Source organism: Mucilaginibacter sp., assembly GCF_039921305.1.
GTDB lineage: Bacteria > Bacteroidota > Bacteroidia > Sphingobacteriales > Sphingobacteriaceae > Mucilaginibacter.
In genome coordinates, this window is record NZ_JBDSCA010000032.1 from 1 (window position 1) to 57671 (window position 57671).

The window sequence follows — 57671 nt, forward strand, 5'->3', positions numbered from 1 at the left end:
CGATGTATGGGTGCCCGTTCATTTGCTGCGACCAGGCGTATTTATGCATATTATCATAAAACACCTGCGCCGTCATTTTACCATGATTGGTATAGTTGGTTAGCAAATTTGCTAAGCCTTTTAAATCCTGAGTAGTGGCATATGGCCAAACTGCACCATCCCACTCGCATTTACCTACGCCATGTGTACGGAATTTAGGGTGGCGTCTTTCGGCTGTGGTTAAACCCCATGGGGCGTTAAAGCCCGCGGTATCGATTAACTGATCCCATTGTGTTGCGTGTTGCGCATCATCGGCAGGCAGGTTAAAGTACCAGGGAATAAAACCAATAGCTTCGCGGGCATCGGATAACGTGCCGTTGGTGAATTTTACTTTATAGAATGACGCGCTTTGATCCCATAGTGCATCTACAATCTTTTTTAAACCCGCAGCTTTAATAGCATAATGTTTTTCCAGTGTATCGTTACCGGTGAGTTTGGCCATAGCTACCAATGCTTTGGCGTTGCCGTACATGTAGCTGTTGATAGTTGGACGAACGTTTTTATCCTTGCGGGAACCGCTGATGGACTCTTCCATAGCATCCTTTACATCATATTGCCAAAACGAGCCATCGGGTAATTGCCTTTCGGTTTCCCAGAGGCGGTAATCAGCATCTAAGGCCGGGAGGATACGTTTGATAAAGGCTTTATCCTGGGTAACCAGGTAATCGCTGTAAACGGCATCGTCAACCCAACTGCTAAAGCCGTGGAAATGTGGTTTGGTTTGTTTGGGATCTTCGAACAGCCAGAAGGAAACATAATCCTGAATGTAGCGCTTATCGTGCAACCAACGGCCCTCGTTAACCTGATGACCTAAGGCCGAGCTGATGGTGTTATAACTACCCGCGAATTTAACCGGGGTAATAAACTCGGTGAAAACAAAACCTGTTGGCGTTTTTACCAGATGCTTACGAAAGCTCCACCAGCGGTAATAATACATTTGCTCGATAGTGGTATCAGGGCATTCAAACAATGGGATATTTTGTGCTAACCAATTGTATGACTCGGCATTAGGTATAAAGTTTTTAACGGCTTCGGTATCTAATGAGTTGAAATAGGTGACGTATTTTTTAAGTTTGTGGAAGCTTAAAGTATGCTTTGAATTTTGCCCATAGCACACAGTTATGCCTGTAATTAAACACAGAATTACGCATAACGATATGGTACGTAAACATTTATTCATACAGGTGGTTGGTGATGGATTACTCACGTTTATACTAAATCAAAACTACCGTTATCTACGTGGTGATTATTGTAATATTTTCTCTTGATATAATACGATTTTACCATGTAGACAGGTCAAAAATTAAGCGGAAAGTAATTTACAATACTTTCCGCTCATAATATCATACAATTTATTTACTTAATGGTATTACTGTTTTTAATGGTACAAGGCTATTGAGGTAAATTTCGATGTTGGTATAACCTCCTCCATTTTTCGGGAACAGGGCAGCATCGGCAGCGCTTTTAGGATTTAAGCCGTGCTTGGTTTCATATTCATCAGGCATGCCATCGTTGTCACTGTCTTTGTAAGGGGTTCCTTTATATTCGGGGTAACCACCTACCTGGCTAATATCGGTTATGATACCTTGTTTGTAAGAATCATCTGGCAAACGGTGTTTTACCCACTTGCTGCCATTAGCGTTATCGGTATTAGGCACGTAGCTTATCTTCCCGGTTCTTACCTCTTCTATAATGCGTTTATCAACAGCATCGCGTTTGGGCAGATTAGCACCAACATTCTCCAATACATAATCATGAGCTTGCTGCGCTGTCAACATGGTTATTTTAGCCATAGGGAAAGGTGTGTTTACACGGATGCTATCGGTATAACGGCCAGCATCAGGCATTTCCTGGATCTGGATACCACCATCCCAGTTGTTTTTGGTTACCCGCTCATTGCCTTCCACAATGTTACCATCGGCGTATACTCGGCCAAATAAACCACGGTTTGATTTATCCCTGCCAGATTCTGGTTTTAATATGCGGTGACCTATTGGTTTATCGGTTGGTGTTATTGGACCGGGTTTGTAATAGTTGTTGATAAAATTGAACAACGATTTGTTATCGCCACCATCGGCACTGCGGTTCCACCAGTTGAAGATCACGTTGTTGGCAAAGCCAAAATCGCCATCCATACCTACTGATGGATTACGGGCAATGTTGTTGGCCCATAAATTACGCATAAATGTGCTGTTGCGGCCACCAATAGTGCTGCCAAAAGCATGGTTATAGGTATCTAAAGCTTCGGCAAACATGGAGTTTTGGATGGTTACGTTTACGGTTGGCAATTTATCGTGAGCGCCGGTACGATCATACACGTGGCGGTAGATGGACATAACCTCGTCTAATCCCCAACTTCCCGAAAGGTGATCTAACATGATATTGCCAACAGGGTTACCACCCAAACCATCATCCCGGCGGGTAACATCTGTAGCGCCTCTGCGGAAACGCATAAAACGCATCACCACATCGTGGGTATCGATCAGTACCGATTCGCCGGCAACACAAACGCCATCGCCGGGGGCGCTTTGGCCCTCAATAGTGATGTATGGCGCGCGAATGTTGATAGGCAATTTTAACTTGATAATACCAGCTACATTGAATACGATGATACGTGCCCCACCTTGTTCGCAGGCATCGCGCAGTGTGCCCGGGCCAGAATCGGCCAGGCTGGTTACTACAATAACCCGGCCCCCACGGCCCCCAAAGGAATATGCACCACCACCTTCGGCACCGGGGAACACGGGAATTTTTGCCTGTGGCAGATCAGAAGCCTTAGCTGCCCAGGGGATGAAAGGCTTACCTTCTTTTTTAATGATCACCATCGCTTTTTCAAAAGCCGCATCGGAGCGTTTTTTGTCAAGATTCAAAATTGAATCGGTTGTGGCTTGCATGGCTGGCGGTACGCGCGGATACTGCGCCTGCGCTTTGTGAACCGCACCTACTGAGCTTACAAAAGCTATAGCAGCAATTAGTTTTTTATTCATTTTTTAAAGTTATGATCAGTTTAAGGCATAGCATTTAAGCCCGCTATTTTGCCTGTAGCTTTTGTTAAAATTATATAAGAATACGATTAGGTTAATAATCTGATTCAAATATGCATGCAAATTGAAGGGATTTTATATAGGATTTTTCCTATATAATATACGATTTTAGCTTAGGGGACTAAGTAGCAACTTTATTACAATTGGGGTGGGTTATCGTCGACTGGTCGGCGCCTCCAGTAATTGGCTAAGATGGAGCCTGAAATATTCATCCAGGGGCTAAATACGGCAGCGGCGAGGCCAACGGTGGCCAATTTACCCATTGTTCCGGCTAAGCCAGATGCCATGCCACCATTTTGCAAACCGACCTCGAAAGCGATGGTACGGGCGGAATTTTTATCGAGCTTAAATAAGCGGCTCAACCAGTAGCCGAAGAAGTACCCGGCACCGTTATGAATTACCGATGCGAAGAAGAGCAACAGGCCAACATGCAGTAAATTATCGCGGCCGGCGGCGGTGGTAACCGTTGTGAAATAAACGATGCCAAACATAGATAGATATGGAATGTACTGATCTATTTTACGATAATTGAGATATAACTGGTGATAAACCGCGCCAACTAAAAACGCGCCAACCAAAAAGTTAAAAACCTCGGCAGATTGCAAGGTCGGTGCGGATAGATTTGCGCTAAACGAATGCCATATACCAAACGGTAAAAAGAGCATCCATAAAACACAGATGGCAGCTATGATATAAGTATTGCGCTTGCCTTTTGGGGACGCGTGTTTGAGATAATCGTGCAGAAAGGCGGCGCCGATGGGTACGATCACTATTTTGATGATCTCCATCATCATAGAAACGAATTTCACTTCTATAAGCGTTCCGGCCAGTAGCCTCATCAACAAAGGTGTTAAAAACGGGGCGGCTAATGTTGCCATTGCGGTTACCGTTACCGATAGTACCAGGTTTGCCCGGGCTAAGTAAACCATTACATTAGAAGCCAAACCACTTGAACATGAACCTATTAAAATAATACCAGCGGCAATTTCAGGATCGAAATGAAAGATCCGCGTAAGCAGAAATCCCATTAATGGCATGATGGAAAAATGGCAGGCTAAACCAATAAGAACTCCTTTACCTGTGCTTGCCAAGCCGGAAAAATCACGAATGCTCATTTGAATCCCCATGCCGAACATGACCATTTGGACGATGATGAGGATGAGCCATTTGTTGCGCAGATCAACACTCCCCCATTTTAAAAACGCATGCGGGTAGATCATAGCGGCAACAACGGCTACGATGATCCAGGCGGTATATTGATAATTTTTAAGGCTATCGAGAGCACCTATGCCTATTGCAAAAGAAACAGCGAGGCTAACAGCGGCAGGTTGCCAAATTGTGGGATCGGTAATGATCAATCCTATCAATAAAGCAATTAACGCGATACCACTTATACCCAAACAAAGCCGCTGCAATAGTTTCATGATCGTTAATTGATGATTGAGGCCAGGTATTTGATAGCGTTTGGCGGACTGGCAACTATGGGCACAATTTTGTCCGCTTCGCTCAATGTATCTACAACCCTTGCCATAGAGGCCTGGGCTAATAAAATCACATCTACTTTTTTAGATAGATCGCGTAATACATTGGCAACCAATGCATCATGCGTTGCACTATCGCCGCTCATTAATGCTTCGAAAGCGCCATCGCATACCTGCGAGGTGAGTTCTATTTCTTTCCCGGCCAGGGCAGCACGGCGTTTAACCAGATCGCTTGTAGGCTCTAAGGTTGTTGATAGCGTTGCAATTACGCCTATACGTTTGCCTGTTTGTACGGCCAGATCGGCCATTGGCTGGTCTACTCTTAAAACTGGTACACCGGCTACCTCGGCAGCGGCCTCAACAGCAGCACCGATAGATGAGCAGGTAACCAAAATATAATCGGCACCGGAGTCTTCGGCAGAAGCTACATAATCGGCCACGCGTTTACTGATGGCCGGGGTTAGTTCGCCGCGCTCGCGGATGTTTCTGACCAAGCTATCATCAACAATATTAAATGTGGTTACACCCGGTAAATATTCTTTACAAAGTTGCTGAAACACAGGGATAAGCGTTGCCGATGTGTGGATGAGGCCTAATGTTTTTGATTTCATGTTATATAGTTGATTCGCCGTTAAGCACTAATTCAAAATAATTTTCGGGGCCAACTTGTCCGCCTTTAAAGTTGACTTCAATGTTATGCGCAGCCGAATCAGGCGCGTAGGCGCGGCACAAAGGCGCACCGGGAGTTACCGGGGCTATCATTTCAACAGCCTCTATCCCCATGGTTCGGGCTACGTAGCTTGAGGTATCGCCACCGGCAATTACCAATCGCTGTAAATGCAAGGCTTCGGCCACCCCTATGGCAATGTAGCCCAAAGTTGCTCCGTAAAGCTGGGCTGTTTTAATAGCGATATCCTTTTCTTTAATGCCCCGTTTTTTGAAAGCTTTATGCGTTTCGGGGATGCGGGGATCATCAATACCTACGCTGGTATGCATAATGACGTGCAGGCCCATGTTGATATAAGCTACAGCCAGATCAATATAGCCGTGAATGGTTTTATAAATACCTGATGTGGCGGCAATGGCAGCTGTATCAATAGATATGGGGGCGAAACCTTGTTTTACCGCGTATTCAATTTGACTTGCCGTTACCGGCGAACAACTGCCTGATACTACCAGCATTGTTTCGGCTTTACCAACGGGGGCCCACTTTACTTTAGATTGTACCATACCATGTGTTTTCCAGTATTTGCCTAAGGCCATTTCGATACCGGATGAACCGATGGAAAATAAAGGCTTGGGCTTGGTAGCGTATTTACTGATCAGCTTTGCTATGGGCAGCAAATGCGAATCGTACATGGCATCAAAAAAGACGATCTTTTTACCGGCTTCTACTTCTTGGTTTAATTTTTCGCGGGCTTCATCTTCGGGTAAGGCAACGGTTAAAATATCTACCAAGCCAATGGGTTGAGAAGTTTGCTTGGCCAGGTGCAGGCGCAGGTCGCTTTCATCGGCCGGGGTGGTTGGATGCTTGCTCATGGACGGGTGCCTGTCCAGCCGAAAAATATCGCCATTGCTGCCTATCCCCATACGGGCATACAAATTACCAAAGGCACAATACCTGCCTAAAGCCGGGGCTGCAACTAATACGGGTATAAATGGAGCATTGAATATTTTAGCGCCCATATCGGCGGCTTTACCTATGCTACCAATATGAGGGGAGGAATCAAACGTGGAGCAAACTTTATAATGCACGTGCGGTACACGCAGATCTTTCAGAGCCGAGAAAGCGGGCAGTAATTCCTTTTCCATTTCATCGGGCGTCATGGAGCGGGTTAGCCCGGCTATGCCTATGGCCTGTAAACCCTCGTAGCGGGAAAGCTGATCGGGCGTTGGGGCTTCGATGAACAACACGGTTTTAATACCGGCGCGGGTTAAAAACTCCATGGCATCGGTTGATCCGGTGAAATCATCGCCGTAATAAGCCAGTAAAAGGTTGTGCTTATTAGCCATTATTTGGTCCCGAATTTTTCTACTGATTTTGCAAATTCAGGATATTGTTTTGCGGCATCCTGTAAAGTTAAACCGTTAACGGCCCCCTCCCACGCTTGTTGCAAGGCCACTACCCCGCCGCCCGGACCATCGGGATGAGCCATGATGCCACCGCCTGCCATGTATAACAGATCGGTAGTTTGGGTGCGACGGTAGGTTTCAAATGCCTGCCCACCCCATTGGCCCGATGATACTACAGGGAGTACCGTTTGGCCTTTGAATAATGGTTTAAGACATGCTTCTATTGATTTGACCACGGAATCATCGGACTCCCAGAATTTATTTTGGATGCCGTTAACGTGGAGCTGATCAACCCCTGCCAATCGCCATAATTTTTGATAGGCGGGAAACTCTATCCCCAGCAATGGGTGACGGTTTAACATGCCCCAGCCGTTACGGTGGCCGTGGATTACCAGTTGGTCCTGATCGCAGATCTTTTTTGTGGCGGAAAGGCCAACGCTGTTGATGCTGACCATAGCGCAGGTGCCACCTGCTTTTACAATATAATCGTAACGGGATAGCATGCTGTCGACCTCGTCGCTGATGTTGAAGGCATACATTACTTTTTTGCCTGTTTTATCGGCATGAGCGTTGATAACGTTCATGATGGCATCAACCCTGTCTTCAAATTTGGAGTTGGCCGATGATGACAGCAATTCATCATCTTTAATAAAATCGATGCCCGCTTCGGCTAAGGTTTTAACCAATTGGGCCGTTTGCTGTGGCGACATGCCAATGCTGGGTTTGATGATAGTCCCGATGAGGGGGCGGTCGGTTACACCAACACTTTTACGGCTTCCGGCTATACCAAAACGGGGGCCGGTGAAATGTTCGCCGTAACTTGGTGGCAATTCAATATCCATTAGCTTTAGGCCAGTAAACTGGGTAATCTCGTACAAATTACCTTGCAGGGTGGAAACCATTACAGGCAGGTTGTAGCCAAAGTTTTCTATAGACCATGATACCTCGATATTGGCACGATGATACAAACCATCTTTGGATGTTGCTCCGGGGATGGCCGGCTCTGTTACAGACTCTAAGGATGTGATACGCTCAACCCTTGCTGCAAAGCGTTGTTTTAGCTCTTCGGTTTCGCCGGGAACGGCTACGAAGGTGCCCGATGATTGCTCCCCGGCTAAAACCTGCGCGGCTTTTTCTAAGGCGTAAGGTGTTTCTATATAGTATTTGGCAGTAATTCTTTCCATTTAGGCGATAGTCTTTTTGATCTTATATCCGCTGATGCCAAAATACAGAATTACTATGAAACAAATCAAGGGGATAATGTACCCTTTTTGAATATTATCGCCACTAAAATCAATTACTGTTGCCATGATGTAAGGGATTACCGCGCCACCTACTATGGACATGACCAGCCATGATGAACCGGGTTTGGTATCATCGCCAATACCATCGATACCCAATGCAAATATGGTTGGGAACATGATGGACATGAAGAAACCAATAGCGCCAAGACAATACACCACATACGCGCCTTTGCCTAAAATAGCTACGGCACAAAGCACAACCGATATGACGGCGTAGATTGCAAGCAATTTATTTGATGTTATAAAGCGTAAAAAGAAAGTACCTGCAAAACGGCCACCTGTGAATAACAATCCGTAAGCGATGAGGTAATCGGCAGCGGTTTTCTCATCAAATCCGGCTCCTTGTTTGGCCATCCTGATAAAGAAACTGGTTACACATACCTGCGCGCCAACATAAAAAAACTGGGCAACTACCGACCATGATAAGTGCCTGTGTTTTAGCGCACCAAAAAAGTTTCCACCTGCGGTTTCTTCCTTTGATATGTTTTTGATCTCGGGAAGGTTACTGAAATAGAATAATATAGCAACGGCAATTAAAATGCAGGCTAAAATGATGTAAGGTAACTTTACAGCCGATGCTTCGCCCATTAAATAGCTTAGGCGGTTGGTATCCGTCATGGCGGCCATTTGATCTTTTGTGTATTCTTTGCCCGAAAGGATAAATAGTTTACCGATAAGCGGGCCTGCTATTGCCGCTAAGCCATTGAACGATGCCGCCAGATTTAAACGGAACGTTGATTTAGCAGGATCGCCTAATACGGAGGCGTAAGGGTTAGCGGCGGTTTCTAAAGTTGCCAATCCACAACCGATGATGAATAGGCCACCTATAAACAGACCGTATTCTAATGTATTGGCAGCTGGTACAAATATCAGCGCGCCACAAGCGAACAGTACCAGGCCAATAATGATGCTGTTTTTGTAACCGAACCTTTTTAGCAGCATACCAGCGGGTATGGCCATTACAAAATAGGCGAAAAACACAGCCATATCAATATAGGTTGATTGGCGATTGTTTAGCTGACATGCCTTTTTGAGGTGCGGGATCAGTATGGAATCGAGATTGTGGGCTATCCCCCAAAGGAAGAACAGGCTACAGATCAGGATAAAGGGCAGCAACAATGATTTTCCTTTAAGTTGTGATTCGTCGATAGTGCCTTGTGCACCGGTGCTGATGTTGGCCATTTTATGAGTTTGCTTTTTTAACGAGTAATAAATGATCGCACACAACCACAACTTCGCCGTGCTGATTGATGATCTCGACGTGCTCGGTTACGGTGCCGTATTCGGGCTTTTTAGCTTCGGATTTTTCGGAAATGGTGATCTCGGAGTGGATGGTATCGCCAATGAAAACGGGTTTTACAAAGCGTAGTTTATCGTAGCCTTTTGAGAAAGCTTCGGGGTTGATCTCGGAAGCGGTTAGTCCGATACCGATGCTGAATATCATGGTTCCGTGGGCTATGCGTTGTTTAAAGGGTTGGGTCGCGCACCATTCGGCATCCATATGGTGTGGGAAGAAATCGCCTGTATGGCCCGCATGTACCACAAAATCGGTTTCGGTAATGGTGCGGCCAAAGGTTACGCGTTTATCGCCTATGGTGTAAGCTTCGAAGAAGGTGGATTTGAAGTACATGTTGGTTTGTTGGTTGATTAGTTGTTTAGTTGATTGGTGGTATGGTCATTATTTATGTCATTGCGAGGTACGAAGCAATCGCGAACTATACAGGGCGAATATGCATAATCGCTCTGCCTCCGTGCGATTGCTTCGTACCTCGCAATGACAAGTTTGATATTTTTTTACATCTTCCATCTTACCTGATACATTTTACATTTCACTCAAATCTCTCCGCTACCACAACTCCGCCGTTATCGCTTGAGTGATATGCGCTTTCTACTACGGCCATTGTTTTGATTAGGTCTTCTACGCTGGTTGGCAGTATGTTTGTTTCACCGTTTTTGTAGCGCATCAGGCTGCTCATGGTTCCTATGAATGCATCGGGAAACCAGGAGCCTTCCAGTTGGATCTCTTTCCACTCGGGAGCCTTGCCTTCTTCTATGATGCAGTATTCAAATTTATCGGGTACGCCGTGGGGGTAATCCATTAATAAACCCATGCGGGCTTTGATGGCTCCTTTGGTTCCCTCCCATTTGATGAAACTTTCCTGGTTGTGGGGGCCGAAGGAATGATCGTGATTGGTGTTGATCACGGCGTGCATGGTATCGCCGTAATCAAATATAATGGTTGAGCGGGATGATGATAATGTTTTAGCCGGGTGTTTTAAAGTTTTGGCCATTACGGTTTTAGGATCGCCCAGAAAAGAACGCATCAGGTCGATGTAATGGATGCTATGGTACTGGATCTCTAAACGTGGGTGCACCATTACGTGCGGGAATAATTCCCAGGGAGTTTGGAGCGTTACGCGGACCTCCATATCGTATAATTCGCCGATAAGGCCTTGTTCTATCATGTAGCGGGCCGCGCTTACATAAGGCGCAAAACGGAGCTGGCAATTAATGGCCGCAGCGAGGTTTTTACGTCGGCAAACTTCGAGTATTTGTTTACTTTGCCAAAAATAATCGCCCATGGGTTTTTGGATGAGTACGCCGGCACCATCGGGCAGTTGTTCGAGTGTTTCGACGAATTGCTCGGGCATGATGGTGATATCGTAAACGGTGTTGGTTGGCGAATTAGCAACGGCCTCCGCAACGGTATTGTATACGTTGGGGATGTTCCATTCGGCGGCGAGTTTTTCGGCTTTGGGGCGGGTGCGGTTGGTGATGCCCATTACGTTGAAGCCCGCTTTTTTGTAAGCTGGTAAATGCGCGTCGCCAACTATGCCACCCGCGCCTATGATGACTATGGGTACCGGATTTTGAGGCAAGATGGGTTTATAAGGTATCTGCATGATATACAGGTTTATCTAATTCGCTAATTTGTTGCTGGGCCTGGCTGAGCAATAGCTCAACAGGTTTATTGGTATTAATGGCTTGCAGCACAAGATGATCAATTATTTTGGCTATTTGCGACCAGTTGCTTTTTTGTGGCAATGAACGTGCGGACTGGTGCAGTTGCTCCAACTTGTGGTAATATGGTATAATGGCGTTGATACCACCATCAACCCAGGTTGAGATACGGCAACCTATGCCACCTTCGAGGGTGAGCAGTTTATCGTTGCGTGCGCTGGTAGCATGGCGGATAAAATCATAAGCAACCTGTTTGTGTTTACTGCCTGAACCTAAGGTATAGAGCCAATAAACGTTTAATGAGGCAGATTCGTTGCCCACGCTGTGTGGGATATTGGTGATATCCACCTTGTATTTTACCCGGGACTCGTCGATCACTTCGCACATGGATGCGAAGCCAAACCAGTTCACCATCATGGCGGCTTCGCCACGGGCGAAGGCCATGCCCGCCTGTACAGATTCGTACTGCATGGTTTGCGGGTGGGTGGCTTGCTTATCGCGAAGGATATCGCGGTAAAAAGTTAAACCTTCTAAAGCTGGCTGGGTGTTGATATTGATCAGGCCGTCAGTATCGGTAAGGTTGCCGCCGCGTGTCCAAAGTTGCAAGCAGAAATCAAATACGGTGTTGTGGCCATCGGGTAAACCGGCGAATACTGTTCCGTAAAGGTTGTCTTCGGGGCGGTGGAAGAATTGGGCTATGGTTTTGAAATCGTCCCATGTAGCGGGTGGCTGTAATGGTTTGCCATGTAACTCGTGGAAGCGTTTAATTTCTTTGCTATCGGTAAACAAGTCCTTGCGGTAGATGAGGCATTCGGGGCCATCGTGGAATGGTAAGCCAGCTATCGATTCACCAAATTGCTGCATGCCTAGTAGCGAACTGCTCCAACCTAAAGGATAGTTTTCGGGCGGATTTTTTGCGATGTAGGGTTGCAGGTTTTCGACAGAGTTACTTGTCCAGGCTTCGTATAGCCAGTCGGTTACTACGTGTGCTATGTCCCAATCACCATTTTTTAAGCCTTCTTTTTCTAAGATAGCAGCATGCAGATCGTCCAGATCCATGGGCACCATTTCGGCTTTCAGGGAGCATCCTGTTTCGGCACAAAAGCCGTCCCATAACTTTTGCAAAGCACTTTCAAAAGGGCCAAATTTACGGACGGCTATTCTAATCGTATCGCTGCTCATGCTTTGTTTATCAGTTGGTTTATAATGGTGGCATTATCCTCGCCTAATTTTGGTGAACCTTTCGGGGAGGTGAATAGTTCGCCATCTATCCGGATGGGGCTGCGGGTGGTTTGGTATTTAAAACCATCGCTCATGATTACGTTTTGCAACATATCAAGCGAAGTGAATCCCTCGTGCTGCATTAACTTATCCCAGGTTAACACATCGGCACACCAGATATCCGCTTTTTGCAAAATATCCAGCCAATGATCGGTTGTATTAGTTAGCAGGTGATTTGCAAGGATCGCTTTGATCTCATCGCGCTTGTGGAAGGCTTCGGATACATCAGTGTAAACCAACATGGCTTCGCAGCCTAATAAAGTACCCAATTGGGGGATTGAGCCCATAGCTAAGGCCATGTAGCCGTTGCCGGTTTTATAGATCCCGTAAGGTGCACCTAAATAGGCATGGGCGTTATTATTTTCGGAACGTTCGGGTAGTTTACCATCGTAGTAATAGGTGGTGATGGCTTCGAACTGGAAATCGATAGCCGATTCGAGCATGCTGACTTGTACTAATGCACCTTCGCCACTGATGGTTTTGCGGAGCAGGCAAGCTAATATGCCTTGTGCTAAATGGTTGCCAGCCAGCATATCGATAATGGATAAACCCATCGGTACCGGTCCGCCAGCGTTGCCACTTAGCCAGGTTAAGCCGGTTAAGGATTGTAATAACAAATCCTGACCGGGTTTATCTTTCCAGGGGCCCTCGTTGCCGTAGCCGGATATTTCACCGTAGATTACGGTGGGGTTTTGTTTTTTTACCGATTCGTAATCAAAACCTAAACGTTCCATTACACCAGGGCGAAAGTTGTGCATTACTACGTCGGCTTGCTTTACCAGTTCCCATATCTGGGCCTTGTCGGTTTCGTTTTTAATATCGGCTGCGAAGCTTTCTTTATTGCGATTGATGGCGTGAAACACAGATGATTCGCCATTTATGATGACGTTGGATGTGTAGAGGTGGCGGCAGATATCGCCGGTGCCGGGTTTTTCCATTTTGATAACGCGCGCGCCTAAGTCGGCCAGTTTTAACGCGGCTGATGGGCCCGACAGGAACTGGCTAAAGTCGATAACCAAATAATCTTCCAGTGGTTTCATATCAGGTTAAATTGAGCGTTAATTGAATCGGTTTGTGTGCCGGGGCGCGGGGCGGCGACATCTGAATATAATTTTTGACCATTGATACGGATGGGGCAACGGGTTGTGGTAAGGCTGCTGCCATCGGGCAATTTAACCTGTTGTTGCATGCCTGTTACTTTATAACCTTCGTGTTGCAGGGTTTGCTCGTAAGTTAAAACTTCGGAACTCCAGATGCCTGCCGATTCAAGTTTGGTTAGCCATTCGGCAGTTGTTTTTTGTTTGATCTGATCGCCTAACAAGGTCATGACCTCGTCGCGATGGGTGAACCAGGATTCCTTTTCGGGATATAAGGTTTGCAGATCAATACCGATAGCCTCTCCTATTTTAAACAGATCGCCCATGGCTAATGATAAATAACTATCGGCGGTTTGGTAAATCCCGTAAGGCGCGCTTAAATAGGCATGGCCGTTGCCCTTTACGCTGCTGCGTTGTGGTAATTGGCCGCCGTCGTTTAAATAAGTTGTGATTACTTCGAACTGTAAATCGAGCACGGACTCCATCAAACTAACTTCGACAAGTGAAGCGGTGTTGGTTTTTGAGCGTTTAATTAATGCGGCCAAGATTCCTTGTACAAAATGCGCACCGCAGATCATATCGGCTGTAGCCAGACCAAAGGGAACCGGGCCATCATTGCTGGTGCCGGATAAATAAGCTAATCCCGATAAGGATTGGATCAATAAATCCTGGCCGGGACGTAATGCCCATGGGCCCTTTGTGCCGTAGCCTGTTACTACACCGTAGACAATACGGGGGTTAATAGCCTTAATGGAATTGTAATCCAGACCTATTTTCTCCATTACGCCGGGGCGAAAGTTGTGGGTTATAACATCGGCTTGTTTGATCAATTTTTTAACACGTTCCAGATCTTCGGGATCTTTCAGATCGGCGGCGTAGGATTCTTTGTTGCGGTTGATGGTGTGGAACACCAAACTATCGCCGTTGACGAAGATGTTCCGGATAGCAATCTGACGGCCTGCCTCGCCTTTTACCGGGCGTTCAATTTTGATGACACGTGCGCCAAGATCGGCCAATCGCAGCCCTGCTGTGGGGGCCGCCATAAACTGGGCAAATTCCAGCACCAATAAGCCTTCGAGTGGTTTCGTCATGATGCCTGTACCTTTTGTTTTGATTGGAGATACAGTTCGTCCATCGCTTTCAGTACTTCGCGCTCATCGCCGCCATTCATTAAATAATCGCGCACGATATCGCCGGCATGATCCTGAAAGAACATGTGACCGAAGTAGCGCGGGCGCAGGTATGCCCGCTGTAAGGCAGGTAAAGTATTGCTGAAGTAGTTGTGTGTTAACTGATTGGTGGCGGCATCCGTCCAGGCGGTTAAATGGCCCGGTTGGCCGCCGTTATCGGTGTATAAACCTTGCTGGCATTGCGGTGAAGCTACATATTGGGCATATTGCATGGCTACATCAATGTGCTTGCAATTTGATGAAACGGCGATACCTGTACCACCGAGCGAGCTGCGGAGATTGGTTTTGCCATCCACAGTTACCATATCATGAAAATGCAGCAGCCTGCGGGCGTAGCCATTGCGCGAATAGTTTGAATAGCCGTAAGCGAATGGGCAATAGGCTATATCATCGCTCAAGGTCATGGTTTCATAAATTTGTATAGGGTTTTTATTGAAACATGATGGGTCGATATTTTTGGCTAATTCGCGATAGAGTTGTAAGGCTTTGATGCCTGTTGCTTCGCTGATCACTTGATCTTGTTGCTGACATGGGTCTTCGCCTAAGGAGCAGCAGAAGGTGTAGAATGTCATTAACGAATCTATGGGTATCGCCGGAAAGGCTACCAGGCCTTTTTTGGCGAGGGCCAGTAAATCGTGGTAAGTTTTGGGTAATGATAGGCTGTGTTTTTGGAGCAGATCGGGTCGGCTGGATGCTACGGGTGTGGCGGCATCAATGGCTAATGCCCATTGGTGCCCATCGTAAGCATAGCTTTCGTAGGAATGGCCTACGGTATTTGTTTGCTGATCCTGCAAAAAATCAGCAGATAAGTATTTGTCGAATGGTAGTATTGAACCTGTTTTGGCGGCGAAGCCTGCCCAGGGATGATCGATCACCAAAAGATCATACCGCTCTGCCAATTGCTGGATGGAAAGATCGGCAAATTGCTGTAGTGAGCGTTTCTCCCAGGTGATGTTTACCGAAGGATTTAATTCGGAAAAACGTTGCGCGGTTGCTACCATTGGGGTAAAGCCGCGGCTGTGATTCCAGGTTATTCCTTTGAGTATGATATGATCAGACATGTATGTTATGGTTTGGCCCGGTTAAGCTTTAAAGATAGAAAACCGGGATATGTTTATTACAGCCTATACGGCCGGTAATTGGTTATTTGCTGCTAACAAATTTACTTTAGATGGCATTAACCATGTTATAGAATTTGTGCAAGCCATTGTACTATGTTAGCATGAGTATAAGGAAATGGGGTATTTATTACTATAATATTGATGAATCGATATGGCTTTTCATCGGGATATATTTGGTTAAGAGTAGAAAAATGACGATATTGTAGGGAGGAAGACTCAGGAGCCAAGATGCAAGAATCAAGACTTTAAATACCCCAAATTTACCCTGTATTTTTTGAAAGACCCAAGAGCCAAGGTGCAAGAATCAAACCTTGAAATACACCCATAAATACCCATAATTTATTATTTAAGTTATTGATATTATGCGGGTTATTAACTATCATAAAATTATGAAATTGATAATCAGGATTTAAAAGTTTCGTAAAAACACCCATAAATCCCCATGTGTTTATGACATTCCCGTCAGGATGCGTTATCAAAATGATAATTTGAGGAAAGACTCAGGAATCAAGATGGAATCAGGACTTGAAAAATACCCACTTAACCCATGAGTGTTAAAATTGAATAAACCGAATGGCTTTTTTATTGTTATAAATTTATTAACCAATAATTAACAACCATGGCAAAGTATTCAGAAAAAGCTCAGGATAAGGTAGAAAAAACCATGCACGAGATGAAAGAGGGTACGCTAAAAAGCGGGAGTGGCAAGAAGGTGACTTCGAAAAAACAGGCGGTGGCTATAGGTTTATCTGAAGCCCGGAAAGAGGGCGCTAAAGTGCCTAAGAAAAAATAACAACTAAAGCTGGTGAATCTGTCGCCAGCTTTAGTTCGCTCCAATAAACAGTATATCTTCTGTTTTGATGAGGGTTATGACATCGATCTCCAAAATTTCGGCGATGTTGAAGAGTCTGCTTAGTGTTATATTGCTGTAGCCTAATTCTATCTTACTGTAGGCGTTTTGAGAAATTCCGAGTTTGGCAGCCAGATAATCCTGAGTGTAGTTTTTGAGCTCGCGTATTCTGCGAATGTTGGCTGCTATGGCTTTGGTTTTAGAGTCGCTTTGTGATTTCATACTATATAATGGCATATAAACGAAATTTGATTAACCCTGGTTTTTTTATCGGGAACGATTGCACAGTTTATTTAATTTATTTGTTGCCATTAATTAACAAACTTGTATAATTGACTAACAATTAACCAATTAATTACACCCGTAATTTTTGTATTTTAAATGAACAAACGCCGCAATTTTATTAAGCAAGTTGGCCTGGGCCTCATTGCTACCCCGGTAATATCAATGGCAAAGGGCATTAGTATTGATGAACATATTAACTATCCGGCTGGCAATCATATAGCTCATCAAAAGTCAAACCTCAATAAACTCACTTTAAATGTGTGCGATTTTGGAGCTATTGGCGATGGCAAAACAAAAGACACCGCAGCCATACAGCAAACTATTGACAGATGCGGTGTTTTAGGGGGTGGCACAGTTATATTACCCGAAGGCAATTATCTTACAGGATCGGTACAGTTACGATCAAACGTAACGCTGCACCTTGCTCAGAACGCGGTTATTACAGGTTCGCCAGAATTGAAGGATTATCCGGTTATGCAGGTTAGATGGGAAGGCAAATGGATACCCGGTTATGCAGGTTTGATATATGCCGTAGGCGCCCGAAACATTGGAATATCAGGACCAGGAAAAATAGCGGGCAGCCCGCTTGTTGGCGGCAGACCTAATGCAGAGAACCCATTACGCCGCCCGGCTTTGATTGAACCCATTGATTGCACAGGGGTTAATTTTGATGGTTTTTCAACCGAGTATCACCTCATGTGGTCTATTCATTTAACGTACTGTGATGATGTACATATTAAGAACCTGCACATCCGCAGTACCGGCGGGAACGGTGATGGTATTGATGTAGACTCGTGCAGGCGCGTAATTATTGAGGGCTGTGATATTGCCACGGGTGACGATTGCATCTCGTTAAAATCGGGTCGGGGTATGGAAGGTTATACTTTATTACGCACTACCGAAGATGTACGCATTAGTAACTGCACTTTTGCCGATTCTATATTCGCCTGTATAGGTATAGGCAGCGAAACATCGGGCGGGATACGTAATGTACATATTGAGAATTGCAAGTTTACAGCAGCTAAAACATTCGCCCTTTATATCAAAAGCCGTGTTGGCCGCGGTGCTTTTGTTGAAGATATTACAGTGAACAACATCGAGGTATCGGGCATGGGTGGTGGCTTGCTGCGTTTTAACCTTTCGGGAAGCGGTTTGCAGGATCAGGTACCTGTACCGGGAGACGAGGGTATCCCCACTACCCGAAATTTCAGTTTCACCAACATTAAGGTAACAGATGTACCGGTGCTGGTTGATGGTACCGGTATTCACCCCAATAAACCGCTGGTTGGTTTTACCTTAAGCAACGTGAGCGGCACGTGTGCAAAAGGCATAACATTAGCTAATATTAAAAATGCAAACATCAGCAATATTAATGTAAGTGGGTATTCTGGCAGTTTGATGGGTATTAACAATGTAAAAGGAACCGGACTTAAAGAAGCTATCGAGATCACTGCTCCTAAATTTATTGAACCCATAGCTGCAAATAATCCTGTTTATCAATTACATTAAGATCATGAAAATACCTGTTGTATTATTAGGGTTGATATCCTTATCGGGATATGTATCCGGCCAAACCGCACCTGCGAAGCCATTGGCTACAACGGTAGCTGGCATACCTGTAAACTATGATGAAGATAAAGTTGGTACTTATACCCTACCCGATGTTTTGACTTTAAAGAACGGTAAAAAGGTAAGCAGTAAACAAACCTGGATAAATGAACGCAGGCCAGAAATACTTGGATTGTTTGAAGAATATCAATTTGGTAAAATGCCGGCCAAACCCGCTGATATGAGTTTTAATGTGTTTGACAAAGGTACGCCGGTATTTGATAACAGGGTTACACGGAAACAGATCACGGTATATTTTACTAAGGACACGACAGATCATAAAATGGATATTCTGGTTTATCTTCCCGCTAAGGCTACCAAACCTGTACCACTTTTATTGATGATATCGTTTTCGCCAAACTCGAGCATGTCGCCACTGGATGCTGGTGTGAAAGTTGGTTTTATGTGGGACAAAAATGGCAACAGATTACCTGCAGCTAAAACCGGCTTTGGTAAGTTGGATGTGGAAAAGTTCACTTCGGAAGGTTATGGGCTAGCCACCATTTACTATGGTGATATTGAGCCTGATTTTAAATTGGGCTACAAGCATGGTATTAGAGGTTATTATCTTAAACCAGGAATGAAATATCCGGCAGATAACGAGTGGGGAGCAATATCTGCCTGGGCATGGGGATTGAGTCGGGCGATGGATTATTTTGAAACCGATAAACAAGTGGATGCCAAACGTATCGCGCTACAGGGTGTATCCCGCTTAGGCAAAACGGTACTTTGGGCGGGCGCGCACGATACCCGCTTTAAAATGGTTATTGAAAGCTGCTCGGGTGAGGGCGGCGCTGCTATCAGCCGGCGTAATTATGGCGAGAATATTAAACACATGACGGATACAAGCCGTTATTTTTATCAGTTTGCGGCTAACTGGCATAAGTACTCTGATGATTTTAACGCGTCGCCAGTTGATGCGCACCTATTGGTTTCGTTAATGGCACCACGTTATTTGTTGATGCAAACCGGGGATACAGATTATTGGTCGGACCCGAAGGGTGAGTTTTTAGCCACTACTGCCGCTGAACCTGTTTACAAATTATTTGGTAAAAATGGCCCTGGCAAAAGCCAATGGCCCGCAGCCAGTGATACCAGTTTAACTTACCGGCCATTAGGTTATTATATGCACAAAGGCGGCCATGGCACTGTGCCAAGTGATTGGGATATTTATCTCAACTACATTAAGCGGTTTTTATAAACCGCTTTCAGCATGGTTAAACCCAATGTTGTTCCAACTCGGTTTGCCAGCAACTCGCGGCTCCCATTATGGCGGCATTTTCGCCGAGCTTAGATATAACTACAGGGATATCAATGTGGTGCTGTGATAAAGATTTAAGCAAATGCGATAAAAACAAAGGTGATGCGTTAGTGATGTTCCCACCTAAAATAATCACTTCCGGATTTTCTGCCGCTACAAATGAGGCTATAAATAAACCCAGATTACTGGCAAACTCTTTAAAAACAGTTTTAGCAGAATCTGATTGGGATGCAATATCTTTAAGTGCCTTAACATCCAAAATATTGATGCCTGATAGTTCAAAATAGCGCTTAACAAACCAGCGCGTAGAAATATAATCTTCGGCTATGCCTTCTTTAAACTTAGAATCCCATAATTCTCCATCTTTAGCTATACCATTGTTATATATGGCCGTACCTAAGCCAGTACCCAAAGTTAAACCAATGACTCGTTCATAATTTTTGCGGGTGCCAGCAAACACTTCTCCCCTTAAAAATGCGGCGGCATCGTTAAGCATACGGATATTTTCGGCCTCAATGTTCAATTTGTCAGCCAATAGTTCTTTCATATTCAATCCGTATAACGAATCGTATTTGTTATTGCCACGGATGTAAGAGATCCCTTTATCATAGTCAAATGGCCCGGGCATAGCGATACCAATACGCGGAATTGCAATACCCGCTTTTTGGCACACGCCTTCAATAGCCTCGGCCCACGATGTGATGAGGCCTTCGCTTTCGCTCCATGAATTTACATGAATACGATAGTAAGATTGATTAATGATTTTTTTAGCAGTCAGATCAACTAACGCGAGGGTGATGTGCGATCCGCCAATATCAATACCTAAAACTACGTCTTCGGCTATTTTCATGATGAAGTTGTTTGAATAAGTCTTTAAAAATAATAAATTGATTCAGTAAATCGACAATCGATGCTTAAAAGAGTCATAGTAATTAAGCTTGATATTTATAGCTTTGTCTATCATCCTCACATCTATAAAACAAATATGACTATCCTTAAAAAAACGTTCCCGATAGGTATTATCACGATGGTGATGATGATTGCAAACCTGCACGCGCAAACTAACATGGATAAAAAATTAGACCTGTATATATTGGTAGGTCAAAGTAACATGGCAGGCCGTGGCCCCATTACTCCCGAGATAGCTAATGAGCATAACGACCGTGTATATATGTTCACTAAAGACCAGCAATGGGTAATTGCCAAACATCCGTTGCATTTTGATAAGCCCAAAGTTTCGGCAGTTGGTCCGGGTTTAACTTTTGGCATTGCTATGGCACAGGCTTATCCTAAAGCTAATATTGGCCTGATACCTTGCGCCGTTGGGGGCACACCTATTGAGCATTGGCAAATAGGCGCGTTTGATAAGGCAACCAATACCCACCCTTATGATGATGCCGTTGAACGGATAAAGGCCGCCATGAAATATGGAGAAGTAAAAGGCATTATATGGCACCAGGGCGAATCCAACAGTGGCGGCGAAAAACCAAAGCTATATCTGGCTCAGTTGAGCGAATTAATACAAAGGTTCCGTGCTTTAGTTGGCAATAATGATGTGCCCTTTATTGTGGGCGAATTAGGCCGTTACCGCCCAGCATATGCGAATATCAACACAGAACTGGCCAAAATACCAACAATATTTCCGTATACTGCCGTAGCTTCTTCGGAAGGCTTGGTTCATAAAGGAGATACAACGCATTTTGATGGCGCATCGGCACAGGAATTAGGCAGGCGCTTCGCGGCAAAAATGCTGGAGGTACAAAAATCGATCAAGAAAAAGTAAGCAGCATGGTCAAAAACATCATTGCCCTATTACTTTTGACGATAAAATTTTAAGTAATTTAATACCTTTAAGGCTTTAAATATTAAGCGATAATGAGTACAGATGACTATATATCGTTTGAGCAAATACCCTTTGGCTCAGACGACTTTGCGAACAATCCCGAATCCAGATGCCCGTGCATGTTACTGCTGGACACTTCCGGCTCGATGGGTGGCAAACCGATCCAACAGTTAAATGAAGGCATACAAACCCTCAAGAACGAACTGATCCAGGATTCCCTGGCCTCTAAAAGAGTGGAAGTGGCTATGATCACTTTCGGACCAACCAAACTTGAGTCTGACTTCACTACTGTGGACAATTTTTATCCCCCGCAACTGGCGGCAGAAGGTGATACCCCAATCGGATCGGCAATCACGATGGGTATCGAATTGATCAACCAGCGTAAACAGGTTTATAAAGAAAACGGCGTTGGCTATTATAAACCCTGGATAATTTTGATCACCGACGGCGCACCTACTGATAACTGGGCAAATGCTGCTCAACTGGTTCGCGAAGGAGAAGAAAAAAATGCTTTCGCCTTTTTCGCCATTGGTGTGGAAGACGCTAATATGGATACCCTGAGCAAGATAGCAGTCCGCTCCCCCATCAAACTCCGTGGCCTGATGTTTAAAGAATTTTTCCTTTGGCTGTCTTCTTCCATGAAAATGGTATCCAGCAAAAACCCCGGAACTACAACACAATTATTGCCCCCATCGGGCTGGGGCGAAGTATGATCTGGAAGGTTATCGGTCAAAGTGTTATAGGTACTTCGCATATCCAGTCTGGCAAAGGCTGTGAAGATGCCGTTCTTTATCAACTGGTAGACCTTGCTGATGAGGAACAAGCATTGATATGTTTGATAAGTGATGGTGCTGGCAGCGCGCAATTCGCGGCAGAAGCATCTCAACTTACTGTCCAAAAAGGTGTATCCATTTTGGCAGATTGGATAGCTATTGAGAAGATTATAGATGAGGCTGCAATGACGGAACTGGCGGAACTCCTTTACGATCAACTGAAAGTGACAGCAGAAGAGCGGGATGTTCCGCTCAATGAGTTCTCCTGCACTTTGTTAGGCTTCGTTATCTTACCTGATCAAGCCTGCTTTTTACAGATAGGCGATGGCGCGATTGTTAGAGACGATGGCAATGGTAACTTCATGCACCTTTGGTGGCCTCATAATGGCGAATATCAAAACACGACTGCTTTTTTGATCGATGACCCTAATTTATCACAGCTCAAAATGAAAGTGGTTTACGAGACGGTTACTGAGGTCGCTATTTTTAGTGACGGTTTGCAAATGCTGGCGCTAAACAATGAAACGGAAAGCGTACATCAGCCCTTCTTTGCCGATCTATTCAAGGTACTCCGCATGACCAATAGCCCGGAACATATTGATATCCTTAATAACAGGTTATCCGCTTACCTGTCTGGCGAAGCGATCAATAACCGGACAGACGATGATAAAACCTTATTAATAGCGACGAGGCTAAACGATGGCAGGATCGGTTTATAGCGGCTTAAAAGGTCAACGCTATGTTGCAGGACGCCAGATTGGTGAAGGTGGCGAGGGTACGATATACGAGGTACAGGGTAGTTTTGACCTTGTGATCAAAGTGTATAAAGAAAAGATAGACAGGGATAAGGAAGAGAAGCTGATCTATATGGTTGCCATGGCAGTACCCGAACTGCTCAAATTTGCAGCATGGCCAACGGATGTGATCCGCGATAACAGCGGTAAGATAGCTGGTTTTACCATGAAAAAACTTGTGGCTTTTGTTCCGCTCCATATGCTGTTCAGCCCTATGGATAGAAAAAAGGTATTTCCGGATAAAGGCTTTAACTTTTTGATCCATGTAGCCCGCAACCTGGCTACCGCATTTTACCATATCCACCGATTGGGTATTGTAGCGGGCGATGTTAACGAGGCCAATATATTGGTTAGCAACACGGGAATGGTTGCCTTGATCGATTGCGATTCATTCCAGATTCAAAACGGGAGCCGATATCATTTTTGCGAGGTTGGGATACCCCGTTATACCCCCCCGGAGCTATTGGAAAAAGGCTCCTTTGATAAGGTGGTACGTACGGTGAATACCGACTCTTTTTCACTTGCCACGCTTATCTTCCAATTGCTTTTTTTGGGACGCGCGCCCTTTACAGGAATTAATTTAAGCAAAGAGGACTTTGAAGAAGAAAAAGCGATAAAGTTGGGAGAATTTGCTTACTCATTAAAAAGAGCCAACAAAAAACTTCACCCGGCTAAATACAGCCTTGACCTCAAAAGCTTCACACCTGGCTTGATCAACTCCTTTCACGAAGCCTTTGAGAACCGCATTGACAGGCCTACACCTAAACAATGGGTGATAGATTTGGATGCCTTAAGCCAGGAGATGAGGGTGTGTGATCGTTCGGTTCTTCATTTTTATCCACGGAACCTGTCCAAGTGCCCTTGGTGTACATTTAAAGATGATTCGGGGATCATTTATTTCTTTGACGATTCACATTTGCGTATCCTACCGGAGCTACACAACATTGAACAATTTATTAATGGCTTTAGGTTAGAAAAGATCGAGATCCTAAAACTGGCGGAAACCTTTGTATCGGGCACATTGAAAGCGGCACCCATTGATCCGAAATTCCGAAAATTTCACAATCAAGGCATTGCTGTATTATTCATTACTATTTTGCTATCCATCAGCTTATTTTTCGTCCTCTCCTTCTGGTCGTTGATGTTGGGGTTTGTATTCTTATTGTTCTATAATCGATTTTCGCGATCCAAAAAAGAATTAAGATCGGAACTCAAAAAGAGAAAAGCCACCTACGAAAACTTAAGATCAAATTTCCGGGCATTGGTTGTTAAGCATAACGAGCCATCTGAATTGAAAAAGTACAACCAGTCCACCGCAAAATTTTCGGGATTGATCACCAAATTGAGAAGGCTGCCCGAGGACCTGATCATCCGTAAACGAAAGATCGAAGAAAACTACTATAACATCAAATACCAGTTATTCCTGCAACAATTTAATATCCAGGATTATTCCATCCCGGCTTTCGGACCAGCTAAGAAACAGCTTATCCAAAAAAACGGCATCAGCACCGCTGCCGATATCGGGAAGCTAAGATCTATCAAGATACCGAATATCGGCCCCAAGAACATTCAGATCTTGTTCGACTGGCAAAGGCAAGTTGGCGCTGGCTTCGTATATATCCCCGATACGGCATCTATTGACCGGGATGTGAGCTTTGCTGCCGGCGAAATATTCGTAGAGAAGCGACAATTACAAAACGCAATTAACCAGGAATATCAAGGCCTCACAGCGCTTCGCGAAAGTATTATCACGCTGACCGAACGCCTGGAAAAACAATATGTAGCTCAGGGGAACAAACTTTATCAAGCCGAGCAAGACTTGAAGGCTTTTCAAAAATTAAGTAATACCTGGTTTTAAATTACCAAAAAGGTTGTAGTACCGTATTGCTTTAGCTATTTTCGAAACGTTCATGAAAGCTATCATTACCGACCGCCCAACGCTTACAGTTAGAAACTCAGTTTATCAATCTCGGGAGAAAGTGGGGTTAAACTATTGAAAACACCACCGCGCAAAACTACTGCTGCCAGTTATAAAGCCGAGATCAAAAAAAACGCGGCTGTGCTCAAACCTCCCGTCAAACGAAAACCTGCGGCGGCAAAAAGAACCAAAAAACGTAGTTATAGAGGTTTAAGAATATCGATTGCGATATTCATTTTAATCATAGCCTCTCCTTTTTATTACCGATACATCACATCCGGATTTACCGCTGCCTGGCACTGGATCAATGATATTGGTGAGGATAGTAATTACCGGCATTACAAAAGTTTTAACATCCATGTATCCGAAAAATACAGTATTCATGGTATTGATGTATCATATGCTCAAGGTAAGATAGATTGGCCACAGGTAAAAGCGATGGAAGAAAACGGGCTGCGCATTAGTTTTGTGTTTATCAAAGCAACCGAAGGTGAACAATTTGTAGATTCGTTTTACCAGCGCAACTGGCGCGAAGCTGCTAAAAACGGTTTTACTTGTGGTGCCTATCATTTTTTCAGGCCAGAAAAAAGTGGAAAGCTACAAGCTCAACTATTTTTAAAAACTGTTAAACTGGAGCAAAATGATCTACCTCCTGTAGTGGATATTGAAAAGCTGGATGGCGTGTCTCCGGAGCATATGCGGGTTGAACTGAATGAGTTTTTCAAAGTGGTGCGTCATAAAACCAGGGTTAAACCCATTATTTATTCAGGTCTGAGTTTTTATCGCGATTACCTGAAAGGCCATTATGATGAGTATCCCTTATGGATAGCCCATTATGATAAACCCGAAGACAACATTAACGCGGCCGGCGATTGGCGATTTTGGCAACACTCTAGCCAGGCTACGGTTAATGGCATTCACCACGCGGTAGATTTTGATACTTTTAAAGGTGATACGACATCTTTTAGACAGTTGTTAATACATTAGTGATATGGAGAATTTCGAGATCAACATTGATTATCAAGAATGGAGTAAAAAGCCCGCTATAATAGATTTTATTGCAGCATTATTCGATACAAAAGACACTGCTTCTGCACTTTTAAAACTGGCCATAGAACGCGAAAACAATGAATATGGTGGTTCGCCAGAAGTAGAACAGCTTTCGCTAGAAAATATCAGTTACGATACTGAATTAAAAACCGGGAGATTCAGAGTAGTTTATCATATCAAATTTCATTTCACTTGTTCGGATTACAGGAAGGAAAAAGGCGGACAAACTTCTGATTGGAGTTTTAAGTTTGATTTAGAAAATGTCAAATTACACTTTCAAGGACCAGCGTACCTTGATCTGCGCTCTACAGCAGATGAATTTTAGGACAACAAGCCCAACAGATCGGTTTTAGATAGCGAGCCAATGAACGAATTGTTTGGCTTGATCAAGCCATCAGTTAATTCGCGTTTAGTTTCCTGTACCTGTATTATTTTTTCTTCTACTGTGCCGGTGCATATCATTCGTACCGCTACAATGTTTTTGTTTTGCCCGATACGGTGCGAACGATCAATAGCCTGATTCTCTACCGCTGGGTTCCACCAGGGATCAACCAAATAAACATAGTCGGCCTCGGTTAAATTTAGCCCTGTACCGCCTGCTTTTAGGCTGATCAAAAACACGCGGATGCCTGCATCTTCCTGAAAATCCTTGACCACAGATTGACGGTTACGGGTACTTCCTGTTAAGTATGAAAAACGAATATTGCGTTTAACCAATTCTTTCCGGATCAGATCAAGCATAGAAACAAATTGCGAGAATACCAGTATTTTGTGTTGCCCCATTTTCCCTGTAATCTCGTCTATCAGCAGGTCAATTTTTGCTGACTTGTCATCAGATACTTTATCATCCCCTAACAAAATGGGCGAATCACATATCTGCCGCAACCTGGTTAAACCTTTCAGCACGTTCATCGGGCTTTTGCGTATTTCATCGTTAGTGGTTGCCGAAATATATTCTCTGAACTCTTTTTCGTAAGCATCATAAATACGGCGTTGCTCTACCCCCATCTCACAATATAAAACCATTTCCGTTTTATCGGGCAACTCTTTTGCAACTTCCTGCTTGGTACGGCGCAGAATAAAGGGTTTGATCTTGACCTGTAATTCCCTCAATCGCCTGCTGTCTTTAAACTGATCTATCGGGCCTAAGTAGATATCTTTAAAGTACTGTTTACTTCCCAACAAACCCGGGCAGGCAAAGGAAAGTTGTCCGTATAAATCGTAAGTGTTGTTTTCCATCGGTGTACCCGTGATCACAATTTTGTTGCGTGATTTGAGCAGCCGAACTGTTTTATACCGCTGCGATTCTGGATTTTTGATTAGCTGCGATTCGTCCAGAAAAACGTAGTTAAAATTGTAGTTTTTTAAAAAGTTGATATCGGCTAATAAGGTTCCGTACGAGGTGAGTACGATCTCGTATTGATCAAAATCAACTATGCTTTTTATACGATCTGCGCCGTAAATGGTGTGTATTTTTATAGATGGTGCAAACTTAGCAACCTCGGCCTGCCAGTTAAAAATAAGCGATGTGGGTACAACCAGTAAATTCACATTGTGGGCTACTTTTGCCCTTTGCGAGAGTATAAATGCTATTATTTGCACTGTTTTGCCCAAGCCCATATCATCGGCCAAACAACCGCCAAAATTAAAATCGTCCAAAAAATTAAGCCAGTTTAAGCCTTGCTTTTGGTATTCGCGTAAAGTTCCATTAAGCTCTAACGGAATTGCAACGGGCTTGATAGATTCAAAGTTATTTAGCTTATCGCGATAAATGCCAAGTTCCTTTTTAACTCCTTCGTCTAACAATTGCTGCTCGTACAATAACTCAATGGCCGAAAAATTGATCTTAGGCGTGCGGATGGTTTCATCATCAGCAACTTCGCCGCTATTAAAATAATTAGTGAACTTCTCTATCCATTCTGCTGGTAATATGCCCATGGTTCCGTCGTCCAACTGCACATACTTGCTTTTGTTTTTAATGGCTTTTTGGATCTGCTGCAAAGCCGCTTTCTTTTTGCCGAAACGGGCACTAACTATGGTATTGAACCAGTTGATGCCACTTAAAACATTGATGGTTATTTTTACCTTATTGGGATTAAGCTTGTTGCCCTCCAGCTCGTTAAAACCTAAAATGGTAATACCTTGTTGTTGCCATTCTTCAAAAGTGTTTAAAAACCAATCTTCTTGTAAGAAGCGCTTTTTGTGGAGGTAAAAATAATGCAGATCATTATCTACTTGTTCTTCAAAAAAGGGGTGCTGCCTGATAAGCAGAGCTGTGAACGCGGTTTCTGCATCCTCGCTCCTTTGTACCTTAAATTCGGTACCCTTAATATCGGCGCTAAATATTTGTCTCCGGCTCCTGATCGGGATTTCAGCCTCTCCATATCTAATCACCGGAATCAGCATCACATGCTGCCCAAAATCTGAAAGGTAAATGAGCCGTTCAACAGACTGGTTAAAACCTTGTTGCTCCAGTTGCTTGAGTGTGGCAATTTTGATGTGTTTATAATTAATCTCTACATAGTCTTCCAGCGGAGTAAGCAACTGTTTTTGGAATTGGGGATACTTTGAAGTGTGGACTAACAGATTATCCGGTTTATTTTTTAATAAAGCTATCACACCTAACATCTGCAAGTTATCAACCAGGTAAAGCGTATCCTTTAGCGCAATAAAATAGTTAAACCTAACCTGCAATTCATTCAATTGATGAGTATTCCCATTGATTTTAAGGCTACCCGAAAGCTCATAAAACTGATCTTTAGTTTGTATTTTCAGATCCAGCTCATTTTGAATGATACTCACCCTAATTGGAACTACCGAAGCAGCAGTTACATTTTCTGAGACATCGGAATTATGATAATAAAAATCATAATTGAGTGGATTGTTTATTATAGCCCTTAATGCCGGTAAATCTGATTCGTTTTTTTGTGTTTGATTATGATTTTGAAATTTGTGGATGCCGGTAAAAAATTTAACAGCTTGCGGATCTTCGGTTTCCCAAAGCATATCCAATGGAGCTATAGGGCTTAAAGGGTTTTTAACCTTACCATTTTGAGTGGCTTTTGCCCTGAATAACTCTACGATCAAATAGCCATAATACTTATGCTGGCGCAATAAAACGCAAAGTTTTTGATCCTGGTGATGAGCCGTGTCTTTCGGTAAAGTATCTAATACACTGGTTTTCATCTGCACCAGGCTTTCTGTAGTAACCGATATCAAACCAGCTTGTCGTGGACTAAAACTGATTCTTTTATTCAAATAGTCAACCTGGAAATATTGATCCAGATCCGGCTCGTTTTCCATACCATAATCAGCCGCGAATTTGCTTAATTTTTCATATCGCAATACACGATCAAAAAAAACGCGAAACTCATCCCTTTGCAGGATAGCGTTTAATACCTGCCCCTCATGTTCGCAAAGTTTGCCCGGAGGATGCACACATGTGCAATTGAGATGAAGGTCATCACCTGCCAAACTTACACTTACTAAAGGAAAAATAATATTTTGGTATTGATTGGTAAAAATGCCCTGATTAAGTTCCAGTACTTGGGGGATAATAGGCTGTACTGCTAATTTATCGAAAGATACACCGCCTGCGGTATGTTGCGCAATAATGTGAGAGTTGAGGCCTGTGAATTTAAAATCCGTCCACACCAACTCGTTTCCACCGGCTAAATTGATTAATTGCGTCACTTACTCAAAACAACAATATTTTTTGGAGAAACGGAATATTTATTACTAACTACTGATAGTTCTTAGTTTGAAAGATGCAATTAGTGTAAAGGCTTACTGATAATTAAGATGAGTTACCAGAACGGCAAATCATCTTAATTAAAACTAATATCAGGATGTGCTCCTTATTTCACACGCTCCAGATATTCTCCTGTGCGGGTATCAACTTTTATTTTATCGCCCTGGTTAACAAATAGAGGTACTTTAATTTCAATACCATTCTCTGTTGTCGCGGTTTTAAGTGCGCCGGAAGATGTATCGCCTTTAACAGCCGGTTCGGCATAGGTAATTTCCAACTCTACATGGTTAGGTGCCTGCGCCATAATAGGTTCTTCACTTTCGAAGGAAACAATTACGTTCATTCCTTCTTTCAAAAATTTCACAGCCGGACCAAATAGTGATTTTGGGATGTTAAACTGATCATATGTGGTGTTATCCATAATAACCATAAAGTCACCATCTTCGTACAGATATTGAAAATCATTGGTTTCGACCCGGCAAATCTCAACCTGCTCGTCGGTCCCTAAACGCGCCTCTACAATTTTTCCGGTTTTTATGTTCCGAAACTTATCTAAATAAAAAGCACCGCCTTTACCGGGTGTACGATGCATAACTTCTGTAACGGTTACTAATTCGCCGTTGTAGCGTAATATATTTCCTACTTTAACTTCAGATGCCTTTGCCATTGAATACGATTATAATTTTTAAAATTCAAAGATAGATTAAGTTATGATAAAGGTTTATTTTTTAGAAAAATTATCCTTTGGTAAGCATTGTCAATCGTCAATTCGCAACGCTGTGTACCATCAGGCATATTGTTCGCCCTTAATATCAACATCTCCACAAAAATGCACTTCAATACCCAAACCGTCCATAGCGGCTGCTTTTATACGGCAAGCCTGGTTTGCTTGTTGCTTATTGTTTGTGTATACTACATGAATATGGTTGGCCTGATGCCTGGCCATCAACTGGTCGCGCGAAACGCCGCTCAATACAGCGTGCATTATTGGCCATTGCGGCGTTGTTAACTGCCAACGACGTGTAGATTCTGCTTCGTTAAGTTTAACAGCCTCTCCTACTCCTAAATCACAATGGAGTTTACCATCCATAATATATACCCTGCTCCACACCAGGCTACCGGGCTTGCTTACCCCTTTTAATGTACCGCCTCCCAATTTGAAAAACATGGGTGGCTGGCGATCACTACTGGCGCCTTTATAACCGTTTTCAAAATGAGACGCGGGAACGGCTCCTGATATCAGGAAAACCCAAACAAAGTCGTCAATGCCGTCGCCTTTATAATGCTCCCCCCATCTGATATCATGTAGGGTATTTTCGCCAGATAAGCCCAGCTTATTCCAAAGATGGTAAGTTAACAAGGCATCTATACCGGCACACTCATCTACTTCGTTAAAATGAGGTAATGCTTTACCCGGATATAGTTCTGTACCGCTTTCGGAGTATACCGGGGGCCGCTCCGTATTATTTAATAATCCTTCTACCAAATCACTGGCAACCGTAAGGTCTCTTAGCCCTTGTTGATATTGTATTCCAATGGTATCACAACCAAACTCATCCGCAATACGCATTGCCGCAATGTACATTTTACACTGCTCCAATGTTTGTTTTTCGGTTAATTCAGTAACATCATCTATGCCCCAATTAAAAGTCATCCCTTTTTGTTGCAGCCATTGCAAAACGTCCCTGGCCTCTTCATCTTTTACTTGTAACATCCGTGCATACAAAGCCGACTGGCTTAAGCGCTCTTTAAATATACCTGTAGCGTGTAGCAAATGATCGGGAACTATAGCATTGTACATACCCATACAGCCTTCGTCAAACACCCCCATAATGGCTTTATTGCCTTTTAGTTCGGCAGCAAAATCAGCACCAGTTTTTTGTTCACTGGCTGGTATTTTAACTAAGTTATAATCTTTAACATGGCTTTGATCGTGCTTTAATACACCAGTGTTTAACCACTCTTTTAATCCTTCTTTAAAAAAAACATCTGTAAAAGTTTCACTCCATAGGGTACTGTAAAACACCTCGGCCTTTGTAAGTGAGCCATTAAGATTTAACATCCCTACCAAACCCGGCCACTGCCCACTCCAGTTAGCCAATGTTAAAATTGGGCCTTTATGTGTTGTTAACCCAGCTAACACATGGTGGCTGTATTGCCAAACGCTCTCGGCAACAATTAAAGGTACGTTAACCGGAATATTACGAAATACCTCCATCCCCATTCGCTGAGAATCAATAAAGCCATGTTTCTTTTCAGCACTATATTCATGAGCCCTTTTTACTGTCCATCCCTCGTGTTCTATTGCTTTGGTAAGCATGGCTTCCATTTCGGCTTGGGCAGCCCAGCACATTTGGTTTGCCGATAAGCGCAAATCGCCGCTACATATCAGGTAAACTTGTTTTTCTGTAGGTTTCATTAATTATTAGATTTAATGGATATCGTTGGTTTAAAATTTCGAATAATAGCGCTAAATCCTGTGTATTAATTACACGGCAACATGCTTAATTTCAATCTCGCTACTTAATAAGTTATACCTATCGTGCAAAGCATCAATAGCTTTTTCAACATTCAGATCAAAAACACCTACATCATCCCTACGTGTGAAAGTGGATATATCAAATCCTCGTTTTTGAAGATAATATTTTGAGATAGTTGGATATACGTGATGCATTACATCCATATTGTCGATAAAAAATTGTTGAACCTGGTCAATCTGTTGTTTTAAGGCGCTATTGTTATAATTTTCGCACAGCCATGTAATTAACTCCGGAAAGAAATTCCCCTGAATACAAGACAAACCTGACGCACCCGCTTTTAAAGATTCTACGGCATGTGCCATATAGGCATCGTACAAGCCAAATTCATGGCCTTGAGTAGCTGCAAGTTTTGCTTTGATCTGCTCGATATCAAGGCAAGTATCTTTATGATAAGTTACCCGTCCGGTGGCTACAATGCGGCCTAATTGTTCCGGACTTATCAATCTTTTATATGGCACGGGGCATTCATAAAAGCCTAATGGAACGTTTTCTGTTAGCTCCAGCAACTTAAACACATTCGCTTCAAATACATCATCCTGATCAGTCTCACCAGCCAGCAGGCCAGTAATACCTATCACAGCCTGGACTCCGGTTGAATAAACCTTTTTTATAAAATCCGCTTGTTTTTGCAAATCAGTTCCAAAAGTTCCTGTAGCTACTACAGGTACCTGTCCGTCGGCTACTTTTATAACCTCTTCTATCACTTGAATGCGTTCTGTTTCAGATAGCTCGAACATTTCACTAGACAAACAGTTGGCAAATAAACCCGCAGCTCCAGATTCGATATATAATTCCGTCAACTTGGCTAATCCATAAAAATCAATATCTCCATTTTGTTTAAATGGCGTAAGCATTACCGGGATAAACCCTTTATCTGATTTGTTCATCTGTTCAATTATTATTAAAATTTATGATTAAGTAAGAGCTGGCTTTTTAAATTTTGATATCAGTGTGCCGGATAGAAAAATAGAGAGTGTACCCACCACAATGATCATATTGGCATGCAGTGGATTTTTGAGATACGAATATTGATCTGGAATTAAATACGACAACGACATCCAAACAATAAGCAGGATACCTATAATTGTGGCAGCAAGTGCTTCCATGTTACCAGATCTTTTGCTGATTAAACCCAACAGGAACAGGCCGAGCATTCCGCCGGCGAAAATACCTGAGAGTTGCCACCAAATATCCAATATGCTTTTCACCCCGATCATGGCTATGCCGCATGCCATACCTGCCAATCCGAATATGATTGTTGAGATATGCAATAAACGCAGGGTTTGCGTTGAGCTAATATTTGATTTAAAATACCGTTTGTAAATATCTTCGGAGAAAACCGTCGCTGAAGCATTCATTCCTGAACTGATGGTACTCATGGCAGCAGACAGAATTGCCGAAACGATCAGCCCTACTAAACCAGTTGGGATCATGGTAACCATAAAGTGGGGCATTACTTTATCTCCATAGTCGGAAGGTAGTAATGTAGCTGCAAGATTCCGCACATCAGCAGACGATGCTCCAATACCCAAACGCTCCGCGGCAACCTGTAGTTTAACTGGTTCTATCATTGCGGGATTAACCTGATAATAAGCATATAAACATGTACCGATAACAAAAAACAGTAGCGAAGCCGGCACATAGATCCACACACAAAGCCATACCGATTTGGAAGCTTCTTTGGCAGATTTAGCCGTATGGTAACGCTGTATGTAGTTTTGATCCATACCAAAATTGTTCAGATTGATAAAGAAGCCATACAGCAGCACTACCCAAAAAGTGGATTGAGTAAAGTTTGGTGTAAAGCTTCCGATACTGAATTTGTGGTCCTTTTGCCCAATTTCGATGATCTTGGAAAGCCCCCCCGGCATATTGATCACTACCAGGTAGATAATGAGCGCTCCACCCAGTGTTTTTAAAACCCCTTGCACTACTTCTGTCCAAATTACAGCCTCTATGCCCCCCATTACGGTGTAAATAATAATACAAATGCCTGTTATCAGCATTATAATTTCCATGCTATAACCCGTTAATGCCTGCAACGTTAGCGAGATACCAAAAAATATGGACCCCATTCTGGCTAACTGGGTAAGTAAAAAGCAAACTACAGCATAGGTGCGAGCCCAAGCGCCAAAACGTTTTTCTAAGTTGGTGTAGGCTGATACCTGCCCTGTGCTTCTGTAAAACGGAACAAAATATTTTGCTGCAACCCAAGCCGCGAATGGCATTGAAATGCTGAATACAAAAGCGTTCCAGTTAGAACCAAAAACCTTACCCGGTACCCCCAAAAATGTATTGCTGCTCAAAAAAGTAGCATAAATTGACATCCCGATTGCCCAACCTGGTATTGACCCGGAAGCACTGGAATATTGCTCCGGGTTTTTATTCTTTCGCGAAAAATAAACCCCGACCGCAATCATCGCTATAAGGTAAAGAGCGATCACGATGATATCGAGGATTGGAAGGCTTTTCATATTTTTTATTATTTGTAATGCTACCACCCATATTAACGGAACCTTAGCATATAAAAGAAGCTTCTATAATTAGTTAATGACAAAGCTATTTCAAAAAAAAGCTTTTTGGCTTTGATATTTTTGCCATAACCTGTAGTATATTATCACAATTAACGATTAAACGAATTGGGAGAGAATACAATGCTGTGGGAGCAGATACGAACAAGGGCTTATTTAGGGATCAATTACAAGTAGGTAGCGCAACTTACTTTACAATTCCCTCTGATGAAAAAAGCGAATCAGATCAGCAACCCCTGGCAGGATAACTGATCATGATAATAAATTAAAAAACGAATAATTTATGTATCAAATAAATGAAACTACTTGCCTGACCGATGATAAGGTTTATTGGCCCAATTATGATCTGGTGTTTCTTGTAAGTAGACTATTAGATTACCGCCTTTAGTAATGTCGCTGTAACGAATAAAATTTGCTGGCATTAATTTACCATTCAACTTTACTGCATGTATGTACTTTGCATTTTTACCGGTTTTATGACAGGTGATTTGAAATGTTTTACCATTTTTTAGATTGATGGTTACATTATCAAATAATGGTGTACAAAGTAAGTATTCTCCCGCTATCGGGTTTAAGGGATAAAAGCCCATCGAAGCAAACATATACCAGGCCGACATTTGACCAGCATCGTCATTACCGCCTAAACCACCCGGGCCGTCGCTATATTCAGCCGCTAATATTTTATGTACTGCCGCCTGCGTTTTCCATGGTGACGAGGTATAATTATACATAAATGGTATCTGATGCCCAGGTTCGTTACCATGCCAGTATTCGTTTTTTTGGAATAAGCTATCTAAAGCCGATTCCAATTTATTGGCACCACCCATCAATTTGCTTAAGCCGGGTACATCATGTGGTACATAAAAAGTGTATTGCCTTGCAGTCCCTTCGGTAATGTAAGTTTCCTTTTTATCAGGATCAAAAGGGGTTGACCATGAACCATCAGCATGCCTTCCTCTTACAAAGCCCGATTGTTTATCAAAAACGTTAGCATAATAGCCAGATCTTTCTTTCAGGGAAACATAATCTGAGGTTTTGTGCAATGCCTTTGCAAACTGTGCCAAAGCATAATCATCATAAGCATATTCCATTGTACGGCTTACCTGTTCCATTTTGTGGAAGGCATCCAAAACACTATCCTCAACAGGGATATATTTATATTTTAAATAACTATCCAATGCCCTGCGGCCTTTGCCTTCCAGGTAATCGCTTTTACTTGCCGGTGTATCAAAAGCATTGTGCCTTAATAGCTGGTAAGCTCCGGTCGCGTTATAATTACTGATCCCTTTTAAATAGGCCGAACTAATAACTGAAGTTGTATGATCGCCTATCATCTCGGATGTATAACTATTCCAGCAAGGGAATATCGGCATCCAGCCGCCTTGTTTACCTTTTAACAGGAGCGATTGTACCAGGTTGTTAACCAATAGCGGGTTTAATATCTCAAACAATGGTATCTGCGCCCGGTAAATATCCCACATCGAAAAATCATCGTAGTAATTTCCCTGAACTAATTTTTCTGTTTGGTATGCCGACGAAAAACGTGGATACCGTCCATCAACATCGTTAAACAAACGCGGCTGCTGCATAGTGTGATAATATGCGGTATAAAAAATGCGCTTATCCCGTTCAATACTGGTTGTTATTTTTATCTGACTTAAAGCTTTTTGCCATATCTGTTTATTTGCCGCAGCAATCTGTTCAAAGTTAAAACCCGGCATCTCGGCTTCCAGATTTTTGCGCGCGCCCGCTATACTTGTAAAAGAAGTCCCTATCCTGATGATTAGCTTTTCGCCTTTGTTAAGTTTAAAGCCAATGTAAGCGCCTATATCTGCTTTGTTTTTGATACTATCAAGCGCAAATACTTTGTCGCCCACAAAAGTGCCGGAATGCTCAATACTGCGTTCAACCCTGATCACAAAAAAACCGCTAAAGCCAGCGCTTTTCCCCCAGCCCTGATAAATACGGTGAGCCGGATTATAGCCGTATACTTCGCCTTTTTGTGCATCTACTTTAATAAAACCTTCGTGATAATTGCTGTTAGGGGTTATAAGCAGATACAAACTATCGGTTTTATCCATTGTAAACTGCATCATGCCACAACGTTCGGTAGCGGTTACAGCAGCTTTGAGTTGATATTGCTTCAGATTGATCTGGTACAAATTGGGTGCTGCTATTTCATCAGCATGATCAAAAGTTGCCGCGTAACCTCTTGTTTTAAGCTTACCCGTAATGGGCATAACGGTAAAGCTGCCATAATCCTGCATGCAGGAGCCACTTATCCAATGTGAGCCTCGTAAACCGCTAAACTGGTCATCTTTATAATAATAAGGCGGGATACATTTGGTTTCGCCAGGCTGGGTTTGTGCTGTCCATTGTGTCATCCCGAAAGGAACCGTTACCGCCGGAATAGTATTGGCGAAATTTGCCAATACCGACCCATGTTTTAAAGCAGCGGCGGTTGTAGCCGATGCCGTACCCGCCATAGGTTGAACATATTGCACTACATCCTGCCCACAAGCTACTGAAAACCAAAATACTAATAGTATAGAAAACGAATATTTAAAGATCTTATTCATTGATTCAAATTTATTCAACTTTATTATTCGCGTTAGCAACCGGTTTTAGCCTGAATGTAAATTGGTACTTGCTCGTATTTAACAAATACTCAGGATGCACACGCGGGCTCCAGCTATCATCGCCGCCAAGCCCCATCTGTTTATAATCAATATGGAGATAGGTTTTATCACCTCTTTTTAAATAGTGCGATAGCTTTGATTCGTTTAAAGCCTGCTGCGAATAATCCTGAACGTTAATGTTCATCAAAGGCTCGCCTGTGGCTAATAGCCCGCTACCATTATCGTTTGATAACATTGCCCAGCGCACATCGGTTTTATTACCTGTTTCTTGCGGCATTACATAAGCAAAGTGCTGATCGGCCACATTACTGCTGTAAACACCCGCAAAGGCGCTCTCTTTCCGGTCATCATAACTTTCAAACGGGCCGTTACCAAACCAAGTTAGTTTATTATATGATGAAGGAAGTTCTAACCTTAAACCCACCCTTGCCAATGGCGGTAACTTATCGTTGCTCATAAACTCATTTTCAATTTTAACTTCGCCGTTACCATAAACTGTATACGCAGCAATATAATCTATACTGCCCTTTTTTAATTTGATGGTGTTTTTAATTTTAACCGATACCGTACCAGGATTGGTGTTTTTAAACTTGATTTCAACCGGGACTATGCTAATGGAATCCAGCCCGGCATTGCGCCAGCCTTGCGCATAACTTCTTCGTTTGCCGCCCTCATCATTGTCTGTTGGTACCCGCCACAAGTCTGGCACAATATTCCCGGCTAACAATTCTAAGCCACGGTATTTGTACGAACTTAACGAACCTGATGCTTTATCAAAAGTTAAACTAAAATCTTTACCAAAAACAATTACCTCATTAGTATTTTGTATTGTAGAAACCACAGGTAAAACACTAGCAATCAAGTCGTTTTTAGCTTGGTTTACAGTGGAAACAATCAATTGTTCAGAAGCTAGCACATATCCTTTAGCGGCCCAAAGCTGGTCTGTTTTTAAAGTAAAACTAAAATTAAGGTGATATTCATTCCCCGGTTTTATCTGCGATCTATCGTACGGAATCGTTAACTCTGCCGATTGTTGCGGAGCTACAGCTAAATCATTGATCATGCCGTTTTGTATGCTACGGCCATTTTCTAACAGTTCCCAATGCAGGTTAACATCATTCAGGTTTTTAAAATAAAATCCGTTAGATACACTTACTTTTCTGGCTGCCAAATTGATCGCCTTAACATTAATATTCTGCATTACTTTTTTGGCCTCATTTATTTCGGGCTGTGGTGTTCTATCTGGGTTCACCAAACCATCGTTAGCATTTGCGCTGTCAATACGGTCTATAATGTTCCAGTACTCACGTCCGTTTTTATCCTTACCACGAATACCCTGGTCAACCCAATCCCAGGTAAAGCCGCCCTGTAAACGTGCATATTTATAAAATACATCCCAATACTTTCTAAAATTACCCAGGCTGTTACCCATCGAATGCGCATATTCGCATACAATTATAGGGCGCGTAGTATCCTGTTTCATAAAACGGGTTATCTCGTCAATATCCGGGTACATCATGGATATGATATCGTACCGGTTAAGTATTCGCACGCCGTTTGGTGTTTTACCCTCGTAATGTATGGGCCGGGTATTATCTATCTGTTTAATGGCCGCATACATGGCATCAAAGTTTGAGCCCCAGCCAGATTCATTCCCCATAGACCAGAATATAATGCTCGGATGATTTTTATCGCGTTGAACCATGGCAGTACCCCTATCTACATAAGCTTTTTTCCATTCAGGTTTATCGGATATATAATTTTTTGAACGTGCCCATAAACCATGACATTCCAGGTTGGCTTCGTCCATAACATATAGTCCATACTGGTCACACAACTCATACCACTCTGTAGCATTAGGGTAGTGGCAGGTACGCACCGCATTAATGTTATGCTGCTTCATCAATTCAATATCGCGTATCATAGATTCCCTGGTAATATACCTACCGGTGTACATATCAAATTCGTGGCGGTTAACACCTTTTATTTTGATAGCCTGCCCATTAACCAGCAGTGTACCGTTCTTGATCTCTACTTTACGGAAACCTACTTTAGATGTGATCACTTCGGCCACCTTGCCATCGGCATCCAATAGTTGGATGATGAGCAAATACAGGTTTGGAGTTTCGGCAGTCCATTTGGCGGGGTTATTTATGTTGTGTTTGATATGTAATACATTCTCGCCAAGTGGAAGGAGTTTGGAAACAGCTTGTGTTTCCGAAAAAATATCATTTTTGTCCGCGTCCTGCAAGGTTACTTTAACGCTGTAACCATTACCTGCTTTGCGGATGTAGTTATGCAAGTTAAAATTAACATCTAACTCCGCGTTACGGTATTGATCATCAAGCGTGGTTTTGGTATAAAAATCCCGGATATGCACTTCAGGAGTAGCAAATAAAAATATATCTCTGAATATACCGCTCAAACGCCAAAAATCCTGGTCTTCTATATAGCTGCCATCGCTCCAGTTGATTACTTCGGCAGATAGTGAATTTTCTCCTTTTTGCAGATAGGGCGTTATGTTAAATTCGGCTGGTGTCATGCCATCTTCGTGATAGCCTACTTTTTTACCGTTTATCCAAACATATAAAGCAGATTGCGCCGCCGCGAAATGCAGGAAAATCTGTTTGCCTTTCCAGTTATCGGCAATACGGAATGTGGTTTTATATAAGCCGGTTGAGTTGGTATCTGTTTTAGGTACCTTTGGAGGATCAGAGGGGAATGGATAGATGATATTGGTAAATATAGGCCGGTCATACTTACCGCTCATTTGCCAATTACCGGGTACCCAAAGGTTATCCCAGCCAGATGCATCATAGTTTTTATCAGAGAAGTTTGCCGGAACCTGTAGTGGATTTTTGCACCACATAAACTTCCAGTTGCCATTGAGGCAATGGTACAGATCCGACTGTTCTTTATCAAACGTTAGCGCCGTTGCCATACTGCTAAATGGGATCAATGTACTATGCGCCCGCTCGGTATTGATCTGGGTAACCGCCGGATTTTCCCAATCATATTGCTGGGCATGAAGGGCATGGGTGCTTAATATGTATAAAAACGCTAATAAGCTATTAATTTTATGTTTCATAGAAGTATAAGTCAATCAATGATATCGCAGATGCTATTCAAAGCCAGCTATATTTTCAGGAATATCTTATTCCGGTACAAAAACCATAGCATTACCAGTTGTGTAACTACTATTGATATGGCCAGCCATACTTGCTGCCAGCTTTGTGATGCATATTGAATTAGGCCACCAAATAAATAATTGGCCGTATATTCAAAATCGATCATCCCCTCAGCTGCAAGGTATATAATAATAGAGTTTACACCGATGAGCACAAAAGGGAAAGCCCATTTACGATAACCGGCAACATCAATGATAAAATAAAAAACAGAAAGTAAAACCATGCTCCATCCGCCTACAAATAAAACAAACGAACTTGTCCAAAGGCGTTTATTTATAGGGAAGGTCAAATTCCATAAACTGCCTACGGCGATGAGCAGCAAACCGCCAATAAATAGCGCAATACCTTTCTTCCACATGGGCCATTTTATGGAATCATACTTTAAAAACTGGCCGGTAAATATCCCCAACAAAGCCGTACCAATTGCCGGGATAGTTGATAAGATACCCTCCGGATCGTGAACCTTATCGTGCAGCCTGCCCGGAAGCAGCAAGCGGTCAATATACGACTCCAGGCTACCATTCATTGTTAACACTCCTGCTCCATATCCAGGAACGGGGATAAGCATCATTGCAGCCCAATACCCCAACAGTAAAGCTGCAAACCAAATAATTTGTTGTTTGAGGTTAAAATTAAGATAAATTAACCCGGCAAAAAACCAAGCCAAACCAATGCGGCCAAGCACACTGGCAAAGCGGGTGTGCTCATAACCGTTCCACTTAAAAAGCCCATTAACCACCATGCCCAAAAAGATCAGGATCAGGGTACGGCGAATCATGGGTCCATATATCTTCTTCTTTTCTGCAAATGGTAAATAATTGGCACTGCTTATACCCGCCCTCGTTAATTTATTACCAATGGAGTAAGGCATAGATACACCCGCGATAAACAGAAAAAGCGGAAAGATCATATCATAAAATGTAATACCATTCCATTCGGTATGATGCAATTGGCCAGACATCCATAGTAATACAGGCCAGTTGGTAGCTTTAGCAAGCGCGTGTACCACTCCTTCCCCACTCATGATCCAAAACATATCAAAACCACGCAGCGCATCTAACGAAAGTAAGCGTGGCAGCTTTACTGGTGCTTTATTAATATCATCTGTATTAATAAACGGATCGGATATGATGGGTTCATCAGGCATGCTTGTTAAATTTAAATGGTCGTTATAACTCTGCTCCAATTATTCCATTGTACTTTTTATAAAGCTGTTGAGCTATTATTATGCTATTACCATGGGTTATTACCGGATAAGCTTTTTGCGTATTAACCCACTGCCATTCCCACTCACTTAGTGCTTTATTAAAGGCAGGCATATCCATCGGCTTTGCATTTTGTAATGCTATACTTGCCTCAGCAAAAAACTTTTGCCAGCGTATTTTATAAAAATCGTTTAACAAGCCACTCCATTGCCTGCACGAATACTCGTGAAGCGGACTGTTATCATCTCCCCAAAGGGTGATCAAATCGCGCGCGTTACGTTCATATATCGCTTTTTCTGCTAAGGTGGTACCACAGTTACGGGCATCGGCAAGCCACGGGCCTAATAAAAAATCTTTACGGGTAGCTAAAAGCATATCCATATCACTAATCAATTGTAGATATTGATTGGCATATTTCTTAAAATCGGCCATATTCTTATCCTGATAGGCTTTTATCCATTTCTTTTGCAAAGGGCCGGCATAATTAGCCAGTATCTGCCGTGATATATCCACCAAATCATAATTAAAGCCGTCGCTTTTACTACAGGTTGGTATAGCTTGTATCATCTGACTCCAGGCAGGCAATAAATCTTTACGCTGGTAATTCAGTTTCGTTTTTGTCCATACTGTAGCGGTATCAAATGTTGGCCTCCCTGTTATAATAGATTCCGAAGCATCACGAATACCTTTCCCATTATAAACGGTTTGCTTTAGTATTTGCCAGGCTTTAATGGTATGTGCGTTCACATTTCCATAGCGGTTTAAAATGTAGGTTTGCAACCATTTGTCAACATCAATGGTTTTATTTTGCCAAACATTTTGGGTCATAAGTTCATACAACACAGGGTTTTGCTCTATCCCTTCCATAGTAAGACCAATGCCTTCCATCTTACCCGATGCTGCGTCGTGCAGGGCTAAAGCCGGCCCTTTTGCTACTTCTTCTATTCGCCCGAACATACCTATATTACCGCCAAAATTATGCAGCATATTCCAGATCCAGGGTTTACCGTAATAGGCTTCAGTACGTTTCCAAACGGGTTCAATTTCGGTAGCCAAGTCAAGTATGATCATGTGATCATTAGGAACAGATTCTAACAAGGCTTTAATTTGCGGAGTTTTCCAAAACTTGCGGTCGCTGTAAAAAAGCCAGCCCTGCATAACCCATATAGCTTTAGGATCGGCCTTACTCATAGCCTGATATACCCGCGAACTTAGTGCCGATAAATATGCAGGATCATCGGTAGGTGGTTCATTCTCGTTAAAAGTATCGGCCGAGTATAAGTGATCGGTACCATACAATTTGGTTTGCACCTGCAAAAACTTACGGCCAATTTCTTCAAACATTGGGTCTTCTGTGTCCAGGATGTAAGTATCACCAAAACCATTGTTCCAGTTGGTTTTTTTGAATTTTGACGATGGGAAATGTGTACTGAACGAAGCCGGCACATGCCCGGTGAAAGATTGCAAAACAGGTTTCATCCCAAGTTCGCGCTCACGCTGAAGGATCTTTTTTTGCAGATCCCTGTGAGTCGTCATCCACGATAAGGGAAGCGGGCCGCCCCATCCATCCAAATTACCCATCCAAAACCAGGAGAAATATGCCGGACCGCAAAAAAATGAGTTCAGGTCTGTATCGGTAAAGCCCATACTTTTATAAACTTCGTACCAGGTATACTCTTGCCCGGTTAAAGCTAAAGGCATGTTTATACCATGCAGGGCCATCCAGTCTATCTCTTTTTCCCAACGCTTCCAGTCCCACCAGCTCATGCTGTAATTGTAGGTACAATAGTTTAAGTAATAGCGATACTCGTATGGCGTAGTTTTATGCAACTTAGCAGTCAGTACGGGTAGTACACGGGGCAGTTTTAAATTAGTTCCGTTCCAGGTAATTTGGCAGTGGCAGTATTGGGTTAAATAATAATACAATGCCGACGCTACTGCTACACCGTTATTGCCTCTTAATATAATTTTGCTTTTTAGGCTTTCGATCTCAAAAGCATCTTTAGCGGTGTCATTCGCCAATTTTTGAACCGTAAAATGTTGCGCATGATTAGGTAATACCCTTTTAATAAGCGCGTAAGACGATTGTGTATTAAACTGTGCAGATGTTTTAACAGCAATACCAAAAATCAAGCAGAACATCAATACATATTTCATCCTTTTCATTTTTGCGACGGCTCTTTTAATCTTTAAATATAACAGTTTAGTATTTAATTATGATCAGCAGATGCAGATGGTGGTAATACTACACTCCCCCATCCCGATGGTTTTGCCGCCATTTGTAATACCAGTTCGCCGCCATTTGCAATATCGCTATGCTCAATCCACGATTGGTTAAATGGCTTACCATTGAGTGTAGCCGACTGTATGTAACATTTTTTATCCGACAAACCGATCGCTTTTATACTAAAGCCATTGCCGTTTTCCTGATGGATAAGCGTTTGTTTAAACGCGGGCGCATTGATGAGATAATAGGATTGCCCGGCATTAGGGTAAATGCCTATTAAATGAAAAGCCAGCCATGATGACATAGCACCGCTATCATCGTTACCGGGAATACCACTGCGGGATGCATTATAGTTTTTATTGATTATTTCCCTGATCCGGACGCTGCTCAGATCAGGCCGACCAATCCAATGGTATAAATTGGGCGATAAAAATGAGGGTTCGTTACCTACATTGTACAAGCCCTTATCAAATAATGTATTTAAACGCCGTTCAAAAGCACCGTTGCCGCCACAGTTTTTTATTAAAGCGGCTACATCATGCGGTACGTATAACGAATATTCCCAACTGCTGGCCTCATAAAAAAAACCACACCACCAGCATACACAAACAGGCCAGTCTTGCGCCAAAGGTGTATAGGGTATATAGTTAGCTTTGCCATTGCTTACATCACACTGTATACTATCTATCCATTTGCCCGAGGCATCTTTAGGCATAATAAAGCCTTTGCTACCATTATCTTCAATTGGCCGCCACAGATTTTGCCAATTGTTGCTTTGGCCTAAAAATCTGCGGTATTCTCCTTGCCGGTTAAGGCCGTGGGCTACTGTAGCCAGGCAATAATCATCATAAGCATATTCTACCGTTCGGTTACCGGCCCTTACAAACCTGTTGCTCACATATCCTAACGAGTTATAATCGGTTAAGCCACCACGGCCCTCTTTTTCCTCGTTGTCGCCGGGCGGTACTGTGGCATCTTTCAGCATGGCTTCTAATGCCTGACTATAGTTAATTCCTTTTAGCTTTTTAACATAGGCATCGGCAATTAAAACTTCGGCGTTTGAACCTCCCTGCGTACGGCCATTACTGTTACCGCTCCTTGCATCGGGCAGATAACCATCGTGCTGATAAATTTGTAGCAAGGCATTTATAATATCAACCTGCCGCGATTCATTTATTAAAGTAATTAGTGGGTGCGATGACCGGAAAGTATCCCAAATGGCATAAAAATCATCATAATAAGGCGTACCGTTTTCCCATAAGGGATTTTCATTGGTACGATCAACCGGCATAAGCATGGTATGGTACAATGCGGTATAGAACATTGTTTTTTGCGATAGGGCGGCATCATTATCAATCTCAATTCTTTTTAACAGATCGTCCCAGCGTGCACGGGTTTCGTTCACGGTTTTTTCAAAACTCCAATGTGGTATTTCAGTATCAATATTTTGCTTTGCCTTTAAAGTGCTGACATATGATATCCCTACCTTCATTTCGAGGGTATCGGTTTGCAGAGCATCAAAAAAAAGCTGGGCGCCTGTTTTTTTACCTTCATCAACCTGTGTGTTTTTCCCGGTAAATAATTGCTCACCTTTCCAGGTGCTAAACTTTTTGAATGGATGATTAAATACCACATGGAAATAAACAGTATAAGCAGCGCCATTATTCCAGCCTCCACGTATTTTAGTATAACCACTTACTTCGGTATTTGATAAAATCTGGATCTCTGACCCCACAAATTGCTGAGCTTCGCGATAATCGGGTATGGCCTTTTCGCCTAAAAACTCACCGCCATCAATTTTAACAGCTTTATTGTTTTTTTTATCGAATACAAAGCGATAAAAAGCAACTTTAGGCGAGGTGGTAATTTCGGTTTTAATGTTCCATTTTTTTAGCAGCACGCTGTAATAGCCTGCTTTAGCTATTTCGTTATCACGTAACGATTCTTGTTTAATGCTACTACCTTCAGTGCCATTAAAAGGCATTACAGATACATTCCCATATTTAGGCCCGCCGCCTGTACCACTGACATGGATCTGGCTGAAGCCATAAATTGGTTTATCCTTATCGGGAGAATACCCATTGTTGGCCGCCTTATTACAATCTGGCCCGGGCTTCACCATCCCGTAAGGGCACGATGGGCCTATGAAAACATTACCCGACCCCTCAGACCCAATTAAAGGATCAATATACTGATGGTATTGTGCCCGCCCCTTAACCGTGAATAACAATAACACGGATACAAAGAAACCTATTTGTAAAGCCGGTTTAAAAACAAAACATCTTCGCATGCAATTATATCAAAGCTTAACCGTAGGTGGTAAATATTTGGCAATTAAATCCTCATAATATGGTTTTAACTCCGATACTACAGGCGGTTTAGGGCTTTTGGAATAAAGGTCGTAAGGGTTAAATTTATCTACCCATTTAAACATTTCCTTATCATGGGCATTTAACAAATGGTCGTAAGCATTCTCCCGGTGTTGCGAATAAAAGGAATGATATCGCATCATATATAAAGCCGGTTCGGGTAAATAGTTTTTTGTTAAATGGTACAGGTACTCATCGTGCCCCCACGACATGTGTACGTTATCTAACCCGCATTGGTGCGAGTATACTCCATATTTGGTATTGTATCGTTCATCATCGTTATCCGGATTAGCAGCAAAAAACTCGGGGTAAACTATCTTATCCGAAAACTTGCATCCCACGGGGAATGAATCGCCGACTACGTTCCATTGCGGTTCGCCAAACAAACAAAGTACCTTACCCAGGTCATGTATAAAACCGGTTAATACAAACCAATCGGGATGCCCGTCGGCACGTATGGCCTCGGCTGTTTGTAATAAGTGCTGTAACTGATCTAAAGAAGTATCCGGGTCAGAATCATCAACAAGGGTATTTAAATATTCCATTGCACCCCACCACGGCATTTCCTTTTTATCAAACTTTAAAAAGTTAGCTTTCTTAGCCAGCACATTATCATAAGTTTGGTATTGATGATTTAACCTGTAAAACGTCCTAACCGGATTATCTTCGGCATTATCATAGTTTCTAAACTCGTCTTTAGTTTTAGCAGGCCCGGCTTCTGGGTACCGTTTTAATACATCATCATCCCATACCTCAAGGCTTGATAATGGCGACATCTCTTCTTTACTTAACTCTTTCATATCAAATGTATTTATGTATTAATAATCTGTACTCTAAATTTTACCAAAAAACAGTGTAAAGCGCCGCCAGAATACCACATATTACAACCGATGCTACGGTAAACGCGGGCGTAACCTTAAACATACTTTTATCAATTTCGAGCCCTTGTGGATTGTTCTTGCTTTTTGGATCGGTTAAGGTAACTACAACCATTATACCGATGATGATGCAGAATACCCACGACATACGGTTTAAAAATGGAATAGGCTCAATAGTTCCCCTACTTACCTCGGGTAAAAACTTAAACAATGTGGATAACGGAATGGTGAGCAAGGCGGCAGTAAGCGCCGCCCTTGAAGTTGTTTTTTTCCAGAAGAAACCCAATAAAAATATGGCAAATACTCCCGGCGAAATAAAGCCTACGTACTCTTGTATAAACTGGTAAACCTGGTCGAAACTGCGTAACTGTGGCGCGATAATAATGGCGATCAAAGATGACAGAATAACCGACCAACGCCCCACATTAACCATCCGTTTTTCTGAAGCTCCGGTATTGATAAATTTTTTATAAATATCAAGCGTGAAAATAGTGGCTATGCTATTACACTTACCCGCAAGTGAGGCTACTATAGCGGCTGTAAGGGCAGCAAATGCGAGGCCCTTTAAACCGGTTGGCAATAAATTCATTAATACAGGATAAGCGTGATCTGGCTTTACATGCCCTGAAGCATCCATCATTTCGGTATGGAAATAACCATGCTGATACAAAACGTACGCCGCAATACCCGGTATGACAACAATTACAGGTATCAACAACTTAAGGAAAGCTGCAAATATTAGCCCACTGCGACCGGTTTTAAGATCGGCGCCAAGGGCTCTTTGTACAATATATTGATTACAACCCCAATAATTTAAATTGTTTATCCATAAGCCCCCTACAAGTACTGCTAAACCGGGAAGTTCACTGTAAAATTTATCTCCTTTATGGAATATCATGTGGAAATGGTCACTTGCCTGGCTCCGCAGTATCGGCAATGCATCTAACACTACCTTACCACCCAATTTGGCCGATACCAGTTGCAATGCCATGTAGCAGGTTATGAGCCCACCCATAACCAGTACAAAAACCTGTACAACATCGGTGTAGCCAATAACTTTCATTCCGCCAAGGGTTATGATTACTGCAAATATGGCCAGGCCAACCACGCATACATTAAGCGAAATACCGGTAATGGTTTCGATAGCCAATCCTCCTAAAAAGAAAATGGAGGTTAAGTTTACAAACACATAAACCAATAGCCAAAAAACAGCCATTAGCGTACTAACCGTATTGTTATACCTGCCCGACAAAAATTGAGGCATGGTATATATTTTGTTTTTGATGTAGATAGGCAGAAAAAACACAGCCACAATAATTAAGGTTGCGGCGGCCATCCACTCGTAACTGGCTATAGCCAATCCCATCGCAAAGCCAGAGCCAGACATGGCAATAAAATGCTCGGATGAGATGTTTGATGCAATAATGGATGCACCAATTGCCCACCATGTTAGCGATCCTTCGGCTAAAAAATAGTCTTTAGTATCAGTAGTTTTCGCTTTTTTTTGACGGTACACCCAATACCCGTAACCAGATACTATGATAAAATAGATAAGAAAAACTATATAATCGCTGGTTGATAGATGATTCATGTATTTGGTTTATATATCGAATAATAAAATTCAAAAAAAAATTGTGATGATGTTAATCACCTCTTATAATTTATTTACGTAAACGTTTACACAGATGAGCCGATTAATCTATTGCATTCGGATCGCTTTTTTAGCGTTTACAGGTAATTGCATTTTTTGTACCGATGGGTTAGTTACTTTATTTAGTATCATTACCGGTAATGTTTCTGCTTTTGTAATATGAATGCCCTCAAGCTTCAGTCCGTTCACATCATCAAAAATACATGCTGTACGAAAATCGGTACCGGCGTAACTTAGTTTAATGTTTTTCATTTTTATTCCATCGGCATGCCTTACATAAAATCCCCATGCGGGTAGTTCGCCAAACATGGAAAATTCAGGATAATTCGCAATTCTCTCTGGTATCCTTTCCAAAGTATCGGCATTAAAATTAGCCCGTTGTTTTTTTGCACCGCCGGCGTAATTTATTTCAATGTTTTCGAGTGTAATATCCTGAACATGGTAGCCAGGTATGCCTGTAATTGACGATGGAAAGACATTGTGCGGAAATGGTTCTGGCGGACCGTCCATTTGGTAACCGGCATCCGGCTTACCTGCTGGTACCTCAACCTTAACATTACCAATATACACGCTATGTAATTGCCCCGGCGCTGCATTTTTATTGCGTTTACCTAAACGCATAAAAATGGCATTACCTGTATTTTTTGCAGTTATGTTGCGTATATCAATATCCTGAAGCAAACCCCCATCTACAGTTTCTAACGCGATGGCAGAGCGGTAGGTATCGTATACGTATATATTTCTTACTTTAATATTTTTAAACCCACCGAACGAGCCTGTACCTAATTTGAGTGCGCTGGCGCTTGACCGTACCCTGCAATTGGCTATATAAATATTTTCGCACAAACCATGTGGGTCATACGATTTTAAACAAATACCGTCGTCGGCAACATTAAAGAAGCTATTAGTAAGTTTTACATTTTTACAATCAACCAAATCAATACCATCATTATTTAAAAACGTATTGCTTAAAACTTTAATACTGTCAATAATCATATTGGTACAGCTTCGGTAGTCTTGTATCCAGCACAAGCCATTTTTTATAGTAACATTTTTAATAGTAATCTTGTCACAATTTTTAAACAGGATAAGTTTAGGCCTGTTATCTTCCGCGGGCCGCATCTGGTGCCAGTCATTATAGGTTTTCCATTCCGGGTCTTGTAATGTTCCGTTATTGAGCATGCGGTAAATATCTTTTAGCAAGGCTTCTCCACGCCCGTCAATAGTACCTTTGCCTGTTATAGCTATATGATGCTGGTCGTTAGCATTAATTAGAGCTGATGCTTTTTCGGGGCCGTAATCAATCCGTTTTGTGGTTGCCATAAGTACAGCATTTAAAGCCAGATGCAATTCTACATCTGATTTCAAATTAATTACCCCGGTTACAAATTTACCGGCAGGTACTAACACTATGCCACCACCATTTGCAGAAGCTTTATCAATAGCCGTTTGTATTGCTGTGGTATTATCGGTTTTCCCGTCGGCTTTAGCTCCGTAATTATTGATGTTATAAACCCTTGTTTGAGCAAAAGTAAAACCGGCAACAAGTATAAAAACGATAAACAGGGATATTGACTTCATATTATTTGTTAATAGAAACAGCTGTATTAAAACTATGCTTTTAAATGCAGATAACTATGTTAAATATCCCCCCGTAGTACAGGGGGATATTAATAAGTTTGATATACTAAGATACTTTAGTTATAACCTGGATTTTGCACCAGTTTTGAATTGGTAGCCATTGCAGTGCTTGGTATAGGGAATAGACGATGGTTAGGGTCGGCATCTGTTTTACCTATACCATAGGTGGTTTCAAATTTACCAAACCTGATCATATCATTACGATGCCAGTTTTCCCATGCAAGTTCCTTGCAGCGCTCACTGTAAATACCATTCAGATCGATGCTTCCTAAAGCTGCTGTAGTAGTGCGGTTTGCTTTAATTAGATTTACAAGGCTTAAAGGTGTTGCACCCAAAGTTGCGGTACCGCCACGTAAAATTGCTTCAGCTTTCATCAGGATAATATCTGAGTAACGGAACAACGGAATATCATTATTTTGGTTCCTGCTGATAGTGTTAGTATAATCTGGAAGAAATTTAATATTACGGATACCAATATTCCAGGCAATTTCATCGTTACCCAAATCAAAGTTTGAACCTGTACCTGCACGAACTGAACTTGATGTAAGCGGAGTAATTACTAATGGATAAACGTATGACGTTGTTGGACTACCAGAATTATAAAACTGATTATAGCCCAGATTGGTAGTGGCCACCCTAATAGGTGTTCCATCTTGCCAGTATTGCTGGCCTGTTAACCATTGTTTATTACGGATGTCGTTAGCGTCATCAAAATTAGCATAATACTCTGCGGTTGTCATACGAGGGCCACTTGGCTGGTTGTTAGCTAAACCATTGTTTTTATCTTGGTTCATCACCGGATCGGTATATCCACCAGCTGTAGAGCCAGAATATGCATAACGGATACCCAGGTTACGGTTCAGATCATAACGGGCGAAAAACATATTACCACTGGTTGTCGACGCGTCATAAGGTATCGCAAAAATAAATTCCTTTTGCGATGCGCCGTTTGTTGGGTAAAACTGTTGCAGGTAAGTAGCCATAGGTTCTATTGAATATACACCTGAATTGATGATTTGATCACATGCGGTGATACAGTCGTCATAACGTGCAGTACCTGTATAAACTGCGGCATTTAAATACATTTTAGCCAGTATAGCTTGAGCCAGATATTTAGTTGGTAACCCATAAGTTGCAGTGCTTGGCGCTTTCAGATACGGGATTGCAGCCTTCAATTCGCTCTCTACAAAGCTAAATACCTCTTTACGTGGCGCATTGGTATTTACAATAGTGCTGCCATACAGTGTATCCAATGGTACGTTACCAAACGAATCCATCATATAAAAATAGGCTAATGCACGAACGGTTTTCAATTCGGCCAAACTTGTGCTTTTTGCAGCACCGGCAGGTGCCGAAGCTCGGATAACTGATATGGTTTGGTTTGCCGTACCAATCATATTAGAAAGGTAAGTCCATGATGCCGCTACCCAGGCATTATCTTTTGTCCAGGTATGGCGGTGCAATTCTACATACTTATTACCGTCAATCCAGTTAGGGCCAAAAGTAGGTAAAACAGCCTCATCACTCGAGCAGCTTTGCAAAAACCAATAAGATACCGCATAATCTGCACGAAGTGCAACAAAAACTGGTCCCTCTACCGAAGTGAACTGAGCATCAGTTTTGGGGTAGCTATCTGGCGTTATCTCTGAGGTAACAGCCACGTTGATTTTTTGGCAGGATGAGATGATGCCGACAACAGCTACCATGCTCAATATCCTTAAAATTATATTTTTCATGTCTTTTAACTATTTATTTTAAAACGATATGTTAAAACCAACTAACAAAGTGCGGGTTTTAGGGTAAAAATTATTGTAATCAATACCCGGAGAAACACCTCCCTGATTTATTTCAGGATCAATACCTTTATAACCTGTAAGAGTAAATACATTATTAGCAGTAAAATACATCCTGATATTGCTTACGTTAGTAAAAGGGTTTTTAATGGTATACCCAAGTGTAGCGTTATCCAAACGAACGTATGATCCACTTTCCAGATACCTGTCAGAATAGTAAGAGTTTTTGATATCTGTAATTTTATCGTCTCCGGCACTTACCAATATATTGTTGATGGTAGCGGCCGAAACATTAGATAGATCGGCACGTGTGGCATCAAATATTTTTCCACCAAAAGATCCTCTGAAGAAGAAGCTTAAATCAAACCTTTTGTAATTAAAGGTATTGCTCCAACCCATCAACACAGATGGTTGCGGACTGCCTAAATAAAAGTAATCGGTTTTGATAGCTGGCGCGGTGGTAGTGGTACCATCGGCTTTATAGAAAAGCGACTGGCCTGTAGCATTCTTACCAGCATATTTCAAGCTATAGAATTCGCCAAGCGGCTGCCCTACTTTTAACACTTGCAAAGTAGCATTGGTTTGACCTGCACCTTCCGGATCAGAATACAGGGTCATATCGCTATTACCATAAAGGCTTTGAAGACCCGTTACCTCATTTTTATTATAGGCTAAATTAAATGACGATGACCAGTTGAAACCCTTTTTAGCTATCGGATTAGCATTTAACACAACCTCGATACCTTTGTTATTAATACTACCGCCATTTGCGTAGATAAAACCGCCCGGAACTAATGACGGTGATACTGAAACGCCAAATAGCATACCGCTTGTATTTTTGTTATAAATATCAACAGAGCCCGAAAGTTTGCCGTGTAGGATACCAAAATCAAGACCTATATTGGTACTTGTAGTTGTTTCCCACTTTAGATCTGGATTTTGACCTTGTATTGGCCCGTAAGCTCCGGCTTGTACACCATTATTATAATAGGTGCCCGCTGCACCATATAGCAATTGACCAGTATATGGACCAATACCTGACGAATTACCGGTTTCACCATAACTGGCACGCAGTTTCAAATCAGAAATAAATGATTGCTTTTTCATGAAACTTTCTTCGCTGATTCTCCATGCTACACCAATTGACGGAAAATTTCCCCAACTGTTATTTGTACCAAATACCGAACTACCATCTCTCCTGATAGAACCTTGCAACAGGTATTTATCTTTATAGCTATAGTTAACCCTGAAAAAATCAGATATCAATAGCGTTTCGCCATAAGTCTTATCGGAGCCGACGTTGATACGGTATGTAGAGATTGCGTATGGATTACCCAGGGATAGGTTTTGAAAACCAAGGTTATCGGTAGGGAAATTTGTACTTGATGAAGTTAAACCATCACCGTTAATATTGTTTTGATACGAATAACCCAGCACCGCGGTGATTGAATGATCACCAAAGGATTTATTCCATGTAAGGAAAGTCTCGAGTATTTTGTTGGTGTTTTCGTAATCGCTACGTAAGGCTGATCCATTTGAACCAAACAACGAACCTATTAAGGTGTGCGCTATACCAACTCCCGGATCGGGGTTGTTATAAAAGTTTGATGTAGGATATTTGCTAAAGTAGCTGCTGTAAAACTCGCCATGCAAGGCTGATGTTTTTTGATACGAGAGGTTTACATTGTACGTTAAATCAAACGGTAACTTAACCTGCGTATTAAAAGAGGCCATTGTTGTAGTATATTTTGTTTGATCTTGCGAATTACCAACTATCGCCATTGGGTTAAAATAACCTGTGGTACCCAGGTTTTCAAAATAGCTACCATCAGCATTGTATATTGGCGAAATAGGTAAGCGCTTAGCTGCCTGCAACAACACTATGTTTTGCAAAGGCTCGTTGTTTGCAGTACTATTTGCGTTAGATAAGCCTAAGCTAAATTTAACTTTATCATTTAGCGCATATTGATCGATATTTAAACGGCCAATTACACGCTCAAGCGAACTTGCTGATAAAATACCATCTTTTTTCAAATAGTTAAGGCTGGCACTGTAAGTATTATGCTCTCCCCCTCCGCTAAATGAAATATTGTGATTGTGCGAAAAACCCGAAGAGCGGTTAATGGTTGCCATCCAGTCGGTATTGATATTACCTGCGCTAATATCATCATTCGGCGAAAATGCCGAACCGTTAGAAGTAACATACGACCGTAGTTGGTCGGCACTCATCAGGTTAAGTTTACTACTAACTTTTTCCTGGGCCACATAACCGCTATACGTTACTTGCGGTGTACCTTTTTTACCGCGTCTGGTGGTTACAATAATAACACCACTGGAAGCACGGTTACCATAAATAGCCGTAGCGGCGGCATCTTTCAATACATCAATCGATGCTATATCGGCGGGTGCAACTGCAGTAATATCGGCACCGGGTATTCCATCAATAACGTAAAATGGCGCACCCGGGCTGTTTATGGTTGAGGCACCACGTAAAATAACGGCAGCGGGTTTATTAGGATCACCGCTTGCGGTAATGTTAAGCCCCGCAACCTTACCCTGAAGCAATTGACCAACATCGGCAATAGCCCCCTTGTTCAAATCTTCGGGTTTAACTGTGGTGATAGAACTTGATAAGGTTTTACGGCTGCTTGTACCGTAACCCACTACCACAACCTCATTCAAACCAGTAGTGGCATCCACTAAACTGACATTAATACTGGAAGATCCGCTAACGATAACTTCTTTTAGCGCATAACCAACGGAACGAAATGTTAAAACATCCCCTTTTACCGCGGCTATGGTATATGCCCCGTTAACATCGGTTGATGTTGCTTTACTAGTACCTTTTACCAATACGGTAACTCCGGGAATACCGTTACCTTGTGCATCTTTTACATACCCTTTAATATTGCCGGTTTGGGCCTGGGTATAACTAAAAGAAAATAACAACAATAATAAGAGTATAATGCCCGGCAGGCCTTTACTCTTTAATGGTTTTTGTCGATGTGTACTCATAAACTTGGTTTTTAAATTGGTTAAGAATTAGTTTCATTGGTTCATTAAATAATTGGCAATCGCACATATCATCAAACAGCTAAATTGTCCGACTTTTTTTTAGTGCGTTTTTATTGGTCTTATTGGTTTGCGTTACCGAAATTGTAAAAATTTTATTACATGTCGGCTTAACACATATGCATTTATTTACGTAAACGTTTACGTAAACATTATATTAGTAGGCCAATTAAACTTTAAACACAGATATCTACATGAGTGGTATTAATATTAAAAAACTTGCCCTGGAGTTAAATTTATCAGCCGCCACTGTATCAAGGGCCCTAAGGGATAGCTATGAAATTAGTACCGAAACCAAACAAAAGGTTTGGGCTATGGCTAAAAAATTGAATTATGAGCCCAACCCTTCGGCCAGTAATTTACGCAGCCAAAAAAGCAAAACCATAGCAGTAATTATTCCGGAAGTAGCCAATAATTTTTTTTCGCAGGCCATTAATGGGATCGAAGAAATTGCACGTACGCGCGACTATCATGTATTGATCTATCAAACACATGAAAACAGCGAAACCGAAATCGCGTTTATCCAAAGATTATTAAGTGGTCGGGTTGACGGAATTTTGATCTCAATATCAAAAGAAACAGACGATAATCAACTTTTTAAAGAAATAATAAAAGATATCCCTGTTATTTTTTTTGACCGGGTATTTAAAGATATTGATGCTGTTAAAATAACAACCGATGATTATGAAAGCACTTATAATGCTACCCTCCACTTAATTGATTGTGGCTGTAAAAAAATTGCATACTTAATGGGGTTAAGCAATCTTGAAACAGGAAAAAAACGAATAGACGGCTATACAGCGGCACTAAATGATAATGACATAGCTTACAAGAACGAATTAATAATGGCTGACTGTACGGATGATGATGAAAATTATCAACAAATTAAGAAACTCCTCATCACAGAAAAGCCCGACGGTATTATTTCATCTATAGAAGAGCTTGCCTTACCCTGTTATTACGCTTGTAAAGACCTTAATTTGAACATCCCTGCTGATGTAAAGATCATTAGTTTTTCTAATCTTAAAACTGCACCACTTTTAAACCCATCGCTAACCACAATTACACAACCGGCATTTGAAATGGGAAAAGAAGCGGCAACAATTTTATTTAAGATATTAGATAAAAAATATTTTGAGTCTAATGAAACCCTCATCCTTAAATCAACCTTAATAAAAAGAGGATCAACCCGATGCGAATAATTTATTCGTTTTCACAATATGTTAATTATTATCCCTGCTAAAAGATCACGAATACATAACCATAGTTTACCTGGATTAAATCTCCTCTAATCCCCAAATAATTGCTGGATTAAGCTTGCCCTACTTGCTACTAATAATCAATATCTTATACTGCCAGATAAGCTGGTTAGGGAATTAGCTTTTCTGCCAAAATTCCTTAATAAATTGTTTACTATCATTAATCATAATTATAAGACTATGTGAATATTGTGCTGACCAATTATACAGCAACTATGCGCCTGCCATATTGCTTTATAAAAACATACAACACTGTAAACACATATTAATGATGCAACTGCAGGCTTCAGAAAGCGAGCTTATTTTACTGTTATCTAATAGTGACGAAAAGGCATTTAGTATAGTATACAAACGTTACAGCAACCGCATTTACACTTTTGCTTACCGCTTTTTGAAAAACCGGGAACAAAGCGAAGAAATAGTATCCGAAACCTTCTTAAACTTGTGGGTAAACCGGCAAAAGCTTGATAATACTTATCCGGTAGGCCCCTACTTGTATACAATAGCGCGGCGTTTAACCCTCAATATGTTGCGCCACACCGCAATATCAAGGGTGGCTCAAGAAAAACTATGGCTTGCTTTTAATGAATCACATAACGAAACGGAAGAAGCCATTTTAATGGCGGACTTAGAGTGTTTCACTAATCAATCCATCATAAATTTGCCAAAACAACAACAAACTGTTTTTTGCCTGAGCAGACAAGAAGGTTTAACTTATGAAGAGATAGCCACCAAACTAAATATTTCGCGTAATACTGTAAAAAACCACTTGGTTGAGGCATTAAAGAACATGAGGGTACAATTTAGTAAATCGTATACCAGCATATTTATTTTGTGGTATGTCACTTATGAGTTTATGCTGCATCACTTTTTGTAGCTTATGGTACACCAAAGTTCGTTCCTCGCAATTGACAAGTTATCCAATGCTACAATGCGGTCATCTCTTTATCTATC

41 protein-coding genes are annotated in these 57671 nt (G+C 42.2%); 11 read left to right on the top strand and 30 right to left on the bottom strand.

The features are described from left to right. From ABIN91_RS09680 to ABIN91_RS09740, 13 genes are all read right to left on the bottom strand, one after another. On the bottom strand, nucleotides 1–1219 hold a 1219-nt coding region (locus tag ABIN91_RS09680), incomplete at its 3' end, for a glycoside hydrolase (RefSeq protein ID WP_348050891.1). A 172-nt stretch (nucleotides 1220–1391) separates the two neighbouring features. Beyond that, entirely contained in the window at nucleotides 1392–3026 is a 1635-nt protein-coding gene (locus ABIN91_RS09685) for a polysaccharide lyase (protein ID WP_348050892.1), read from the bottom strand. Nucleotides 3027–3220: 194 nt separating this feature from the next. Next, a complete protein-coding gene (locus ABIN91_RS09690) occupies nucleotides 3221–4507 on the bottom strand; it encodes a bile acid:sodium symporter family protein (RefSeq protein WP_348050893.1) in 1287 nt (428 codons plus the stop codon). A gap of 5 nt (nucleotides 4508–4512) precedes the next feature. Continuing rightward, nucleotides 4513–5175, bottom strand: coding sequence for an aspartate/glutamate racemase family protein (locus ABIN91_RS09695; protein WP_348050894.1), 663 nt, complete (start codon nucleotides 5173–5175; stop codon nucleotides 4513–4515). A 1-nt stretch (nucleotide 5176) separates the two neighbouring features. Continuing rightward, nucleotides 5177–6577 carry a four-carbon acid sugar kinase family protein gene (locus ABIN91_RS09700; protein ID WP_348050895.1) on the bottom strand — a complete coding sequence of 467 codons (1401 nt, stop codon included), beginning with the start codon at nucleotides 6575–6577 and terminating at the stop codon, nucleotides 5177–5179. Further along, nucleotides 6577–7821: a ribulose-bisphosphate carboxylase large subunit family protein gene (locus ABIN91_RS09705; protein ID WP_348050896.1), complete on the bottom strand. Its 1245-nt coding sequence runs from the start codon at nucleotides 7819–7821 to the stop codon at nucleotides 6577–6579. The genes ABIN91_RS09700 and ABIN91_RS09705 overlap by 1 nt, the downstream gene beginning before the upstream one ends. Further along, nucleotides 7822–9123 (bottom strand): L-fucose:H+ symporter permease, encoded by a 1302-nt coding sequence (gene fucP / locus ABIN91_RS09710; protein ID WP_348050897.1) that lies wholly within the window; start codon nucleotides 9121–9123, stop codon nucleotides 7822–7824. It abuts the gene before it with no gap. 1 nt (nucleotide 9124) lies between these two features. Beyond that, complete coding sequence (locus tag ABIN91_RS09715) at nucleotides 9125–9571, bottom strand: MaoC/PaaZ C-terminal domain-containing protein (RefSeq protein ID WP_348050898.1); 447 nt, start codon at nucleotides 9569–9571, stop codon at nucleotides 9125–9127. A 199-nt stretch (nucleotides 9572–9770) separates the two neighbouring features. Continuing rightward, entirely contained in the window at nucleotides 9771–10844 is a 1074-nt protein-coding gene (locus tag ABIN91_RS09720) for a Gfo/Idh/MocA family oxidoreductase (protein WP_348050899.1), read from the bottom strand. Next, on the bottom strand, nucleotides 10828–12084 hold the full coding sequence (locus ABIN91_RS09725; protein ID WP_348050900.1) for an extracellular solute-binding protein: 1257 nt from the start codon (nucleotides 12082–12084) through the stop codon (nucleotides 10828–10830). The genes ABIN91_RS09720 and ABIN91_RS09725 overlap by 17 nt, the downstream gene beginning before the upstream one ends. Then, on the bottom strand, nucleotides 12081–13223 hold the full coding sequence (locus ABIN91_RS09730) for a CaiB/BaiF CoA-transferase family protein (RefSeq protein ID WP_348050901.1): 1143 nt from the start codon (nucleotides 13221–13223) through the stop codon (nucleotides 12081–12083). The genes ABIN91_RS09725 and ABIN91_RS09730 overlap by 4 nt, the downstream gene beginning before the upstream one ends. Continuing rightward, the gene (locus tag ABIN91_RS09735) at nucleotides 13220–14371 is read right to left on the bottom strand and encodes a CaiB/BaiF CoA-transferase family protein (protein WP_348050902.1); all 1152 of its coding nucleotides are present in this window, start codon (nucleotides 14369–14371) and stop codon (nucleotides 13220–13222) included. Before ABIN91_RS09735 ends, ABIN91_RS09730 begins: the two co-directional genes overlap by 4 nt. After that, complete coding sequence (locus ABIN91_RS09740; protein ID WP_348050903.1) at nucleotides 14368–15531, bottom strand: extracellular solute-binding protein; 1164 nt, start codon at nucleotides 15529–15531, stop codon at nucleotides 14368–14370. The genes ABIN91_RS09735 and ABIN91_RS09740 overlap by 4 nt, the downstream gene beginning before the upstream one ends. 679 nt (nucleotides 15532–16210) lie before the next feature. Between ABIN91_RS09740 and ABIN91_RS09745 the strand changes: the two genes are divergently transcribed. Continuing rightward, nucleotides 16211–16384, top strand: coding sequence for a DUF6496 domain-containing protein (locus tag ABIN91_RS09745; protein ID WP_348050904.1), 174 nt, complete (start codon nucleotides 16211–16213; stop codon nucleotides 16382–16384). A gap of 30 nt (nucleotides 16385–16414) precedes the next feature. On the opposite strand, the gene ABIN91_RS09750 is transcribed toward ABIN91_RS09745, so the two are convergent. Beyond that, nucleotides 16415–16663, bottom strand: a complete 249-nt coding sequence (locus tag ABIN91_RS09750; protein WP_348050905.1) for a helix-turn-helix transcriptional regulator — start codon at nucleotides 16661–16663, stop codon at nucleotides 16415–16417. A 159-nt stretch (nucleotides 16664–16822) separates the two neighbouring features. Between ABIN91_RS09750 and ABIN91_RS09755 the strand changes: the two genes are divergently transcribed. Next, a complete protein-coding gene (locus tag ABIN91_RS09755) occupies nucleotides 16823–18235 on the top strand; it encodes a glycoside hydrolase family 28 protein (RefSeq protein WP_348050906.1) in 1413 nt (470 codons plus the stop codon). A 4-nt stretch (nucleotides 18236–18239) separates the two neighbouring features. Continuing rightward, nucleotides 18240–19535, top strand: a complete 1296-nt coding sequence (locus ABIN91_RS09760; RefSeq protein WP_348050907.1) for an acetylxylan esterase — start codon at nucleotides 18240–18242, stop codon at nucleotides 19533–19535. A gap of 16 nt (nucleotides 19536–19551) precedes the next feature. Here ABIN91_RS09760 and ABIN91_RS09765 read toward each other — a convergent pair whose 3' ends face one another. After that, nucleotides 19552–20445 carry an ROK family protein gene (locus tag ABIN91_RS09765; RefSeq protein ID WP_348050908.1) on the bottom strand — a complete coding sequence of 298 codons (894 nt, stop codon included), beginning with the start codon at nucleotides 20443–20445 and terminating at the stop codon, nucleotides 19552–19554. A gap of 135 nt (nucleotides 20446–20580) precedes the next feature. Between ABIN91_RS09765 and ABIN91_RS09770 the strand changes: the two genes are divergently transcribed. The 6 genes from ABIN91_RS09770 to ABIN91_RS09795 all read left to right on the top strand — a co-directional run bounded on the left by ABIN91_RS09770 (nucleotide 20581) and on the right by ABIN91_RS09795 (nucleotide 26298). After that, nucleotides 20581–21378 carry a sialate O-acetylesterase gene (locus tag ABIN91_RS09770; protein WP_348050909.1) on the top strand — a complete coding sequence of 266 codons (798 nt, stop codon included), beginning with the start codon at nucleotides 20581–20583 and terminating at the stop codon, nucleotides 21376–21378. A gap of 92 nt (nucleotides 21379–21470) precedes the next feature. Beyond that, a complete protein-coding gene (locus ABIN91_RS09775; protein WP_348050910.1) occupies nucleotides 21471–22151 on the top strand; it encodes a VWA domain-containing protein in 681 nt (226 codons plus the stop codon). Next, the gene (locus ABIN91_RS09780; RefSeq protein WP_348050911.1) at nucleotides 22148–22930 is read left to right on the top strand and encodes a PP2C family serine/threonine-protein phosphatase; all 783 of its coding nucleotides are present in this window, start codon (nucleotides 22148–22150) and stop codon (nucleotides 22928–22930) included. Before ABIN91_RS09775 ends, ABIN91_RS09780 begins: the two co-directional genes overlap by 4 nt. Beyond that, nucleotides 22911–24863: a protein kinase gene (locus ABIN91_RS09785; RefSeq protein WP_348050912.1), complete on the top strand. Its 1953-nt coding sequence runs from the start codon at nucleotides 22911–22913 to the stop codon at nucleotides 24861–24863. Before ABIN91_RS09780 ends, ABIN91_RS09785 begins: the two co-directional genes overlap by 20 nt. A 135-nt stretch (nucleotides 24864–24998) precedes the next feature. Then, nucleotides 24999–25910 (top strand): glycoside hydrolase family 25 protein, encoded by a 912-nt coding sequence (locus ABIN91_RS09790; RefSeq protein WP_348050913.1) that lies wholly within the window; start codon nucleotides 24999–25001, stop codon nucleotides 25908–25910. A 4-nt stretch (nucleotides 25911–25914) separates the two neighbouring features. Beyond that, nucleotides 25915–26298 carry a hypothetical protein gene (locus ABIN91_RS09795; protein WP_348050914.1) on the top strand — a complete coding sequence of 128 codons (384 nt, stop codon included), beginning with the start codon at nucleotides 25915–25917 and terminating at the stop codon, nucleotides 26296–26298. Here ABIN91_RS09795 and ABIN91_RS09800 read toward each other — a convergent pair. From ABIN91_RS09800 to ABIN91_RS09870, 15 genes are all read right to left on the bottom strand, one after another. Next, nucleotides 26295–29666: a DEAD/DEAH box helicase gene (locus ABIN91_RS09800; protein WP_348050915.1), complete on the bottom strand. Its 3372-nt coding sequence runs from the start codon at nucleotides 29664–29666 to the stop codon at nucleotides 26295–26297. The genes ABIN91_RS09795 and ABIN91_RS09800 overlap by 4 nt on opposite strands. A gap of 164 nt (nucleotides 29667–29830) precedes the next feature. Continuing rightward, nucleotides 29831–30391 (bottom strand): elongation factor P, encoded by a 561-nt coding sequence (efp, locus tag ABIN91_RS09805; protein ID WP_348050916.1) that lies wholly within the window; start codon nucleotides 30389–30391, stop codon nucleotides 29831–29833. 120 nt (nucleotides 30392–30511) lie between these two features. Beyond that, on the bottom strand, nucleotides 30512–32143 hold the full coding sequence (locus ABIN91_RS09810) for a fucose isomerase (RefSeq protein ID WP_348050917.1): 1632 nt from the start codon (nucleotides 32141–32143) through the stop codon (nucleotides 30512–30514). 69 nt (nucleotides 32144–32212) lie between these two features. After that, on the bottom strand, nucleotides 32213–33151 hold the full coding sequence (locus ABIN91_RS09815; protein WP_348050918.1) for a dihydrodipicolinate synthase family protein: 939 nt from the start codon (nucleotides 33149–33151) through the stop codon (nucleotides 32213–32215). Nucleotides 33152–33178: 27 nt separating this feature from the next. After that, entirely contained in the window at nucleotides 33179–34738 is a 1560-nt protein-coding gene (locus ABIN91_RS09820; RefSeq protein ID WP_348050919.1) for a sodium:solute symporter, read from the bottom strand. Between the two features lie 359 nt (nucleotides 34739–35097). After that, nucleotides 35098–37374, bottom strand: a complete 2277-nt coding sequence (locus ABIN91_RS09825; RefSeq protein WP_348050920.1) for a GH92 family glycosyl hydrolase — start codon at nucleotides 37372–37374, stop codon at nucleotides 35098–35100. Nucleotides 37375–37384: 10 nt separating this feature from the next. Continuing rightward, a complete protein-coding gene (locus ABIN91_RS09830; RefSeq protein WP_348050921.1) occupies nucleotides 37385–40522 on the bottom strand; it encodes a glycoside hydrolase family 2 TIM barrel-domain containing protein in 3138 nt (1045 codons plus the stop codon). A 47-nt stretch (nucleotides 40523–40569) separates the two neighbouring features. Then, nucleotides 40570–41769 carry a DUF5009 domain-containing protein gene (locus ABIN91_RS09835; RefSeq protein WP_348050922.1) on the bottom strand — a complete coding sequence of 400 codons (1200 nt, stop codon included), beginning with the start codon at nucleotides 41767–41769 and terminating at the stop codon, nucleotides 40570–40572. A gap of 22 nt (nucleotides 41770–41791) precedes the next feature. Next, on the bottom strand, nucleotides 41792–43993 hold the full coding sequence (locus tag ABIN91_RS09840; protein ID WP_348050923.1) for an alpha-N-acetylglucosaminidase: 2202 nt from the start codon (nucleotides 43991–43993) through the stop codon (nucleotides 41792–41794). 44 nt (nucleotides 43994–44037) lie between these two features. Then, nucleotides 44038–46344 carry a GH92 family glycosyl hydrolase gene (locus tag ABIN91_RS09845; protein ID WP_348050924.1) on the bottom strand — a complete coding sequence of 769 codons (2307 nt, stop codon included), beginning with the start codon at nucleotides 46342–46344 and terminating at the stop codon, nucleotides 44038–44040. Between the two features lie 9 nt (nucleotides 46345–46353). Next, a complete protein-coding gene (locus ABIN91_RS09850; protein ID WP_348050925.1) occupies nucleotides 46354–47223 on the bottom strand; it encodes an inositol oxygenase family protein in 870 nt (289 codons plus the stop codon). A 40-nt stretch (nucleotides 47224–47263) separates the two neighbouring features. After that, on the bottom strand, nucleotides 47264–48892 hold the full coding sequence (locus tag ABIN91_RS09855) for a sodium/sugar symporter (protein ID WP_348050926.1): 1629 nt from the start codon (nucleotides 48890–48892) through the stop codon (nucleotides 47264–47266). 108 nt (nucleotides 48893–49000) lie between these two features. Then, a complete protein-coding gene (locus ABIN91_RS09860; protein ID WP_348050927.1) occupies nucleotides 49001–50533 on the bottom strand; it encodes a glycosyl hydrolase family 28 protein in 1533 nt (510 codons plus the stop codon). Nucleotides 50534–50649: 116 nt separating this feature from the next. Beyond that, entirely contained in the window at nucleotides 50650–52329 is a 1680-nt protein-coding gene (locus ABIN91_RS09865; protein ID WP_348050928.1) for a RagB/SusD family nutrient uptake outer membrane protein, read from the bottom strand. Between the two features lie 18 nt (nucleotides 52330–52347). Beyond that, nucleotides 52348–55401 carry a TonB-dependent receptor gene (locus ABIN91_RS09870; RefSeq protein ID WP_348050929.1) on the bottom strand — a complete coding sequence of 1018 codons (3054 nt, stop codon included), beginning with the start codon at nucleotides 55399–55401 and terminating at the stop codon, nucleotides 52348–52350. Between the two features lie 251 nt (nucleotides 55402–55652). Here ABIN91_RS09870 and ABIN91_RS09875 point away from each other — a divergent pair, with 251 nt between their 5' ends. Both ABIN91_RS09875 and ABIN91_RS09880 read left to right on the top strand, forming a co-directional pair. Continuing rightward, nucleotides 55653–56660: a LacI family DNA-binding transcriptional regulator gene (locus ABIN91_RS09875; protein WP_348050930.1), complete on the top strand. Its 1008-nt coding sequence runs from the start codon at nucleotides 55653–55655 to the stop codon at nucleotides 56658–56660. Nucleotides 56661–56985: 325 nt separating this feature from the next. After that, nucleotides 56986–57594, top strand: coding sequence for an RNA polymerase sigma-70 factor (locus ABIN91_RS09880; protein WP_348050931.1), 609 nt, complete (start codon nucleotides 56986–56988; stop codon nucleotides 57592–57594). The last annotated feature ends 77 nt before the right edge of the window (nucleotides 57595–57671 follow it).

Coding starts and splice junctions, on each gene's coding strand:
- ABIN91_RS09785 (WP_348050912.1), top strand. CDS start 22,911: ATGGCAGGATCGGTTTATAGCGGCTTAAAAGGTCAACGCTATGTTGCA.
- ABIN91_RS09720 (WP_348050899.1), bottom strand. CDS start 10,844: ATGCAGATACCTTATAAACCCATCTTGCCTCAAAATCCGGTACCCATA.
- ABIN91_RS09760 (WP_348050907.1), top strand. CDS start 18,240: ATGAAAATACCTGTTGTATTATTAGGGTTGATATCCTTATCGGGATAT.
- ABIN91_RS09715 (WP_348050898.1), bottom strand. CDS start 9,571: ATGTACTTCAAATCCACCTTCTTCGAAGCTTACACCATAGGCGATAAA.
- ABIN91_RS09860 (WP_348050927.1), bottom strand. CDS start 50,533: ATGAAGTCAATATCCCTGTTTATCGTTTTTATACTTGTTGCCGGTTTT.
- ABIN91_RS09685 (WP_348050892.1), bottom strand. CDS start 3,026: ATGAATAAAAAACTAATTGCTGCTATAGCTTTTGTAAGCTCAGTAGGT.
- ABIN91_RS09695 (WP_348050894.1), bottom strand. CDS start 5,175: ATGAAATCAAAAACATTAGGCCTCATCCACACATCGGCAACGCTTATC.
- ABIN91_RS09865 (WP_348050928.1), bottom strand. CDS start 52,329: ATGAAAAATATAATTTTAAGGATATTGAGCATGGTAGCTGTTGTCGGC.
- ABIN91_RS09855 (WP_348050926.1), bottom strand. CDS start 48,892: ATGAATCATCTATCAACCAGCGATTATATAGTTTTTCTTATCTATTTT.
- ABIN91_RS09775 (WP_348050910.1), top strand. CDS start 21,471: ATGAGTACAGATGACTATATATCGTTTGAGCAAATACCCTTTGGCTCA.
- ABIN91_RS09870 (WP_348050929.1), bottom strand. CDS start 55,401: ATGAGTACACATCGACAAAAACCATTAAAGAGTAAAGGCCTGCCGGGC.
- ABIN91_RS09835 (WP_348050922.1), bottom strand. CDS start 41,769: ATGCCTGATGAACCCATCATATCCGATCCGTTTATTAATACAGATGAT.
- ABIN91_RS09750 (WP_348050905.1), bottom strand. CDS start 16,663: ATGAAATCACAAAGCGACTCTAAAACCAAAGCCATAGCAGCCAACATT.
- ABIN91_RS09700 (WP_348050895.1), bottom strand. CDS start 6,577: ATGGCTAATAAGCACAACCTTTTACTGGCTTATTACGGCGATGATTTC.
- ABIN91_RS09755 (WP_348050906.1), top strand. CDS start 16,823: ATGAACAAACGCCGCAATTTTATTAAGCAAGTTGGCCTGGGCCTCATT.
- ABIN91_RS09725 (WP_348050900.1), bottom strand. CDS start 12,084: ATGAGCAGCGATACGATTAGAATAGCCGTCCGTAAATTTGGCCCTTTT.
- ABIN91_RS09850 (WP_348050925.1), bottom strand. CDS start 47,223: ATGAAAGAGTTAAGTAAAGAAGAGATGTCGCCATTATCAAGCCTTGAG.
- ABIN91_RS09810 (WP_348050917.1), bottom strand. CDS start 32,143: ATGAAACCTACAGAAAAACAAGTTTACCTGATATGTAGCGGCGATTTG.
- ABIN91_RS09745 (WP_348050904.1), top strand. CDS start 16,211: ATGGCAAAGTATTCAGAAAAAGCTCAGGATAAGGTAGAAAAAACCATG.
- ABIN91_RS09815 (WP_348050918.1), bottom strand. CDS start 33,151: ATGAACAAATCAGATAAAGGGTTTATCCCGGTAATGCTTACGCCATTT.
- fucP (WP_348050897.1), bottom strand. CDS start 9,123: ATGGCCAACATCAGCACCGGTGCACAAGGCACTATCGACGAATCACAA.
- ABIN91_RS09825 (WP_348050920.1), bottom strand. CDS start 37,374: ATGAATAAGATCTTTAAATATTCGTTTTCTATACTATTAGTATTTTGG.
- ABIN91_RS09820 (WP_348050919.1), bottom strand. CDS start 34,738: ATGAAAAGCCTTCCAATCCTCGATATCATCGTGATCGCTCTTTACCTT.
- ABIN91_RS09730 (WP_348050901.1), bottom strand. CDS start 13,223: ATGAAACCACTGGAAGATTATTTGGTTATCGACTTTAGCCAGTTCCTG.
- ABIN91_RS09740 (WP_348050903.1), bottom strand. CDS start 15,531: ATGTCTGATCATATCATACTCAAAGGAATAACCTGGAATCACAGCCGC.
- ABIN91_RS09795 (WP_348050914.1), top strand. CDS start 25,915: ATGGAGAATTTCGAGATCAACATTGATTATCAAGAATGGAGTAAAAAG.
- ABIN91_RS09880 (WP_348050931.1), top strand. CDS start 56,986: ATGATGCAACTGCAGGCTTCAGAAAGCGAGCTTATTTTACTGTTATCT.
- efp (WP_348050916.1), bottom strand. CDS start 30,391: ATGGCAAAGGCATCTGAAGTTAAAGTAGGAAATATATTACGCTACAAC.
- ABIN91_RS09690 (WP_348050893.1), bottom strand. CDS start 4,507: ATGAAACTATTGCAGCGGCTTTGTTTGGGTATAAGTGGTATCGCGTTA.
- ABIN91_RS09840 (WP_348050923.1), bottom strand. CDS start 43,993: ATGAAAAGGATGAAATATGTATTGATGTTCTGCTTGATTTTTGGTATT.
- ABIN91_RS09765 (WP_348050908.1), bottom strand. CDS start 20,445: ATGAAAATAGCCGAAGACGTAGTTTTAGGTATTGATATTGGCGGATCG.
- ABIN91_RS09780 (WP_348050911.1), top strand. CDS start 22,148: ATGATCTGGAAGGTTATCGGTCAAAGTGTTATAGGTACTTCGCATATC.
- ABIN91_RS09845 (WP_348050924.1), bottom strand. CDS start 46,344: ATGCGAAGATGTTTTGTTTTTAAACCGGCTTTACAAATAGGTTTCTTT.
- ABIN91_RS09875 (WP_348050930.1), top strand. CDS start 55,653: ATGAGTGGTATTAATATTAAAAAACTTGCCCTGGAGTTAAATTTATCA.
- ABIN91_RS09770 (WP_348050909.1), top strand. CDS start 20,581: ATGACTATCCTTAAAAAAACGTTCCCGATAGGTATTATCACGATGGTG.
- ABIN91_RS09735 (WP_348050902.1), bottom strand. CDS start 14,371: ATGACGAAACCACTCGAAGGCTTATTGGTGCTGGAATTTGCCCAGTTT.
- ABIN91_RS09830 (WP_348050921.1), bottom strand. CDS start 40,522: ATGAAACATAAAATTAATAGCTTATTAGCGTTTTTATACATATTAAGC.
- ABIN91_RS09705 (WP_348050896.1), bottom strand. CDS start 7,821: ATGGAAAGAATTACTGCCAAATACTATATAGAAACACCTTACGCCTTA.